Annotated in this window: 53 protein-coding genes (1 of these 53 running past the window's edge); 37 read left to right on the top strand and 16 right to left on the bottom strand. The window is 41.5% G+C overall.

All coding sequences use genetic code 11. The features are described from left to right. A protein-coding gene (locus M2273_RS18710) for an HD family phosphohydrolase (RefSeq protein ID WP_429399283.1) crosses the window boundary here: on the bottom strand, positions 1 to 495 show its 5' end (the start). The gene continues 1,572 nt to the left of window position 1, outside the view; only the first 495 of its 2,067 coding nucleotides appear in the window; it begins with the start codon at positions 493 to 495; its stop codon lies off the left edge, out of view. Between the two features lie 113 nt (positions 496 to 608). Here M2273_RS18710 and M2273_RS18705 point away from each other — a divergent pair, with 113 nt between their 5' ends. The 10 genes from M2273_RS18705 (at position 609) to M2273_RS18660 (ending at position 10,784) form a co-directional block, all read left to right on the top strand. Next, entirely contained in the window at positions 609 to 1,466 is an 858-nt protein-coding gene (locus M2273_RS18705; protein WP_429399282.1) for an SPFH domain-containing protein, read from the top strand. Between the two features lie 4 nt (positions 1,467 to 1,470). Further along, positions 1,471 to 2,001 (top strand): hypothetical protein, encoded by a 531-nt coding sequence (locus M2273_RS18700; protein ID WP_429399281.1) that lies wholly within the window; start codon positions 1,471 to 1,473, stop codon positions 1,999 to 2,001. Positions 2,002 to 2,005: 4 nt separating this feature from the next. Beyond that, positions 2,006 to 2,176 carry a ribbon-helix-helix domain-containing protein gene (locus M2273_RS18695; protein WP_429399280.1) on the top strand — a complete coding sequence of 57 codons (171 nt, stop codon included), beginning with the start codon at positions 2,006 to 2,008 and terminating at the stop codon, positions 2,174 to 2,176. Positions 2,177 to 2,672: 496 nt separating this feature from the next. Next, positions 2,673 to 3,851, top strand: a complete 1,179-nt coding sequence (locus M2273_RS18690; RefSeq protein WP_429399279.1) for an acetyl-CoA C-acyltransferase — start codon at positions 2,673 to 2,675, stop codon at positions 3,849 to 3,851. 167 nt (positions 3,852 to 4,018) lie between these two features. Beyond that, the gene (locus tag M2273_RS18685; protein WP_429399278.1) at positions 4,019 to 4,939 is read left to right on the top strand and encodes a hypothetical protein; all 921 of its coding nucleotides are present in this window, start codon (positions 4,019 to 4,021) and stop codon (positions 4,937 to 4,939) included. A 114-nt stretch (positions 4,940 to 5,053) separates the two neighbouring features. Then, positions 5,054 to 6,541, top strand: a complete 1,488-nt coding sequence (locus M2273_RS18680) for an MFS transporter (protein ID WP_429399277.1) — start codon at positions 5,054 to 5,056, stop codon at positions 6,539 to 6,541. Between the two features lie 111 nt (positions 6,542 to 6,652). Further along, positions 6,653 to 7,384 carry a polyprenol monophosphomannose synthase gene (locus M2273_RS18675; protein ID WP_429399276.1) on the top strand — a complete coding sequence of 244 codons (732 nt, stop codon included), beginning with the start codon at positions 6,653 to 6,655 and terminating at the stop codon, positions 7,382 to 7,384. 180 nt (positions 7,385 to 7,564) lie between these two features. Next, positions 7,565 to 8,587: a Holliday junction branch migration DNA helicase RuvB gene (gene ruvB / locus M2273_RS18670; RefSeq protein ID WP_429399275.1), complete on the top strand. Its 1,023-nt coding sequence runs from the start codon at positions 7,565 to 7,567 to the stop codon at positions 8,585 to 8,587. A 29-nt stretch (positions 8,588 to 8,616) separates the two neighbouring features. Further along, on the top strand, positions 8,617 to 9,792 hold the full coding sequence (locus M2273_RS18665) for a Gfo/Idh/MocA family protein (protein WP_429399274.1): 1,176 nt from the start codon (positions 8,617 to 8,619) through the stop codon (positions 9,790 to 9,792). A gap of 98 nt (positions 9,793 to 9,890) precedes the next feature. Then, entirely contained in the window at positions 9,891 to 10,784 is an 894-nt protein-coding gene (locus M2273_RS18660; RefSeq protein WP_429399273.1) for a polysaccharide deacetylase family protein, read from the top strand. 217 nt (positions 10,785 to 11,001) lie between these two features. On the opposite strand, the gene M2273_RS18655 is transcribed toward M2273_RS18660, so the two are convergent. Together M2273_RS18655 and M2273_RS18650 are read right to left on the bottom strand one after the other, a co-directional pair. Then, complete coding sequence (locus M2273_RS18655) at positions 11,002 to 11,193, bottom strand: hypothetical protein (RefSeq protein ID WP_429399272.1); 192 nt, start codon at positions 11,191 to 11,193, stop codon at positions 11,002 to 11,004. A gap of 14 nt (positions 11,194 to 11,207) precedes the next feature. Then, complete coding sequence (locus M2273_RS18650; RefSeq protein ID WP_429399271.1) at positions 11,208 to 11,573, bottom strand: STAS/SEC14 domain-containing protein; 366 nt, start codon at positions 11,571 to 11,573, stop codon at positions 11,208 to 11,210. A gap of 149 nt (positions 11,574 to 11,722) precedes the next feature. On the opposite strand from M2273_RS18650, the gene queG reads away from it, so the two are divergent. Beyond that, positions 11,723 to 12,658 carry a tRNA epoxyqueuosine(34) reductase QueG gene (gene queG, locus M2273_RS18645; RefSeq protein WP_429399270.1) on the top strand — a complete coding sequence of 312 codons (936 nt, stop codon included), beginning with the start codon at positions 11,723 to 11,725 and terminating at the stop codon, positions 12,656 to 12,658. A gap of 72 nt (positions 12,659 to 12,730) precedes the next feature. On the opposite strand, the gene M2273_RS18640 is transcribed toward queG, so the two are convergent. Beyond that, a complete protein-coding gene (locus M2273_RS18640; RefSeq protein ID WP_429399269.1) occupies positions 12,731 to 13,759 on the bottom strand; it encodes an exonuclease domain-containing protein in 1,029 nt (342 codons plus the stop codon). 135 nt (positions 13,760 to 13,894) lie between these two features. Here M2273_RS18640 and M2273_RS18635 point away from each other — a divergent pair, with 135 nt between their 5' ends. Together M2273_RS18635 and M2273_RS18630 are read left to right on the top strand one after the other, a co-directional pair. After that, positions 13,895 to 15,868: a DUF3857 domain-containing protein gene (locus tag M2273_RS18635; protein ID WP_429399268.1), complete on the top strand. Its 1,974-nt coding sequence runs from the start codon at positions 13,895 to 13,897 to the stop codon at positions 15,866 to 15,868. After that, positions 15,868 to 17,778, top strand: a complete 1,911-nt coding sequence (locus tag M2273_RS18630; protein ID WP_429399267.1) for a DUF3857 domain-containing protein — start codon at positions 15,868 to 15,870, stop codon at positions 17,776 to 17,778. The genes M2273_RS18635 and M2273_RS18630 overlap by 1 nt, the downstream gene beginning before the upstream one ends. On the opposite strand, the gene M2273_RS18625 is transcribed toward M2273_RS18630, so the two are convergent. The 5 genes from M2273_RS18625 to pyrF all read right to left on the bottom strand — a co-directional run bounded on the left by M2273_RS18625 (position 17,765) and on the right by pyrF (position 24,259). Further along, a complete protein-coding gene (locus M2273_RS18625) occupies positions 17,765 to 17,893 on the bottom strand; it encodes a hypothetical protein (RefSeq protein WP_429399266.1) in 129 nt (42 codons plus the stop codon). The two genes, M2273_RS18630 and M2273_RS18625, sit on opposite strands and share 14 nt — an antisense overlap. A 95-nt stretch (positions 17,894 to 17,988) precedes the next feature. After that, positions 17,989 to 18,564 (bottom strand): C40 family peptidase, encoded by a 576-nt coding sequence (locus tag M2273_RS18620; RefSeq protein WP_429399265.1) that lies wholly within the window; start codon positions 18,562 to 18,564, stop codon positions 17,989 to 17,991. 366 nt (positions 18,565 to 18,930) lie between these two features. Continuing rightward, positions 18,931 to 20,919, bottom strand: a complete 1,989-nt coding sequence (locus M2273_RS18615) for a S9 family peptidase (protein WP_429399264.1) — start codon at positions 20,917 to 20,919, stop codon at positions 18,931 to 18,933. 42 nt (positions 20,920 to 20,961) lie between these two features. Next, positions 20,962 to 22,935 (bottom strand): S9 family peptidase, encoded by a 1,974-nt coding sequence (locus M2273_RS18610; RefSeq protein WP_429399263.1) that lies wholly within the window; start codon positions 22,933 to 22,935, stop codon positions 20,962 to 20,964. A 493-nt stretch (positions 22,936 to 23,428) separates the two neighbouring features. Continuing rightward, a complete protein-coding gene (gene pyrF / locus M2273_RS18605; RefSeq protein ID WP_429399569.1) occupies positions 23,429 to 24,259 on the bottom strand; it encodes an orotidine-5'-phosphate decarboxylase in 831 nt (276 codons plus the stop codon). A 350-nt stretch (positions 24,260 to 24,609) separates the two neighbouring features. Here pyrF and rho point away from each other — a divergent pair, with 350 nt between their 5' ends. The 3 genes from rho (at position 24,610) to purS (ending at position 27,407) form a co-directional block, all read left to right on the top strand. Beyond that, positions 24,610 to 26,244: a transcription termination factor Rho gene (rho, locus tag M2273_RS18600; protein WP_429399262.1), complete on the top strand. Its 1,635-nt coding sequence runs from the start codon at positions 24,610 to 24,612 to the stop codon at positions 26,242 to 26,244. Positions 26,245 to 26,446: 202 nt separating this feature from the next. After that, positions 26,447 to 27,169, top strand: a complete 723-nt coding sequence (pssA, locus tag M2273_RS18595) for a CDP-diacylglycerol--serine O-phosphatidyltransferase (RefSeq protein WP_429399261.1) — start codon at positions 26,447 to 26,449, stop codon at positions 27,167 to 27,169. Then, positions 27,150 to 27,407, top strand: coding sequence for a phosphoribosylformylglycinamidine synthase subunit PurS (purS, locus tag M2273_RS18590; protein WP_429399260.1), 258 nt, complete (start codon positions 27,150 to 27,152; stop codon positions 27,405 to 27,407). Before pssA ends, purS begins: the two co-directional genes overlap by 20 nt. Positions 27,408 to 27,566: 159 nt before the next feature. Here the strand turns inward: purS and M2273_RS18585 are convergent, their stop codons facing one another. Further along, entirely contained in the window at positions 27,567 to 27,944 is a 378-nt protein-coding gene (locus M2273_RS18585; protein WP_429399259.1) for an Hpt domain-containing protein, read from the bottom strand. Positions 27,945 to 28,064: 120 nt separating this feature from the next. Then, positions 28,065 to 28,544, bottom strand: coding sequence for a 2-amino-4-hydroxy-6-hydroxymethyldihydropteridine diphosphokinase (folK, locus tag M2273_RS18580; RefSeq protein ID WP_429399258.1), 480 nt, complete (start codon positions 28,542 to 28,544; stop codon positions 28,065 to 28,067). Positions 28,545 to 28,630: 86 nt separating this feature from the next. Between folK and sppA the strand changes: the two genes are divergently transcribed. The 8 genes from sppA (at position 28,631) to M2273_RS18540 (ending at position 37,277) form a co-directional block, all read left to right on the top strand. After that, positions 28,631 to 30,406 (top strand): signal peptide peptidase SppA, encoded by a 1,776-nt coding sequence (gene sppA, locus M2273_RS18575; RefSeq protein ID WP_429399257.1) that lies wholly within the window; start codon positions 28,631 to 28,633, stop codon positions 30,404 to 30,406. Between the two features lie 409 nt (positions 30,407 to 30,815). Then, a complete protein-coding gene (locus M2273_RS18570) occupies positions 30,816 to 32,498 on the top strand; it encodes a helix-hairpin-helix domain-containing protein (RefSeq protein WP_429399256.1) in 1,683 nt (560 codons plus the stop codon). Positions 32,499 to 32,586: 88 nt separating this feature from the next. Then, on the top strand, positions 32,587 to 33,564 hold the full coding sequence (gene rfaE1 / locus M2273_RS18565; RefSeq protein ID WP_429399255.1) for a D-glycero-beta-D-manno-heptose-7-phosphate kinase: 978 nt from the start codon (positions 32,587 to 32,589) through the stop codon (positions 33,562 to 33,564). A 128-nt stretch (positions 33,565 to 33,692) separates the two neighbouring features. Further along, a complete protein-coding gene (gene gmhA, locus M2273_RS18560) occupies positions 33,693 to 34,250 on the top strand; it encodes a D-sedoheptulose 7-phosphate isomerase (RefSeq protein WP_429399254.1) in 558 nt (185 codons plus the stop codon). Positions 34,251 to 34,335: 85 nt separating this feature from the next. After that, positions 34,336 to 34,839, top strand: coding sequence for a D-glycero-beta-D-manno-heptose 1-phosphate adenylyltransferase (gene rfaE2 / locus M2273_RS18555; RefSeq protein ID WP_429399253.1), 504 nt, complete (start codon positions 34,336 to 34,338; stop codon positions 34,837 to 34,839). Between the two features lie 12 nt (positions 34,840 to 34,851). After that, positions 34,852 to 35,817, top strand: a complete 966-nt coding sequence (locus M2273_RS18550; RefSeq protein ID WP_429399252.1) for a glycosyltransferase family 9 protein — start codon at positions 34,852 to 34,854, stop codon at positions 35,815 to 35,817. 126 nt (positions 35,818 to 35,943) lie between these two features. Beyond that, entirely contained in the window at positions 35,944 to 36,420 is a 477-nt protein-coding gene (locus M2273_RS18545; protein WP_429399251.1) for a SixA phosphatase family protein, read from the top strand. A gap of 209 nt (positions 36,421 to 36,629) precedes the next feature. Further along, on the top strand, positions 36,630 to 37,277 hold the full coding sequence (locus M2273_RS18540; protein WP_429399250.1) for a porin family protein: 648 nt from the start codon (positions 36,630 to 36,632) through the stop codon (positions 37,275 to 37,277). 124 nt (positions 37,278 to 37,401) lie between these two features. Here M2273_RS18540 and dprA read toward each other — a convergent pair whose 3' ends face one another. After that, complete coding sequence (gene dprA, locus M2273_RS18535; RefSeq protein ID WP_429399249.1) at positions 37,402 to 38,499, bottom strand: DNA-processing protein DprA; 1,098 nt, start codon at positions 38,497 to 38,499, stop codon at positions 37,402 to 37,404. Positions 38,500 to 38,672: 173 nt separating this feature from the next. On the opposite strand from dprA, the gene M2273_RS18530 reads away from it, so the two are divergent. Continuing rightward, positions 38,673 to 39,050, top strand: a complete 378-nt coding sequence (locus M2273_RS18530; protein WP_429399248.1) for a BlaI/MecI/CopY family transcriptional regulator — start codon at positions 38,673 to 38,675, stop codon at positions 39,048 to 39,050. Next, positions 39,047 to 40,777, top strand: coding sequence for a M56 family metallopeptidase (locus M2273_RS18525; protein ID WP_429399247.1), 1,731 nt, complete (start codon positions 39,047 to 39,049; stop codon positions 40,775 to 40,777). The genes M2273_RS18530 and M2273_RS18525 overlap by 4 nt, the downstream gene beginning before the upstream one ends. Before the next feature lie 224 nt (positions 40,778 to 41,001). Here M2273_RS18525 and rsmG read toward each other — a convergent pair whose 3' ends face one another. Genes rsmG through M2273_RS18510 form a run of 3 tightly spaced genes read right to left on the bottom strand, consistent with a single transcriptional unit; the run spans position 41,002 to position 43,224 of the window. Then, positions 41,002 to 41,628 carry a 16S rRNA (guanine(527)-N(7))-methyltransferase RsmG gene (rsmG, locus tag M2273_RS18520; protein WP_429399246.1) on the bottom strand — a complete coding sequence of 209 codons (627 nt, stop codon included), beginning with the start codon at positions 41,626 to 41,628 and terminating at the stop codon, positions 41,002 to 41,004. Continuing rightward, positions 41,618 to 42,223 carry an RNA polymerase sigma factor gene (locus M2273_RS18515; protein ID WP_429399245.1) on the bottom strand — a complete coding sequence of 202 codons (606 nt, stop codon included), beginning with the start codon at positions 42,221 to 42,223 and terminating at the stop codon, positions 41,618 to 41,620. Before M2273_RS18515 ends, rsmG begins: the two co-directional genes overlap by 11 nt. Then, entirely contained in the window at positions 42,214 to 43,224 is a 1,011-nt protein-coding gene (locus M2273_RS18510) for a glycosyltransferase (RefSeq protein WP_429399244.1), read from the bottom strand. Before M2273_RS18510 ends, M2273_RS18515 begins: the two co-directional genes overlap by 10 nt. Positions 43,225 to 43,591: 367 nt before the next feature. Between M2273_RS18510 and tgt the strand changes: the two genes are divergently transcribed. The 5 genes from tgt to M2273_RS18485 all read left to right on the top strand — a co-directional run bounded on the left by tgt (position 43,592) and on the right by M2273_RS18485 (position 49,003). Continuing rightward, on the top strand, positions 43,592 to 44,722 hold the full coding sequence (gene tgt / locus M2273_RS18505; protein WP_429399243.1) for a tRNA guanosine(34) transglycosylase Tgt: 1,131 nt from the start codon (positions 43,592 to 43,594) through the stop codon (positions 44,720 to 44,722). An 84-nt stretch (positions 44,723 to 44,806) separates the two neighbouring features. Then, positions 44,807 to 45,910, top strand: coding sequence for an LptF/LptG family permease (locus M2273_RS18500; RefSeq protein ID WP_429399242.1), 1,104 nt, complete (start codon positions 44,807 to 44,809; stop codon positions 45,908 to 45,910). Beyond that, positions 45,910 to 46,818: a DMT family transporter gene (locus M2273_RS18495; protein ID WP_429399241.1), complete on the top strand. Its 909-nt coding sequence runs from the start codon at positions 45,910 to 45,912 to the stop codon at positions 46,816 to 46,818. Before M2273_RS18500 ends, M2273_RS18495 begins: the two co-directional genes overlap by 1 nt. A gap of 1,014 nt (positions 46,819 to 47,832) precedes the next feature. Then, the gene (locus tag M2273_RS18490; protein ID WP_429399240.1) at positions 47,833 to 48,111 is read left to right on the top strand and encodes a hypothetical protein; all 279 of its coding nucleotides are present in this window, start codon (positions 47,833 to 47,835) and stop codon (positions 48,109 to 48,111) included. A gap of 4 nt (positions 48,112 to 48,115) precedes the next feature. Next, a complete protein-coding gene (locus M2273_RS18485; RefSeq protein ID WP_429399239.1) occupies positions 48,116 to 49,003 on the top strand; it encodes an NAD(P)-dependent oxidoreductase in 888 nt (295 codons plus the stop codon). A 203-nt stretch (positions 49,004 to 49,206) separates the two neighbouring features. Here M2273_RS18485 and ispE read toward each other — a convergent pair whose 3' ends face one another. After that, positions 49,207 to 50,007 (bottom strand): 4-(cytidine 5'-diphospho)-2-C-methyl-D-erythritol kinase, encoded by an 801-nt coding sequence (gene ispE / locus M2273_RS18480; protein ID WP_429399238.1) that lies wholly within the window; start codon positions 50,005 to 50,007, stop codon positions 49,207 to 49,209. 168 nt (positions 50,008 to 50,175) lie between these two features. Between ispE and M2273_RS18475 the strand changes: the two genes are divergently transcribed. The 6 genes from M2273_RS18475 (at position 50,176) to M2273_RS18450 (ending at position 57,483) form a co-directional block, all read left to right on the top strand. After that, on the top strand, positions 50,176 to 50,997 hold the full coding sequence (locus tag M2273_RS18475) for a thymidylate synthase (protein WP_429399237.1): 822 nt from the start codon (positions 50,176 to 50,178) through the stop codon (positions 50,995 to 50,997). A 58-nt stretch (positions 50,998 to 51,055) separates the two neighbouring features. After that, complete coding sequence (locus M2273_RS18470; protein ID WP_429399236.1) at positions 51,056 to 51,421, top strand: four helix bundle protein; 366 nt, start codon at positions 51,056 to 51,058, stop codon at positions 51,419 to 51,421. Between the two features lie 66 nt (positions 51,422 to 51,487). Continuing rightward, positions 51,488 to 51,970: a dihydrofolate reductase gene (locus M2273_RS18465; RefSeq protein ID WP_429399235.1), complete on the top strand. Its 483-nt coding sequence runs from the start codon at positions 51,488 to 51,490 to the stop codon at positions 51,968 to 51,970. 115 nt (positions 51,971 to 52,085) lie between these two features. Next, complete coding sequence (secDF, locus tag M2273_RS18460) at positions 52,086 to 55,061, top strand: protein translocase subunit SecDF (RefSeq protein ID WP_429399234.1); 2,976 nt, start codon at positions 52,086 to 52,088, stop codon at positions 55,059 to 55,061. A gap of 157 nt (positions 55,062 to 55,218) precedes the next feature. Beyond that, on the top strand, positions 55,219 to 56,532 hold the full coding sequence (locus M2273_RS18455; RefSeq protein WP_429399233.1) for an NAD(P)/FAD-dependent oxidoreductase: 1,314 nt from the start codon (positions 55,219 to 55,221) through the stop codon (positions 56,530 to 56,532). A gap of 99 nt (positions 56,533 to 56,631) precedes the next feature. Continuing rightward, on the top strand, positions 56,632 to 57,483 hold the full coding sequence (locus M2273_RS18450) for a hydroxymethylglutaryl-CoA lyase (protein WP_429399232.1): 852 nt from the start codon (positions 56,632 to 56,634) through the stop codon (positions 57,481 to 57,483). Positions 57,484 to 57,671 lie beyond the last annotated feature (188 nt).

The raw sequence follows: 57,671 nt of genomic DNA, 5'->3' as shown, positions 1-57,671 counted from the left end.
TTTTTCGCTGGCAACATTTTTGTTTAAAATAGTTATAGGATAGTTTTCTGAATTGAGCTGATACTGGGCATTTAGTTTTAAAATACCTGTTTCATATATTTCTTTCAACAGATCAATACCTATTGAAATATACTTTGGTTTAAGCCTGTCGTTGATACCGGCATTATGCCATTTTATTTCAATATCGTTCTTAAAGCCTTCTATCTGTTGATTTTCGACCGAAGGATCTAACTGATAAATAGGCGTTATACTTTCTTTGGCTGCTTTTTGATCGTTCTTATTTTCCTGTGCAGTTTTTAATATGGCAAAGTTATATGGCGATATCAGGTCCTTTTGGTTCCAGATTCGTCCCTTTTCATATTCATAACTGAATTTTGCCTGCTTGGGTAAAAAAAACACGATCAAGCCAATGCTTAGCAGCATCATCAAAAACTTAACATTCCGGGCATATTTGCGCAGTAAAGCCTTTTGGCGCGAAGAAGATAGTTTTGCCATTTATTTAATTAACCATTCAAAAATAATATAAGTTTCTGTTAAATGCAGTTTTTCTTGCTTTTATCAATTTAAAGTTGATATCTTTATGATATCAATTTAAAATCATTTTAATTATGGAATCTGAAAAAACCATCAACCCGCCCTCTGGCTTTACCGTGTTTGCTTTGTTCCTTGTAATATTAGTTATCGCTGCTATTTGCATGGGGCTTGGTCAGGAACCTTTAGGTACAATTATTGGCGCCATAGGTGTTCTGTTTGTACTCCCTGGCTTTATTATTGTAAATCCTAACGAATCAAGAGTGCTTACGCTTTTTGGTAAGTATGTGGGTACTATAAAAAAGGACGGCTTTTTTTGGATGAACCCATTCAACCAAAAAAAGAAAGTATCATTAAGGGCATTTAACCTTAACGGCCAGCAGCTTAAAGTGAACGACAGTATAGGTAACCCTATTGAAATTGCCGCCGTAATTGTATGGCAAATAAAAGATACGGCGAGCGCGGTATTCGCGGTAGAAAATTACATACAATACGTAAACATACAAAGCGAGGCAGCGGTAAGGCATTTGGCAAACTCCTTCCCTTATGATAACCTGGAAGACGAAACTGCCAATATTACCCTTAGAGGCGGCGCCGAGCAGGTAAGCCTTTTATTAGAAAAAGAACTAAACGAACGCCTTGCCCGCGCCGGCATTGAGGTATTGGAAGCAAGGATATCGCACCTGGCTTACGCACCCGAAATTGCACACTCCATGTTACAGGTACAGCAAGCATCGGCTATTATAGCTGCCCGCCGGCTCATTGTTGAAGGCGCTGTAGGTATGGTTGAAATGGCGCTGAATAAATTATCAGAAAAAAACATAGTAGAGTTTGACGAGGAGCGCAAGGCAGCCATGGTGAGCAACCTGCTGGTTGTACTTTGCGGCGACCGCAGTGTAAGCCCAGTAGTTAATACTGGTACTTTATACCATTGATAATATGGATCAGTTTAGAAGCTTTGATCAGTTAAGAACAAATGAACTATCTGTGCTTCGGCATGGATTTTTCCGTCCCTGGTATGAACTAACAGATGGGCAGTTTTGTTATGGCAAGCTCACCTACACGGCTTTGTTAAAAAGAGTATGTGTTATTGAAACAGATCAAGGCACCTGGACCATAAAACGTAAAGGTTTTATGAGCAGGATACTTTTGATAGAACAACCTGAAAAGGAAACCATAGGTACTATAACCCCGGAATTGTGGTCGCGGAAGATAGCGCTCAGTATGAACAATGGCTTTGAAGCTATCTTTTTAAACAAAAAGATACTCTCACGTACCCATACCTGGATAAGCGATCAATATGGAGATATAGTTAATATTGAAAGTAAGCTGTGGAGCTGGGGAACACCTTTTAAAGTAAATATCGATCTTAACTTGCTCAAAAGCGTACCAACCTTACCCTTGTTAGCGTTGGTAGGCATACATTTAATTTTATTAAAACAAGCGAAGGCTGCAGCGGCGGCAGGATAATAATATGGCTGAGAAAAAAGCATTTATACTACGCATTAACCCCGATGTATTGAAGGAGATAGAAATTTGGGCCGCCGAGGAATTCAGAAGCACCAACGGCCAGATCGAATACCTGCTGCAACAGGCTTTGCTTGGCCGTAAAAAAGGGGTGAAAAAGAAAAAGGATTCAGAATAATAATATAAATAGTCATGCTGAGTGATAAAATCCGAGGACTCTGAAGGGGAAATGACGTTACTAAAAGGGCTGTCATGCTGAGCCTGTCGAAGCATAGCGGGCAAAGGCTTATCCACGCCCCATCGGGGCATCGTGTTAATAGTAATATTGAGGTAAATATCAGCTCCATAGGAGCTTCCTTTAACGTTATAGACACTACTTGATCAGGAAGCTCCTATGGAGCTAATGCTCTGATATTATTATCCTATAAACACGATACCCCGATGGGGTTTACTATTGATGAAAACAAACAAGTCATGGGTAACTTGTTTCAGCAGCTCACATGCAATTTTAACGCTATACAAGCCTGCTAATCGCCGTGTGGGATCCCGAAATAAATTCGGGATGACCTGTCAATTTACTTTGCAGGAACAATTAAAGCATAATTATTATGCATGCATAGCTTTTTACTTATTACAAAATCACTAAATTTGCCCACCGATTTAATGAGGGACACATGAAAGAAGTAGTAATAGTAGCTGCCACACGCACACCTATTGGCAGTTTTGGAGGTAGTTTAGCAGCCATCAGCGCTACGCAATTGGGCGCGCAGGTTATCAAAGCGGCGGTTGAAAAAGCCGGGTTAAAGCCAGATCAAATACAGGAAGTTTATATGGGTAACGTAATGTCGGCCAATTTGGGGCAGGCACCGGCTACTCAGGCAGCCATATTCGCGGGATTGCCATATCTGCCTGCAACTACTGTTAATAAGGTATGCGCATCGGGCATGAAAGCTATTATGCTGGCAGCTCAAAGCATTGCCATAGGCCAAAATGATATTGTGGTTGCCGGTGGTATGGAAAGCATGAGTAATGTACCTTATTACCTTGATAAAGCCCGCAACGGCTACCGTTTAGGTAACGGACAGATCACCGACGGACTGGTTAAAGACGGCCTGTGGGATGTTTATAACGACTATCACATGGGCTCGGCTGCCGAACTGTGTGCCGTTGATTGCAATATCAGTCGCGAAGAGCAGGATGCTTTTGCTATTGAATCTTATAACCGGGCGCAAAAAGCCCAAAGCGAGGGCAAGTTCCTGCAGGAGATAACCCCTGTTGAGTTAAAAGATAAAAAAGGCGACATTATTTTATTTGCAGAAGATGAAGAACCCAAAGCGGTAAAGTTTGAAAAAATACCATCGCTTAAACCTGTGTTTAAAAAAGATGGCACGGTAACAGCCGCCAACGCGTCTACCTTAAATGACGGCGCTGCTGCTTTAGTATTAATGAGCCGGGAAAAAGCCGATGAACTGGGCATAACACCATTGGCCAGGATAATAGCACATGCCGACGCTCAGCAGGCGCCGGAATGGTTTACCACAGCACCATCCAAAGCTATCCCACTGGCCTTGCACAGGGCCGGTTTATCAACTGATCAGATTGATTTTTTCGAGATCAACGAAGCATTTTCTGTTGTAGCCATAGCCAATAACCAACTTTTAAAACTTGATGCCGCAAAGGTTAACGTTAATGGCGGTGCGGTATCTTTAGGCCATCCACTGGGTGCTTCAGGGGCACGTATCATTGTTACCTTATTATCTGTATTACAGCAAAATAACGGTAAATATGGCGCAGCCGGAATATGTAACGGCGGCGGCGGGGCCAGCGCAATGGTTATTGAAAATTTACGTTAATAAAAATAAAACTCCACGTCATTGCGAGGAGACCCCACCCAACCCTCCCCGGAAGGGAGGGCTTAAAAGTAAAGTCTCCCCTTCCGGGGGAGATTTAGAGGGGGCTCCGAACTGAATAGTACATTTAAACAATAAATTATTACATTTATAAAACAACGATTGGAATTGTGACAAAGAAACTTTTTGTATCCCTCATATCCCTCCTGCTTTGTTTTAATATCTATGCCCAGCATTCGGATGAAAGCTCACATACAAAACAATTAAATATTTACCAGGATAGCCTCAGCTCTTTAGGTAAAAAATTCGTCAATGACGAAAATGATCTGGAACGTAAAAACGCTAATTATCTGTTTATTAAAACCCTGGTATCAGCTTTAAAAACACCCAATTCGTTTCTTTTCCCTTTTGATTCTGTTAAAAGCATCAGTATCATCAACTCGCCCGATAATCGTTTCCGCATCTTGAGCTGGCATGTTATTAATCAGGACGGCAGCTACCGGTTTTATGGCACTGTACAAATGAATACGGGAGGCCCGTTAAAAATGTTCCCGTTGGAGGATTATTCGCCATTACTAAAAAACCCAGAAGATTCTGTAACGGATAATCATAAATGGTATGGGGCACAGTATTATAAGATCATCCCTGTTTATGCACCAAAAGCTTACTATATTTTAATAGGCTGGAAAGGCAATACCATAAAATCAACCAAAAAAGTAATTGATGTACTCTCCTTTGCTAATGATAAACCATCATTTGGCATGTCCATTTTTGATGGCAATGGCAAAAACCGTAAAAGAGTGATATTTGAATACGCCCGTCAGGTATCTATGTTATTAAGATACATACCTGATCAAAACTTAATTGTATTTGATCACCTGTCTCCTCCTGATAAAAAAATGAAGGACCAACCCGATACTTTTGGCCCCGACCTGAGTTACGACGGTTATAAATTAAAAAACGGGCATTGGATATATTTAGAGAACCTGGACATGCGTAACATTCCCAATAACGGTGATAATGAATATGTTGATCCAAAAAAACAAGCAGCCCAGGACAGGAGCCTTATACCCACACCTAAAAAAAATTAAACCCACATTATGGGCTATAAATCAAAATAACTATATTATAAACTGTAACACTTTCGGTATAAAATTCTGAATTAAAAGAAAGTATACTACTTTAGCAAACTTTAATTATTACTAATGCAAGAAAATCCAGCCATCGTGGCTCCCAAAAAATCCAGATTCCCTAAGAGCGTTCCTTATATCATCGGCAACGAAGCGGCAGAGCGTTTCAGCTTTTACGGTATGCGTTCTATACTGACACTTTTTTTGGTAAACCAGTTTTTTAATCCCAATCATATCGACGCTTTAAACGACGTGGCCAACGCTAAAGCCAATAAGCTACACCATCTATTTGTGATGGTGGCGTATGCTTTGCCATTTGTAGGTGGCATGGTGGCCGACTGGTTTACCGGCAAATACAAACTTATCTTATATGTATCGATGATTTACTGTTTGGGGCATTTAATGTTGGCCATGTTCGATGGTGGCCTTGGTGGTTTTGAATTAGGCTTACTTGTGGTTGCAATTGGCGCCGGCGGCATTAAATCATGCGTATCTGCTAATGTGGGCGATCAATTTGATGCTACCAACCAGGATCTGCTTTCGAAAGTTTACGGCTGGTTCTATTTCAGTATCAATGCCGGCTCTATGATTTCAACGGTTGCTATTCCATGGACTTATGAACACTTTGGCCCCAGGTGGGCTTTTGGTATCCCCGGTATCCTGATGGCGCTGGCTACCATCATATTTTTTTCGGGCCGTAAAAAATACGTAAAGGTTCCCCCGCAAGGGGTTAATCGCAATAACCTGGTATTTATAACCTGGTATGCACTAACTCATTTAGGTCAACGCAAACCGGGGCAATCTATGCTTGATGTTGCCAAAGGCTCGTATGACCCCGAACGCGTTGAAGGTGTGAAAGCAGTATACCGGGTTATGTCGGTATTCTTTTTCGCACTGGCATTTTGGGCTGTTTGGGATCAATGTTTGTCTGAGTGGACCCTATATGCCGAAAGAATGGATCGTGTAATTAACCTTGGTTTTACCTCGTTCACAGTGCTGCCTGGTCAGTTATCAACTGTTAATACAGTGTTCCTTCTTCTATTCATTCCATTTTTCAACTATGTAGTATATCCATGGTTCGACAAAATTGGTCTAAAAACAACCCCGCTGCGAAGACTTGGTATCGGCCTGATTTTAACAGCTTTATCATTCGTGGTAATTGGCATAATACACACCAGCCTGGATCATGGCGGTAAACCCTCCATCTGGTGGCAGGTGCTTGCGTTTATGATACTTTCAGCAGCCGAAGTGCTCGTATCCATCACCGGCCTGGAATACGCTTATACACACTCACCAAAATCAATGAAAAGTACCATGACCGGTATTTGGTTCCTGGTTGTATCGTTCGGTAATCTTATTACCGCACTTGTTAATGGCTTAATAGAAGACGGCGGCTGGTGGGCACATATGCTTAAAGGTGCAAACTATGAATGGTTCTTTGTTATTTTCATCGTTGTATTTATCCTGGTATTTCTGTTTGTTGCACCACGCTTAAAAGAACGAAACTATATAACTGATCCTTACATAGAAAACCAGGTTATTGCAGACACTAATAATTTATAAATTTTAGCGTTATTGTAAAGCGGTTGGGTAATTATTACTTAACTGCTTTATTTATTTTAAAACCGGGTTGAATCGATTATTTTTGCCCATTGTTTACCTGATATTTTTTAAGTGCCAGATAGTATTGTTATTATACCTACCTATAACGAGAAGGAAAATATCGAGCGGATGATCCGCAAAGTATTTTCTCTCCCGCATGATTTTCATTTGCTCATTATTGATGATGGGTCGCCCGATGGTACGCAGATCATTGTAAAAAATTTAATGAACGTGTATCCCGAGCGACTGTTTATTCAGGAGCGCGCCGGGAAACAAGGACTTGGAACAGCCTACATTCACGGTTTTAAATGGGCCATTGAACGCCATTACGATTATATTTTTGAAATGGATGCCGATTTCTCGCATAACCCCGAAGATCTGCTTAAGCTAAGGCAAGCCTGTATTGACGGTGCGGACGCGGCCATTGGTTCGCGCTATATTAATGGTGTAAACGTAGTTAACTGGCCCATGAGCCGGGTACTGATGAGCTATTTTGCATCGGTATACGTACGGTTTATAACGGGTATTGATGTCAGGGACTCAACCGCCGGTTTTATGTGTTACAAGCGCAAAGTGCTTGAAACTATAAGGCTCAATAAAATAAAGTTTGTGGGCTATGCTTTCCAGATAGAAATGAAGTATACCAGTATTAAACATGGATTTAAGCTGATAGAAGTCCCCATTATATTTACAGATCGCACCGCAGGCACCTCCAAAATGTCGACAGGTATATTTAAAGAAGCATTTTTTGGGGTGATACAAATGAAGATCAATAGTATTTTCAGGAAATATCCGGAGGGATGATCTTGATTTCGGATTTGGGATTTTCGATTTCGAATTTATTTTGATGGAGACATTCGGCTTTTTATTTTGATTCTTTATCTATTCAATTATATGATAGATGTGTAACAATACAGATAAAAAATCCCTAATTCCGAAATCGAAAATCCCAAATCCGAAATAAAAAAACTAATTTCGTTGGTAATGAATGAGCATCTTGATCCCGGAGCAGAACGTCTTAGTAATACCGAACGTGATATTGAAAAGGTTCTGCGTCCGCAGCAATTTGAAGATTTTACCGGTCAGCATAAAATATTAGCTAATTTAAAAATATTTGTACAGGCTGCCCGCCAGCGTGGCGAAGCGCTTGACCACGTATTGTTGCATGGCCCTCCGGGCTTGGGTAAAACCACACTCTCATACATCATAGCCAACGAAATGAACGTGGGCATCAAGATCACCTCAGGTCCGGTATTGGATAAACCGGGCGATCTTGCAGGTCTGCTTACCAACCTGGAAACCGGCGATATTTTATTTATTGACGAAATACATCGCCTTAGTCCGCTGGTTGAGGAATACCTGTACTCGGCAATGGAAGATTTTAAGATAGATATTATGCTGGAGAGCGGCCCAAATGCCCGTTCGGTACAAATATCGCTTAACCCTTTTACGCTGGTTGGAGCTACTACCCGCTCGGGGTTGCTCACCGCGCCTTTAAGGGCCAGGTTTGGCATCAATTCGCGGCTGGAGTATTATGATGCCAAGCTGCTTACTACAATTGTACTGCGCTCGGCCTCTATCCTCAAAACACCTATTACCGATGAAGGGGCTTTTGAAATTGCCCGTCGTAGCCGTGGCACGCCACGTATTGCCAATGCCCTGCTGCGCCGCACACGTGATTTTGCACAGATTAAAGGCGATGGCAATATCGATACGGCAATAGCAAAATATGCATTAAACGCCCTGAATGTGGATGAGCATGGCCTGGATGAAATGGATAATAAAATATTGCTTACCATTATTGATAAATTTAAAGGCGGCCCGGTTGGTTTAAAAACCATTGCTACTGCTGTAGGCGAAGACGAAGGTACTATTGAGGAAGTGTACGAACCCTTTTTAATACAGGAAGGCTTTTTGATGCGCACTGCCCGAGGCCGCGAGGCTACCGAGAGCGCTTACAAGCATTTAGGGAAGATAAAACTCGGCGGTAACCCATCGTTATTTTAACAAAACCAACATATATTACCATACCAAGCATGAAAACAAATCTAAAACAAAGCTTTAAGCGTTATTGCAAAATCCTTTTAGCTTTCGCATTATTTACCGGATTGGGTGCAGTAAATGCTGCCGCTCAAACAACCCCGGCCGATACATCGGCAAAAGCAAAAGCAGACTCGCTTGCTGCCCGCAGAATAGCAACCGGAACCAAGGTGGGTATTGCCGGTTTAAATCATGACCATATTCACCTTATTTTAAACGAATACCGCCACGGTAACGTAAACATAATAGGCATTGCCGAGCCTGACAAAAAACTATGGGAAAAGTTTGGCAAACTATACAACCTGCCCGATTCACTTTTTTTTGAGGATCTGAAAACCATGTGCCTAAAACGTAAACCGACCATTGTATTGGGTTATAACGCCGTTGGTAAACATATTGATGTTGTTGAAACCTGTGCCCCCTTAGGTATATCAGTAATGGTCGAAAAACCGTTGGCAGCAACACTTGATCAGGCTAAAAGAATGGAGTTCCTGGCGCTTAAATATTATATTAACCTGCTTACCAATTATGAAACTACCTGGTACTCATCTGTTCAGAGCGCTTATAATACGGTACGTACCGATAGTATTGGCGTGATCCGTAAAATGGTTTTCCATGACGGCCACCAGGGCCCGCGCGAAATTGGCTGCAGCGAAGATTTTTTAAGCTGGCTAACTGATCCGGAATTGAACGGCGCAGGTGCTTTGAATGATTTTGGCTGCTACGGCGCCGACATGATGACCTGGCTGATGCAGGGACAAAGACCAATTGCGGTAACTGCCATTGCCAGGCATTATAAGCCATCGGTATATCCAAAGGTTGAGGATGATGCCACCATTATTGTAGAGTATCCCAATGCCACCGGAATGATTGAGGCTTCATGGAACTGGCCCTTCAGTATAAAGGATATGGAGATTTTTGGAGCAAAGGGATATATACACACCTTTGATAGCGATAGCCTCCAGATAAGAGTGAACAATACCACAAGGGAATTTAAAGCACCTCCACTGGTATCGCCAGCCAATGCTCCGGTACCCTATTTTACTGCTGCTCTTAAAAATCCCATCAAATCGCGTAATGACCGCTCGTCATTAAAATACAACATGATCGTGATGCAAATACTGGATGCTGCCAAAAGATCAATCAAGGAGGGTAAAAGAATAGTTTTGTAATGTTGTGTTGATAATTTATTTATATAAATTATGTTCCCTACATATATATTGTATTAATTTCGCCGTTGTTGAAATAATTAAAAAATTGTCATTTTACTATGCTTAAAAAAGCTTTTGTGTGGTTAACCGTTTGCGCATTGGGCGCAACATCATGCCAGTCTAAACCTACCGATAAAACAGTCGTTGCCGCTACAGCAAGCGCCGAAGTACCTGCCACGGCAGCAAGTGGCAAGCCTGCAGATAACGCGGCCATTATGGCCCGCAAACAAGTACCGGTTGTTTGCTATCACCAAATACGCGACTGGAAACCAACCGACTCAAAAGGTGCCAAGGATTATATTGTGCAGATTGCTGCTTTTAAAGAACATATTAAAATGCTTGCCGACAGTGGTTACCATACCATTCTGCCCGATCAGTTATATGCTTACCTTACTACAGGTACACCCTTGCCTAAAAAACCCATCATGCTCACGTTTGATGATACCGATCTTGACCAGTTCACTATCGCTAACCCTACGTTGAAAAAATATGGTTTTAAAGCAGTTTATTTCGTGATGACGGTATCGTTGGGCCGTCCGCATTATATGACGGCCGATATGGTTAAAAAGCTATCAGACGAGGGCAATGTAATTGGAAGCCATACCTGGGACCACCACCGGGTTGACAAATACTCGCATAACTCCGAACTTAAGATAATAGGAAAAAATGGCAAAATAACCACCAGACCAGTTGATGATTGGGTTACCCAGATAGACAAGCCTACTAAAAAACTGGAAGAAATTACCGGTAAAAAAATAGATTATTTTGCCTATCCTTTTGGTATCTGGAAAAAACCTGTTTTACCTGAGTTTCAAAAAAAGGGTTTCAAAATAGCCTTCCAACTGGCTGATAAACGTGACCCGGATTATCCGCTGATGACTGTAAGAAGAATATTAGACAGCGGCTATTGGAGCACAAAAACATTTGGTAACAGTGTAAAAAACAGCTTTTAGTCTATCGCCCTCCTGAGGGGGAGATTTGAATCTTATCTTTTTTGTCATCCTGAGCGATAGCGAAGGATCTACTCACCGCTAAGCAAGTTCACGAATAGATTCTTCGCGATCGCTCAGAATAACAAATAATATTTATAAGCAGACGGCCTTTCTTATTAAAAGAAAGGCCGTCTGCTTATAAATTAATTAAAAACTGCCCCTTTTTGGGGCTTTAGGGCTACAGGTCTTCGCCGGCAGGTCCCTGCCCCGTGTTTGATGTTGCCTGTTGTTTTTGTTCATCTTCGCCTGGCTTTAATTTGGCCTGTTTGGCCAGCAAGGTATCTTCTCCTGTATTTTCCCCTATCTCATCATTATGAAGATCAGAATCATCATTGTTGATCACTGTCTTATTTTTTCCCATGGTTTCCATGACGTATGTATTAATTATTTCTCCGCTATCCATTTTACAGCCTCGCCCAGCTCATCTAAGGGGTAACCTTTATACTTACCAGGAAGAATATACTTGAAGAGGTGACTAAATTCTTTTAATCCTTTCTCATCGGTTACTATAGCCAGTTTATGCCATTTCAAAAAGTATTTTAAACCAAGCTCTATATTTCCACACCATGCCCCCGCCGTAAAATTTTGTATTTTAGTTTCCAAAACCAATATGAAATTGATCCGGCCATTCTGTTTTACCTGATTATCAAGCAGGGGCAGCAACGCTTTCTTATAATCTATATTAGTTACCTTACCAACCGCGTGCATACCCAACACATGCGGAGGCAGGTAATTCATGTGCTCAAGCATGATATATATTTTTAAGAACAGGCGCAAAAACTACACCATTAATCACAGCAAGGCCCTTTTATTTAAAAATTGTTATTTATACACTTGATCTCCAACATAAACCAACCCCATTTTATGAATTTTATTTTATAGTATCTTTGCACTAAATCATGCAAAACAGGACAACATATAGCCAGTTGATTAAAAACGAAGCCCAAAAGCTTGGTTTTTTGTTTTGCGGAATTTCAAAAGCTGAATTTTTAGAGGAAGAAGCCCCCCGCCTGGAAGCTTGGCTCCATAAAAACATGCATGGCGAAATGCAGTACATGGAAAACCATTTTGATAAACGCCTTGACCCGCGACTACTGGTTGATGGGGCAAAATCGGTTATTTCATTGGGTATTAACTATTATAGCGATCATAAACAGCATGATCCAACTGCACCCAAAATATCAAAATATGCTTACGGAATGGATTACCATACCGTTATAAAAGATAAATTACGACAGCTTTTACAGGTCATCAATGAAAAAATAGGCGAAGTTGGCGGCCGGGTATTTGTTGATTCGGCACCAGTTTTGGATAAGGCCTGGGCCAGAAAAGCAGGCATGGGCTGGATAGGTAAAAACTCCAACTTACTGAATAAAAAAGCCGGTTCATTCTTTTTTTTGGCCGAGCTGATCATTGACCTGGAACTGGAGTATGATATAGCCCCCACAGCCGATCATTGCGGCACCTGCACTAATTGTATTGACGCCTGCCCTACCGATGCCATTGTTGGCCCCTATGTGGTTGATGGCAGCCGTTGCATATCATACCTTACTATTGAACTTAAAAACGAGATACCGCAGGAATTTAAAGGAAAAATGGACAACTGGATGTTTGGCTGTGATATTTGCCAGGATGTATGCCCATGGAACCGTTTTTCGGTATTAAACACGGAACCGGCCTTTAGCCCCCACCCTGAACTGCTTGGCCTCAAAGCTAATGACTGGCAGGAAATTACCCAGGATGTTTTTCAAAAGGTGTTTAAAAACTCAGCCGTAAAACGTACCAAATTCACCGGTCTCAGGCGTAATATTGAGTTTTTAAGTGATAAAAGTTAGCTGTATAAAAAAAGGAATTGTATAGCTACAACTCCTTTCCTGATTTTTGTTCTTATCTCTTGCCTCTAAAAACTACCCCTTTTTAAACTTTAAAGCTAACTGCTGCAGCATATCGTCATTAACGGGTTGTGCCGGTTCGTCCTTCTTTTTAAAAGGCTTGGGCGGATATTGTGTTTTAGTATGGTCTTGTTTGGTAAATTCCTTTTTAGGGTAATCAGTTTTTGGCGCTTCGGGTTTTGGTGCCTGCTCTGCCGGTTTTGGCTGTGCCGCGGCTTTAGCCTGGCGCTCGGCAGTCTTTTTAGCATTCCAACGGTGATATATCTCTTCGAGCTTGCGTTTAGTATACAACGGAAAATCGCCCTGCATCATCCAGGAGTAGTAGCTTGGCTCCACGTTAAATACATCCTCAACGCGTTTGCCTTTATGTTTACCAAAATTTATAAGCTCTTCGCCCTGTTCATTATAAACCATACGACCGGCAAAATCAACAGGTTTGCTCAGATTGGTAAACTTATGCAATGCTTCAACATCGTTAACTACGGGTATGGTGATGTTGCCTTTTTTATCTTCCCACTCCATGTTCTCGTAACGGGCAACCTGGGCCAGCAAAACTTCCATGGTGGCACGGGTATCAGCCTCTGCCGAGTGGGCATTCTCTATTTTTTTATCGCAATAAAACTGGTAAGCGGCTTTTAAGGTACGCTGTTCCATCTGGTGAAATATATTTTGTACATCTACAAAATGACGCTCATCCAGGCTAAATGACACCCCGGCGCGCAAAAACTCCTCCATCAGCATGGGTATATCAAATTTATTGGAGTTATAACCTGCCAGGTCACTTTCGCCAATAAACTCGGCTATGGCTTGCCCTATGGCGTTAAATAGCAGCTCATCTTTTATATGCTCATCATAAATACCATGTACCAATGATGATTCAATAGGGATAGGCATACCGGGATTAACGCGCCAGGTTTTTACTTCCTCACTGCCATCAGGATGTAACTTAATAACAGATATTTCAACTATCCGGTCGGCACCTATATTAGTACCGGTGGTTTCAAGGTCGAAAAAAGCCAGTGGGCGTTTTAAATTTAATTTCATTTTAAAAGTATCAATAGTAGATAGTACAAAGGTCGCAAATGTCTTAAAAAGAATCAGCAGAATAAATTTTTTAATTTATTTAATATGATCATTTTATTATTAATTTAATACCATCCTAATTTATCACAATATTTCATGAAAAAACTATTGTTTATTATTTTAATATCTATTGGTACTCAAAACCTTGTAATTGCGCAGGACTTTAAAGAAGGCTATGTGCAGGAAGATCTGGATATGAAGAAGTACGACAAAGATACCGCTGCCCATGCTGTATTTTTAAATGAGTTTGGCAATTCCAGGATCGATGTAACAGGCGATGACCATATCAGACTGATATATGATTACCACGCCAAAATAAAAATATTTGACAATAAAGGCTTTGCCAACGGTACTATTGAAATACCGGTTCATAATGGCGATGAAGTAGCAGAAGAGGTTACCGACATCACCGGCACCACCTATTATAAGGACGATAATGGCTTTGTGCAAAAGATGGACCTTGACCCTAAAAAAGTATTTAAGGTTAAAGATTATAAATATGGCAGCACTATAAAGTTTGCCCTGCCGGGTTTACGCAATGGCTGTGTTATTGAGTTCAGGTACAAACTTACCTCGCCTTATTGGGATAGCTTTCGCCGCTGGGAATTTCAGGGTGAAGTACCTAAGGTTTACTCGCAGTACGAGGTGCATATTCCCGGTTTTTGGACATTCAATGCATCGTTACGGGGCGGTTTAAAGCTTTCTAAAACCAGTTCAGAACTGGAGCGCGAATGCTTTACATCGCATGGCTCAAAAAGCGATTGCTCACATATTGTTTATGCCATGAAGGATATACCGGCGTTTGTGGAAGAGGATTATATGACCTCGCCCAAGAACTTTTTATCGGCCATATATTTTGAGCTTGTGGAATGGACAAACCCATATACCTCTGTTAAAACCGTAGTAAGCAAGGAGTGGAAAGATATTGACCGGCAATTAAAAATAGCTGATGAATTTGGCTCCCAGTTAAAGCGGAAAGACCTGATGAAGGAACGCACAGCATCGGTAATAGCCGGTAAAACTGATGAACTGGACAAAGCCAAAGCTATTTACGCCTATCTGCAAAAATGGTATAAATGGAATGATTATATAGGCATATATAGTTCAGATGGCATTAAAAAAGCGATGGATGCCCATACCGGGAGCATTGGCGATATTAACCTTACCCTGGTTACCGCGTTAAATGCAGCCGGCATAAGCACCGAAGCAGTGGTGTTATCAACCCGCGATCATGGAATGGTGAACACCCTTTACCCCGTGTTGAGTGATTTTAATTATGTAATAGCCAAAGCCAATATTGCCGGCAAAACCTATCTGCTTGATGCTACGGATCCGCTGTTATCATTTGGTTTGCTGCCGCTCAAATGCCTTAATGATAAGGGCCGGGTAATAAGTCTTGATAAACCATCATACTGGATTGAGTTAAATTCACTGCAAAAAACCAGTAATATCAGTTCGCTTGACCTCACGCTGCTCGATAACGGAAAAATAAAAGGCACTATCAGTAATTTTTATACCGGCTATGATGCTTACCTAAAACGCAAAGCCATTAAAAAATTCAACTCGGTTGATGAGTATGTGGAAGATCTGGACGGAAAATTGCCCAAATTGAAGATCCTGAAATCAGATATTAGCAACCTGGATAGTCTTAATCAGCCCCTGGGCGAAGTATTTGAAGTAGAAATTGATGCTTTTGACAACATGAACCATAATCACCTGGTATTTAATCCGTTTTTATGGGAAAAAAGGACCAGCAATCCATTTAAACTGGCCGAGCGTGATTATCCTGTTGACTGGGGCATGGCATCAGACACCCGGTTGGTTCTTAACATGCACCTGCCCGCGCAATATACCATTGAAACCCCGCCACAGGTAGTGGCATTTTCCATGCCCAACAACGGCGGTATGTTTGCTACCAGTTTTGATAGCCAGGGCGATGCATTTACCTTCTCAAACATAACCAGGTTCACCAAAGCTATTTATAACCCCGAGGAATACCCTTACCTTAAAGAATTGTATAACAAGATCATTCTGACAGAAAAAACCGATATGGTTTTCAAGAAAAAATAATGAGAGCATTTTTAGTACTATTTTCTATACTGATCATCAGCGTAAATGCAAGCGCGCAGGATAACTATGAGGTATCCCTCATATCCAAAGATTTGTTGCCTTACGCAAGCGCCGTAGTGCGCAATAAAGAAGTAAGCGTGGAGGTAAAAGACCTGAATAACACCACTTACCACATAAAAACAGCCGTTACCATTTTAAACAAAAATGGCAACGACATTGCGCACATTGTAGTTTGGCACAATAAAAGCAATATCATAAAAAGTATTAAAGGAACAGTTTATAACCAGTTTGGAAAATTAACCGGCAAATTTTCTGAGCGCGATTTTGAGGATGTAAACTCAGGCAATGATTTTTCGTTGTTTGAGGATTCAAAGGTAAAACATTATAACCCGGCAGTAACTGATTATCCTTATACCATTGCCTACGAATATGAAGTAAAATCAAAGCAATCCCTCAATTTTGATGACTGGGAACCTAATTCAACCACAGGATTGGCGGTTGAAAAAAGCTCCTATACTTTTAGCTGTAAACCCGATTTTAATATCAGGTACAAAGAGTTCAATGTTCCGGGTAAGGTAATTATAGGTACCGATAAACAGGGCCTTAAAACCTATACCTGGCAGGTAAGTAATTTAAAGGCCGTTAGGGATGAGCCTTACAGCCCCAATCATGATAAATATTTGACCAGGGTTAAAATTGCGCCAGAAAAATTTAGCTATGAAGGTATAACCGGCTCATTCACCAATTGGAAAGAGCTGGGCAAGTGGGAGTATGACAAGCTGCTGGCCAGCCGTTTAAAGGTATCTGACGTTACCGCATCCCACATGAAGGAGCTCACCGTGGGCATTACCGATCCTAAACTGAAGGCCAAAAAGATATATGAATATATGCAGGGTAAAACCCATTATATAAGTGTACAAATTGGTATTGGCGGATACCAGCCATTTTTAGCTGCTGATGTTGACCAGCAAAACTATGGCGACTGCAAAGCTTTGGTAAACTATACACAGGCCCTTTTAAAAACCGTCAATATTGATTCATATTATTGTGTTGTGCAGGCAGGCAGCCGTAAGGTGAACATGCTCAGCGATTTTGCAAGCATGGATCAGGGTAACCACATTATTTTGTGTCTCCCCTTTAAAAACGACACCACTTTTTTGGAATGTACCAGCCAGAAAATGCCTTTCGGTTTTTTAAGTGACTTTACCGACGACCGTACCGTACTGGCTTGTACCCCCGAAGGCGGTAAGCTAATACATACACCTAAATATACAGCTCAAAACAATCTGCAGCAGCGTAAAGCCACTTTTGTTATAAACGCCGACGGCGAATTATCCGGCGATATGCTGACCTCCTTCAAAGGAACACAATATGACACCCGCGAAGGCATTATTGAAGAAGCGCCTAAGGAACAAATAAAGAGCCTGAAAAAAGAATACGTTATAAATAACCTGGATATTGAAAAAGCAGAATTTAAACAGGATAAAAGCCTGCAACCCATAACCACCGAGCATGTAAAACTTTATGCCCGTGATTATGGCTCAGTAAACGAGGGCAAACTTTATTTCCTGACGAATGCTACCAACAGGATGACCAATGTACCGCGTGAGATAAGGAACCGGCATAACGATGTGTATATTAACAGGGGCTATACTGATGAAGACGAGATCAGTTATACCCTGCCCGCAGGTTATCATGTAGACTTAAAACCAACTGATGTGTCGATTGATAAACCTTTCGGGAAATTTCATGCTACCATCGCTATAAAAGGCAATGAACTGGTTTATAAACGCCGGCTACAAGTATTTGACGGCACCTATAATAAAGATATTTACCAGGACCTTGTTGATTTTTACCAGGCTGTTGTTGAAAGTGATGACAACAATGTTACCCTGGTTAAAGGTAACTAAATATCACGATGCCGAGAATAATGCCTATCACCATAACAAGGTAAAGCAAAATTTCGTTACCGGCAAAACGCTTATATTTAGTCCAGAATGAGTATTTTTCTTTTTGATCAGACATGATGCTGCAAATTTAATTAAAATTATTTGCACTGAATATTAATGAAAAAGAGGAGCTAAAAATCAGTCATTGACTTAGTGCCCCGATGAATAAGATCACTTCCCGGCACTAACATCGGTAGTAGTATCCGTAACAATTGATCCAGCCCGGGAGAAGTATTTATACATGGAAGGATCCCGCAAGCGTACAATGATCACCCCCCGCCTTGAACTGGCATGAACCACATATCCGTTTTGAAGATACACACCTACGTGACTAAATTGCTTACCATCAAAATCAAAGAAAACCAGATCACCCTCTTTCAAGTCCTCTTCATATTTACGCCTAATTACCGTGATCTGTTTACTCGTCATACGGGGAATGGTGATGCCATAAACCTGTTGCTCCAATAAAAAGACAAGTCCTGAACAATCCACTCCATCTTTATCTAAACCACCGAATTTATAGGGCGTACCCATCCACTGGTCAATAAAAGCATACAGGCGACCGTTTTCAATATCACTCCTGTCCACACCCATAATTTGCGAATATTTATCGGCCATTTCTATCTGGGGTTTAACTATCTCGCCCGGCTGCCCCTTCATCGCCGCTTTACGCGAATGACACGAGGTTAGCACCAAAGGCACAAAAAATAATGCGAACAGGTAAAACAGGCTGCGATGCTTAGTCATGCAGTAAAATTATATTTAAACAGTAAGTATTTGATAGAGATGTTTTTAACATATTAACATAGGTAGATGTGCGGATATGCGGATTTCAGATGTGCAGATGAAAGTAAACCCATCTCTGTTTGTCATCCTGGGGTATCTAAAGGTTAAGTGACGGGGGAAGCCGGAGGACTGTGTGATTCCCCTCTTGAGAGGGGTGGAGGGGTGTGTTCTTTTCATCGCACGTATAAACACGCCCCTACCACCCTCCATTCCTACGCCCCCCTCTCAAGGGGGGAACTAAAAACAAGTACGTCACCATTCGCCACCCTGCCTATCGCATAATAGATACTTCACTGCGCTCAGCATGACAAACTAAAAACTCCCCCTTCAGGGGAATGGGGCGCCCAAATATTTCCCGAACCAGTCAATATAACGCTGTGCCCTGTCAACCTCGTAGCTTGGAACCGTCAGCATATGGTACTGGCCAGGGTATAAAACCAATTGAGCGGGTATCCCCTGCGATTTAAGGGCCTCATACATTTGCTCGCCACCCCCGGTTGGCACATTAAAATCCTTTAATCCCGACATGAAAAGCGTTGGTGTTTTGATCTTATCGGCATGAAAGAACGGGTAGGAAAGTTTGATGTATTTCTCCGCGTTTTTCCAGGGAAAGCCTAACTCATTATCATATTGTACCACCCATTGGTCGCTGCCATAAATAGCCAGTTGCAATGCGCTGCCGGCCCCGCTTGCCGCCGCTTTAAAGCGTGTATCAGTAGCTATGGTATAATTGGTTAATATACCGCCGTAGCTCCAGCCGCCAATACCCAAACGGGCAGGATCTGCAATGCCCAATTTTACCAGTTCATCAACTGCGCCAAGCAAATCTTTTACCTCTTTATTACCCCAATCGGCATAAATGGCTTTGGTATATTCAATTCCGCGACCGGTACTGCCGCGATAGTTAACCGCCGCTACCGCGTAACCCGCGCTTGCCAAAACCAGCCTTGTAGCATCAAACTCAAACTCGTCCTGATCAGTTGGGCCGCCATGTATGTATAAAATAAAAGGCAGCTTTTTAGTAACAACACTATCGGGCGTATAAACGATGCCCGATACCAGCGTACCATCGACACTAAACGATTGAAAACCTTTTACATAAGCCAGCTTAACTGTGCTTAACCATTTATCCTGATGAAAAGTAAGCCTGCGGATCTTGCCATTTTCAATAGCCACCAGCTCATGAGGCAGATGTGGATTGGTCATTTTAGCCATCCAGTTGCCCGGCGAATGAGCTATCAGGTTTTCAAAACTGCACTGTATACCTTTATTAATCACCGTAGCTTTGCGCAACAGCAAATTGTACTGTGCTATATAACGGATCCGGTCGTTACTTACCAGGTAAGCTATGTTTTTACTATCCTTGCTCCAGGCATGGTTGCTCACCGGCCTGTCAAGCTGCGCGGTAAGTGCTTTGTTATTTTTGCCGTCGGCATCCATCAGGCACAATACATCGTGCTGATAAATAAAATAATCAGCATCGCTTGTTGACCGCAGATAGGCAATATATTTACCATCGGGACTCCATAGCGGGTTAATATCATGACCGGTAAAGGTGGTTAGCTGTTTAATTTCGCCGCCGCTTTTGGCTTCTACCGTAAAAATATCTGTATTTTCATTTCTGTCGGGATCAGTGGTATGGTTGCTTACATAAGCAATGGTTTTACCGTCAGGGCTCCATACAGGCGATTCATCGTCCATATTGCCCTTAGTTAAGGTATCCAGCTTTTTAGTGTCCACATCATATACATACAAATGCGCGTGTAAATGCTGCAGGTAACCTTCAATATCCTGCTTAAAATGGTACCGGTCAACTTTTATAGGCGGGGGTGTTTTGGGTTGTGGTTTACCTTTATTTACGGGATCTTTTATAATAAGGGCCAGTTTTTTACTATCCGGCGACCATACATAATCCTCCAACTCGCCTTTAATGTCGGTCAGTTTTTTTCCTTCCCCACCCCTGCGGTCCATCAGCCAAACCTGACCGCCGGTCTTTGAATCCTTTTCAGATAAATAAGACAGGTATTTACCATCCGGCGTCCATTTTGGTGTCGAAGCGGGGTCGGTTCCCTGCGTGAGCTCTATGGATTGTTTACCATCATAACTTTGCATCCAAAGGTGCGATACCCGCTTATCCTTAGCCGAATCGACCTCCGATAAACTATAGGCTATCCATTTCCCATCCGGCGAAAGCTGTGGATCAGCAAGCGTAGGGATATGAAGAAAATCAGATGGTTTAAACGGTCTTTTAACCGTTTGTGCAGTTGCTGTTCCGCAAAGGCCAACCATAATAAACAACAGTATTTTTTTATTCATAAATATCAGATTCAAAAAACTCCCCATTCAGGAGCATGGGGGCTATTTCAAGTATTTATTATACCACTCCACATAGCGCTGCAACCTATCAACCTGGTAACTTGGCTTGGAAATTCCGTGAAACTGGTTAGGATATAAGATCAGTTCGGCTGGGACACCCTGCGATTTGAGCGCCTGGTACATCTGCTCGCTCCCAATCGTAGGAACGTTAAAATCCCTCAACCCCGACATGAACAACACCGGTGTTTTTATTTTATCGGCGTGGAAAAACGGGTACGATATCTGGATCCATTTATCAGCATTTTTCCAGGGGACGCCAATTTCATTTTCATATTGCAGTACATATTGGTCGCTGCCATATACTGATAGTTGCAGGGCGCTGCCAGCGCCACTTGCTGCGGCTTTAAAGCGGGTATCTGATGCTATGGTATAATCAGTTAAAATACCGCCATAGCTCCAGCCACCAATACCCAAACGGTTAGGATCAGCAATCCCCATTTTTTCCAGGTGGTCAACCGCGCCTAACAGGTCTTTTACTTCTTTATTACCCCAATCGGCATATATGGCTTTACAATAATCCAATCCGCGGCCATTACTGCCTCTGTAATTTACACCTGCAACAGCATAACCGGCAGCGGCCAGCGTTTGTCTTGTGGCATCAAAGGTATATTCGTCCTGCCCCACAGGGCCCCCATGTATGAATAATATCAATGGCCATTTTTTTCCGGGGATGCTATCAGGAGTGAACAGTATGCCCGAAACCTCAGCGCCATCAACACTCCGGGACTGAAAGCCTGATACCTGCGCTAATTTCACCGTATTTAACCATGCCTGATGATGAAAAGTAAGGCGGCGAAGTTTATCTCCTTCCAAAGCAAACAATTCTGCGGGAGTATAAGGGTCACTTTTTAAAACTACCCAGTTACCGGAGGCATTTGTGTTCACATCAGTTATACCAAACATACCTTTGCTGATGGTTGATATTTTCCCGTTATTGATATTAATGCCAGCCAAATACCTTTGGCGATCATCGGTTACTATAAATGATATATTTTTGTTATCCTTTGCCCAAACCTGGTCAGACACCGGGCGGTCAAGCTGCGGGGTTAAAATCCTGTTGTTTGAGCCAACCGCGTCCATGATGCATAATACACTCTGATCATACATCATATAAGCAGCATCACTTGTACTGCGCAGGTATGAAATATACCGGCCGTCAAGACTCCATTGCGGGTTAGCATCGCGGCCTTTCCAGGTGGTTAGTTGCAGCATGGTAGCATTTGGCCGGGCATCAATAGTAAAAATATCTTTATTCTGATTTTTATCCGGATCAACCGTACGGTTACTTACAAAAGCGATGGTCTTGCTATCCGGCGACCATACCGGGGAGTTCTCATCTTTATCGCCCCTGGTTAGGGTATCCAGCTTTTTGGTATTTACGTCAACCAGGTATAAATGATCATGTAACTGTTGCAGGTAGCCTTCTATATCTTGCTTAAAATGATAACGGTCAATTACAATAGGTTTAGGGGTTTTAGGTTCCTCCTTACCTTTATTTGCTGGATCGCCTATCACCAAAACCAGCTTCTTACTATCCGGCGACCATGCATATTCGTTCAGATCACCCTTAATATCCGTTAGCTTATTTCCTTCGCCCCCTCTGCGGTCTATCAGCCAAAGTTGTGAACCGGTCTTTGAATCGCGCGAGGAAAGAAAGGCCAGGTATTTACCATCTGGGCTCCATCTGGGCGATGAGGCTGCTTCTGATCCATGCGTTAATTCAATTGATTCTTTCCCATCCCAGCTTTGCATCCACAGGTGTGATACCCGTCCGTCTTTAGCGGTGTCTATTGTTGATACACTGTAGGCCACCCACTTACCATCGGGCGAAAGCTGCGGGTCACTTACTGAAGGGATACGATAAAAATCGATTGGCTTCAATGGCTTTTTATCCTGCTGGGCAGCTACATAACAGGAAATAGATAAGGCAATAAGGGATAGTATGGTTCTTTTCATTGTAGTATAAAAAGTATATAGGGTGGTAATTTAACAATTATGCTACATACTTTCGTAATGCAGAAATTTGTAGTTAAAAAATTACGTTGAAAAAAGCAAAAAGCGGAAAGCTTAATGCTGAAAGCGATAGAAATAGTTTAGATAATTTATCCACTTGCCAGCATAGTGACGAAGCGATACAATTGCCTTCTCACATTTAGATTGAGTACTCATTACAGACCCAAAGGTGTTGGGAAGATCATAATCTCCGCACGTATTCCCTCCCCACGGGAGGGGTGCGGTTGGTTTGTGCGCAAAAGCAGGGAGGGGTTTCTACGCGCGATTAAACCTGTAATGCTCAATAAACCCCTACCTCCCCTTCCCCAAGGAAGGACTCGCACTATCCCCTCCTTTTTAATCTTTCCAACACCTTCAGTCTGGGACGAGCACAAGATTGATTAGCAATTGAAATCGTGGTAATCCCTTAATCCGGTGAATCCCGGTTCAGACAATATTATATCACCCCCGCCTTTTCCAATTCAACCTGCATTTGCTGTTGGATACTTTGCGCTTCGGCGCGGGCAGCATCGGCAAAGTCCTTGCCATTACTGGCGTAGATGATGGAACGTGATGCATTAACTATAAGGCCGCAATCTTTGGTGATACCATAACGGCATACTTCTTCCAGATCACCACCCTGTGCGCCTACTCCGGGTACCAGTAAAAAATTATCGGGTGCGTATTTGCGGATGTTGGTAAATTCGGTGCTTTTGGTAGCGCCAACTACATACATGATCCTATCGGCGCCGGCCCAGGTATTGGCCTTTTGTATCACGGTTTCGTACAAATAGCCATCGCCGGTTTGCAGGTATTGAAAATCCTTACTGCCCACAGACGAAGTAAGCGCCAGCAGGATGATCCATTTGCCCTCATAAGCCAGGTAAGGTGTAACACTGTCCTGCCCCATATAAGGCGTAATGGTTATGGCATCAAAACTCATACCTGATGCATTTTCGTCAAAAAAGGCTTTAGCATATTTATCGGAGGTGTTACCTATATCTCCCCTTTTGGCATCAATAATGTTTAAAGTATCGGCAGGTAAATATTTCCAGGTATCAATAAGGCTCTGCAAACCTTTTACTCCCCTTGCTTCATAAAATGCAGCATTGGGCTTATAGGATACACAAAGATCTTTAGTGGCATCAATGATCCTTTTATTAAATTCAAGTATAGGATCAGGGTATTCTTTTAAAAATTCAGGGATCTTATCAATATCGGTGTCCAGACCAACACATAAAAAAGATTTTTTTTGTTTGATCTGTTCAATTAGCTGCGCACGTGAAATCATTAATTTTTGATATTTTAAATGTCAAAAAAACTAAAAATTTAGCTTAAATGCGGCCTTTTGGCAGATATTTATTTAATTAATTTGAAATTAAAAATTATTTGTTTACAATTGCAACGTTTTCCTTTGAATTTTTCTTGCACTAAAGAAACAATTTAAAACCCCACGTTATTTATTACTTTAATATTTACCTGGATTTGGATGTTTACTTATACAAAGTTTCAAGATCAATTTCTTTAAAATAATACTCCGTGCGTAACCACTTAACAGCTTAAAATTTGCATAGAGGCTTTATTACCGTCAGAAAACAAATTACATATTAAAAATCCCTTTGAACTATAATTCATATCATGTCTGATAAAATAGAATTGAACGACAAACTCGTTTCTGAGTTGCGCGAAATTGCAAAAAATTTAGGTATTGCTGAAGCTGACGAACTCAGAAAAGCACAGCTAATAGCCCGCATAGTTGAACAACAACAGCTTATTGAAGCTGCCCGTGCCCAGCAAAACATTGTTGAGTCTAATTATACCCCTGTTACTCCTGTTGAAACAGTTGAAGCAGTTGACAAAACACGTAAAAGAACCCGTGTATTAAAACCAAAAAACCAACCCCGCGTTGAAGTGCCTTTAGATGATACAAACTTGTTTGATCTGCAGGACGAAGAAACCCCGGCCGATGAGGCTGAAAATGAAACACCTGAGGTTGCAGCTGAAGCAAGTGAGGCTGCCCCGGTAGCACAAGCTGGCGAAACAGCTCCAAGAACTGAGGAACCATCGACAGAGACCCGCGCTCAAAAATTTGACAGGCGCACCAATGGTCAAAATCAAAATCAGCAAAAAAACCAGGAACCGGCTATTAATCTTGATTTTGACAACGTAATTGTAAACGAAGGCGTATTAGAAATTATGCCTGATGGTTACGGTTTTTTACGTTCGTCAGACTATAATTACCTTACCTCGCCCGATGATATTTATGTATCACAATCGCAGATAAAATTATTTGGCCTTAAAACCGGCGATACCGTTCGCGGTAGTATCCGCCCGCCAAAAGAAGGCGAAAAATATTTCCCACTGGTACGTGTGGAGGCCATTAATGGCCGTATACCTGCCGAAGTACGTGACCGTGTTCCTTTTGACCACTTAACGCCGCTTTTCCCGTCAGAAAAATTAAGCCTGTTTACAGATGCCGGTAATTATTCAACCCGTATCATGGATCTTTTTTCGCCAATTGGTAAAGGTCAGCGTGGTTTAATTGTAGCCCAGCCAAAAACAGGTAAAACCATGTTGTTAAAGGATGTGGCCAACGCCATAGCCCGCAACCACCCCGAAGTATACCTTATTATATTACTGATTGACGAGCGCCCTGAAGAGGTAACCGATATGGCCCGCAGCGTACGTGCCGAAGTAGTATCATCAACCTTTGATGAGCCTGCTGAGCGTCACGTAAAAATTGCCAACATTGTTTTAGAGAAAGCTAAACGTATGGTGGAGTGTGGTCATGATGTAGTGATCCTTTTGGATTCTATAACCCGCCTGGCACGTGCCTATAATACAGTTGCGCCGGCATCAGGCAAAATATTATCAGGTGGTGTTGATGCCAACGCATTGCACAAACCAAAACGCTTTTTTGGTGCTGCCCGTAACATTGAAGATGGTGGTTCATTAACCATTATAGCTACAGCGTTAACTGAAACCGGCTCAAAAATGGATGAGGTTATTTTTGAAGAGTTTAAAGGTACCGGTAACATGGAGTTACAGCTTGACCGTAAACTTTCAAACAAACGTATATTCCCGGCTATTGATATTACCGCGTCAAGTACCCGCCGTGATGACCTGTTGCTTGACCGTGACACATTGCAACGTATCTGGATATTGCGCAATCACTTAGCCGACATGAATTCGCAGGAATCAATGGAGTTTTTACAGGCCCAAATAAAAGGCACAAAAACTAACGAAGAATTTCTGATTTCGATGAATTCGTAATATTTTAGCATTTATGAAGTTATAGATAAGATGAGTATCGAGTAATTAGTATCAAGTATCAAGACAGTTTCCCAACCGGCGATAACTATCTTCAAAAAATCTTGATACTTGATACTAACTACTTGATACTTGATTCACTATATAAATTTTTATCTGTAACTTCATAAATAGTTAATAAAATCCTGATAACTTCATAGCCGAAATGAAGAAGCGCGTTAAGAAACATCTCCCCAATGCCATTACTTGTGCCAACCTGTTCAGCGGCTGTATAGGGATCGTATTTGCATTTCAGGACAACCTGCTGGTTGCATCATATGCTATTTTTCTGGCCGCTATTTTTGATTTTTTTGATGGCTTTGCTTCAAGGGTGCTTAACTCCTATTCATTTATAGGTAAGGATCTGGATTCACTTGCCGATATGGTAAGCTTTGGTTTTTTACCATCGGCCATATTATATGAGCTATACTTAAAAGCGCCGCAAATTGACCACATAAGCCCTTATTTGTGTTATATAGCATTTTCAATAACGGTATTTTCGGCTTTACGCCTGGCCAAATTCAACAATGACACCCGCCAGTCTGATAGTTTTATCGGCCTGCCAACACCTGCCAATGCAATATTCATAGCTTCGCTTCCACTAATTATTCAGCAATACGAAGTTTTAGCCCGTTACATTCTAAATCCTTATGTATTAACGGGTTTAATTATAGTGATGTGCATATTACTGGTATCTGAAATACCGCTTATGTCGCTTAAATTCAAGAACCGCGATTTTAATAAAAACATTTTCCGCTATTTACTGCTGTTGTTTTCGGCAATACTGATTCTATTTTTTAAATTTGTGGCAGTTCCGGTGGTTATATTTATATACATCACCTTATCTTTAATTCAATTTAAAATCACAAATGACAAAGTACCAGGCTGAAATTGACGTAATGCCCAAAAAAGAAATACTTGACCCTCAGGGAAAAGCAGTAACCGGAAGCATGAAAAACCTTGGTTTAGCCGAAATACAAAATGTGCGCATAGGCAAACATATCACGCTTGAAATTGAGGCTGATAACGCCGAAACAGCACACACCAAAGTGGAGCAAGCTTGCAAAAACCTATTAGCTAACCTGATCATGGAAAGCTATACTTTTAAAATACAGGAAGTAGTTTAAAGATAATTTAGGTTAAAGCTGAAAGGTAAAAGGCTAAAGGTTTTTGAATATCGAATACTGAACGTTGAGTTCTGAATAAAGAAATAACTTGTTAAAGATAGATCAGGTACAAAGCAAAAAACCTTTTACCCTTCACCTTTATCCTTTTACCTTCCCTTCTTACAGTCCCGCTTCTTTCTCGTCCTTTATTTGTTTAAGGGTGATCAGGTTGGCATTAACAATTGCTTTTACCTGATTAAATTTTTCAAATATTTCAGCAGAGTTTGGAGTATCTGCTTTACAGCCCAGTTCAACCTCTTGTATAGTTGCCTGGCTTATCGGCATACCAAAAAAACCAAGGTTAGGCTTTAATTTGTGCGAAGTTTTCGAGGCAGTGTCCCAGTCACCATTAGCCAGGGCATCACCAATAATAGCAATTAACTCTGGAGTTTGCTCCAGGAACAAACCTATTGATTCTATAATAAACTCATTACTGCCATCGGCAATTTCATATAAAAAGGAAAGATCAAGGTCTTGATCGGGCGAAATATCTGACATATTTATTGAGCGTTGATTACGTGAGTGGTTGATTAAGTTGAGTAAATGGTATCATCAGCTAAACAAAATTGTAAATTTTAATAGCTACTCACCCAATCAACCACTCACTAAAACATAAATTTATACTTTTTTTACAATCAAGTTGTCTTTAAGTTCATTTTTAAGCTGTAAAATATTTTTACTCAACACCGGATGAACAAAGTCGGCAGCTATTTCGGCAAGGGGTTCCAGTGTAAATCGTCGTTTATGTAATTCGGGATGCGGCACCTGTAAATTGAGCTCATCAATAATGGCATCGCCATAAAACAAAATATCAATATCAATAATGCGCGAACCCCACTTTTCTTCGCGCTTGCGGCCCAAAAGATTTTCAATAGCCAATATTTTTTGAAGTACCACTTGCGCAGGTAGCAAAGTTTGCAGCATAAGTACCTGGTTAAGATAGTCTGGTGCGTCGGTTTTACCCCATGATTGCGTTTCATATACCGATGATGCCTTTACCAGTGGGGCAATATCAGCCTCAATATGTTTAATTGCCTGTTTAAGAAACAATTTCCTATCGCCCAGGTTACTGCCTATGAGTAAAAAAATGTTATTCATGTTGTAACAAATATTATAGAAACGGCTCTTAACATTATCGGTATTGAATTACTAAGTTTGCATAGATATAAAGATTTATAACATTAATGAAACAATTCTTCAAATTCGTTCTGGCCTCTATAGTGGGGATACTGTTAGCCACTTTCATTTTAGTTGTTATTGTAGCAGGGATAATATACGCCGCAAGCAGTGATAAAACCGTTGAAGTTGAACCCAATACCGTGCTGCATATGGCATTTACAACGCCAATAACCGAACGTACCCCCAATAATCCTTTGGCCGGATTAGGTTTTTTAGGATTGGATAAGGATAAATCAACCGGCCTTAATGATATACTGGCCAACATCAGAAAAGCAAAAGCCGATCCCGATATAAAAGGTATTTTCCTGGATGAAAGTTATATGACATCGGGCCAGGCTACTACCGAAGAGATCCGCAATGCTTTGATAGATTTTAAAAAATCAGGAAAGTTTGTTGTTGCTTACGCCGAGATATACACCCAGGGCTTTTATTACCTGGCATCAGTTGCCGATAAGGTGTATATTAACCCCAAGGGCATTTTTGAATTTCATGGATTTAGCTCGCAGATCACCTTTTTAAAGGGCGCACTTGATAAATTAGGCATTGAGGCGCAAATAATCAAAGTAGGCACCTACAAAAGCGCTGTTGAACCATTGATACTCACTAAAATGAGCGACGCCAACCGGATGCAGGTTACCTCCTACCTGGGCTCATTATATGATCATTATTTAACCGGCATCAGCAAAAGCCGTGGCATTAATAAAGATTCATTGTTTAATTATGCCAACCAAATGCGCATCCAGATCCCTGAAGATGCATTAAAATTAAAACTGGTTGACGGCTTAAAATATAAGGACGAGATACTGGCCGACCTGAAAAAGCGTACGGGAACAAAGCAAAAAAGCGACCTTAACAGTATTGAACTGGGCGAATATACCAAGAGCAGTACTGAAAAAGACAGCCTTGACGATTCGTCGTCGTCCAAAAACCGTATAGCGATTGTTTACGCTTCGGGCGAAATTTCTGGCGGCGATGGCGATGATAACACCATAGGATCTGAAAGAATATCAAAAGCCCTGCGTAAAGTGCGGTTGGATAATAAAGTAAAAGCGGTTGTGCTGCGCGTAAATTCACCAGGCGGCAGTTCACTGGCTTCGGATGTGATATGGCGCGAGGTAATGCTTACCAAAAAAGTAAAGCCTATTATTGTTTCTATGGGCGATGTTGCGGCATCAGGCGGTTATTATATAGCATGCGCTGCCGATTCCATTATTGCTCAACCTAACACCATTACAGGCTCTATAGGCATTTTTGCCATACTGCCTAACATGCAAAAGCTTTTTAATGATAAACTGGGTGTTACGTTCGATGGCGTAAAAACCGGAAAATATGCCGATCTGGGTGATATTAACAGACCCTTAACCCCCGATGAAAAGCTCATATTGCAAAATAACGTAAATCACGGGTACGACGATTTTACCAAAGCAGTAGCCGAAGGCAGGCACAAAACACAGGCATATATTAACGGCATAGGCCAGGGCCGTGTATGGACTGGTTCGCAGGCATTAAAAATTGGCCTGGTCGACCGCCTCGGTAATATTAATGATGCCATAGCATCGGCAGCAAAAAAGGCCAATATTAAGAGCTATAGCCTGGTAGCTTATCCAGAGCAAAAAAGTTTCCTTAACCAACTAAGCGGCGATGTAACTGTAGAAGCACGCACCCGTATGCTGAAATCTGAACTGGGTGATAGTTACAGGGTGTACGAACAAATTAAAGGTATAACACAAATGATGCGCACCCCGCAAACCCGCCTGCCTTATGATATTGTGATTAAATAAGTTTTCCTATTATATTTTGATTGAAAAAGCTGCCTGTATGGGCGGCTTTTTTTATTTTTAGTGGTGCGGTGATACCACCGATCATTCTGGCAATTCATAAATTCTATAAATTCTGATTCTGACAATTGCGTTAAGGATTGCAGCGGATACCGGCCCTGCGCCTAAGGCCTGCAGGCGTATGAGCGGAAAGCCTGACCCGCAGGGAAACGCCCAGGACTTAAAAATTCTAAATCCTAAAATCTAAATCCTAAAATCTAAACACTAAGCTCTAAATCAAAATTTAAAACGGTAACCTTTTATTTAAATCCACTAAACAGTCATCATCCGAAAATTATCATTAAAAAAACAAACCCTTCACAAAAGCCATCATTCCAATGGCTTTTTGTATTTTTACGGCCTCAATATCATTATGGAAAATAAACCCATAGCCCGCACACTTCGTTTACTATCGCAACTCATGGAATTGCATGAGGTTAATCCCTTTAAAATAAAGTCGATAGCTAATGCTGCTTTTAAGGTTGATAAGCTGCCCTTCCCTGTTGCAGGCAAAACACTGGAGCAATTGGAAAAGGTTGATGGCATTGGTAAAAGCATTGCCTCCAAAATTACAGAGCTTTTTGAAAACGGTACCATTGCCGAAATGGACGATCTGCTGGCCACTACCCCGCCCGGCGTGGTAGAGATGATGGGCATTAAAGGTATAGGCGCTAAAAAAGTAGCTATTATTTGGCGAGAGTTAGGTATTGAAACCACAGGAGAACTTTTTTATGCCTGTAATGAGAACCGCCTGATCGAGGCTAAAGGTTTCGGCCTTAAAACCCAGGAAGAGATTCGTAAAGCCATTGAGTTTAGGATGGCCAGCAATGGCAAATTCCTTTTTGCCCAGGTTGAAAAAGAGGCCAAAGAGCTCATGGATGAGGTTAAAGCCATTTTTCCGGATGCTTTGAAACATTTTGCAGGCGAGTTTCGCAGGTTAAATGAGATCATTACCGAAATTGTGATCGTGTTGGGCAGTGTTAATCATGAAATTGCACACCAGGCTTTATTAAAATCCAACATTATCAGCAATGTTTCGCTAAACGAGAACCATATATCGGGCGAATTACCAAACGGCCTGTTGGTTGATATTATTTGCGTTGATAAGGCTGATTATTTTAGTGAACTGTTCCTGAACACAGGTACTGACGATCATGTTCAGGCGGTGTTGGAGCGTATTAATACGCCCCTTGATCAGCCTGAGAGTGAAGAAATTATTTATAAAAAAGCCGGCCTGTCCTGGATGCAGCCCGAACTGCGTGAAGGCACCACCTTTATTGAAAAGGCCGAAAAAAATGAACTGCCAACCCTGATCATTACCCACGACCTTAAAGGCAGTTTGCATAACCACAGCACCTGGAGCGATGGTGTAAATACCGTGGAAGAAATGGCCCTGTACTGCCGCGATAATTTAAAACTGGAATATCTGGGCATGTGCGACCATAGCAAGAGCGCATTTTATGCCAAAGGATTAAGCATTGAACGGGTATTACAGCAGCAGGAAGAAATAGACCATTTGAACAAGAAGCTGGATGGTTTTCATATATTTAAAGGTATCGAGTCGGATATTTTATATGATGGTTCGCTTGATTACCCGAAAGAGATCTTACAAAAGTTTGATTTTGTAGTAGCATCCGTGCATTCCATACTTAAAATGGATGAGGAAAAAGCTACGTCAAGGTTAATTACAGCTATTGAAAATCCATATACCACTATACTTGGCCACCCTACCGGCCGGTTGTTGTTAAGCCGAGGTGGTTATCCCATCAATTATAAAAAGGTAATTGATGCCTGTGCTGCCAACAATGTAGTGATTGAAATTAATGCCAACCCGTTAAGGCTTGATCTGGACTGGCGCTGGCACCAGTATGCGCTGGAAAAAGGTGTTTGGCTATCTATTAACCCCGATGCCCACCGTGTAGAGGGCTTTTTAGACATGCATTACGGCGTTTTAGCAGCCCGTAAAGGCGGCCTATATAAGGAAATGTGCCTTAATGCGTTATCGTTACAGGAAATTTCGAAAGTTTTTGAAAAAAAGAGGTCGGCAGTAAAGTAGATAAAGGACGGAAAGACAAAGGATCATTGACTTAATGATCCAATGACGAAAGACTTATTGACTAATGCGCCCCGATATAAAGATATACATGATAGATAAAGTACGTTCCATACAATCGTCAAATAAAAAACCGGCTATATTGGTTATAGGCGATCTGATGATTGACCATTATATACTGGGCAATGCCAGCCGGTTATCGCCCGAAGCACCGGTACCCATCGTGAATGTAAAAAGCGAATCTGTTACGCTTGGTGGCGCGGGTAATGTGGTGCAAAACCTCGTAGCGTTGGGTGCACAGGTTACCGTGGCTGGTGTAATAGGCGACGATATAGCCGGTAGCCAGATCATTGAAATACTGAGCAATGAAGGTGTTGAAACACATACCATTATTAAAGATAACACCCGCCCTACTACGGTTAAAACCCGTGTTTTGGCTGGTAGCCATCAACTGGTAAGGATAGACAGGGAAACCACCGCTACCGTATCAGATTATATTGCTGATGAACTGGTCAGTCACCTGAATGGCTATATGGAAAAGGTGGATATGGTGATATTATCTGACTATAATAAAGGATTATTTTCGCCTGCATTAACACAACGATTAATAATTGCGGCAAACAAGCAGGGCAAAAAAGTAATAATTGATCCTAAAGGATTAAATTATGAAAAATATAAAGGCGCTTACATTATAAAACCCAACCGTAAAGAACTGGCCGAAGCAGCTAAAACCGAGAAAATAGACTCGATTGAAAGCCTGAAACAGGCAGCAAAAGCTATTTTTGAGCAAACCGGAACTGAATACCTGGTAGTAACCTTATCAGAAGAGGGTATGGTAATATTAAGTGAGCTAACACACAAGATGTTACCCGTTAAAGCCACCGAGGTTTTTGATGTGACCGGCGCCGGCGATACCGTACTTGCTACCATCGCCTATTTTATAGCGGCAGGTTTAACTATTGAAGAAGCCTGTGAACTTGCAAACCATGCCGCCGCTATTGTAATACGCCAGGTAGGCAGTGCCACTACTACTATTGATGAGATAATTAATGATATAGAGAAGGGGTAAAGCGGAAGGCGAAAGGTTTTATGGAGCAAAGATTAAAGGACAAAAGATAAAGGATAAAAGACGTATAATTTAAAAGTTAGCATGTACATCCCGAACCTCACAACACGAAACACGAACCTCAAAAGAACATGGTTTTAGACTCACTTAAAGATCATCAACGCACTATACAGCTGGTAATTGATACCCTGGTTGGGGATATTGAAAAGGCCTGCAGGTTAATGACCACCACATTAAAAAACGGTAACAAAGTTTTGTTTGCCGGTAACGGCGGCAGCGCTGCCGATGCCCAGCACCTGGCGGCCGAACTAACAGGCAGGTTTGTAAAGGAACGAAAAGCGTTTCCGGGTATAGCGTTAACCGTTGATACTTCGGCACTTACGGCTATTGCTAATGATTATCATTTTGACAGGGTATTTTCGCGCCAGGTAGAGGCATTCGCGCGGCCGGGTGATCTGTTTATCGGTATCTCAACCAGTGGAAATAGCCAGAGTATTTTGAATGCTTTTGAAACTGCAACCCAGTTAGGCTGTAAAACGTTGGGATTATCGGGCCGGGATGGTGGCAAAATGAATGGAATTTGCGACCTGAACATCATCGTACCTTCAAATACTACAGCACGTATACAGGAAATGCATATACTGATAGGACACATTATGTGCCAGGCAGTTGATGATTTGTTTGATTAATAATAAACTGTAGAGACGCATCACATGCGTCTTTATATAATCACAAAAAAAGACGCATGTGATGCGTCTCTACAAATAAAAGAATATGAGAATCGACCTCGAAAAAATACTTACTGATAAAATAACTGATCTGCCATCGCTTAAAAAACAGCTGCAAAGCTGGCAAAGTGAAGGTAAAAAGGTGGTTTTTACCAATGGCGTATTTGATCTGCTGCATATTGGCCATATCACTTATCTGGCCAAAGCGGCCGAGCTTGGCGATAAGCTCATCATCGGCTTAAATGCCGATAGTTCGGTTAAACGCATAAAAGGCGAAAGCCGGCCGGTAAATGACCAGAGCAGCAGGGCTGCTATATTGGCCGCCTTATTTTTTGTAGATGCTATAGTGGTTTTTGAAGAAGATACCCCGCAGCACTTGATCAGTACCTTATTACCCGATATATTGGTAAAGGGTGCAGATTATTCGGTAGAAAATATTGTAGGCGCAAAAGAAGTGATAGCAAATGGCGGCGAGGTGAAAACGATTAATTTTGTGGAAGGGTATTCGTCAACTTCCATAATTGAAAAGATCAGGAACCAAATTACCTGATAAGGCAAAAAAATGAAGATACTGGTGATCCGCTTTAGCTCCATGGGCGATATTATTTATACCACGCCTGTTGTACGCTGCCTAAAAAAGCAAATACCCGGAGCCGAAGTTCATTTTTTAACCAAACCCCCCTTTAAATATATATACGATAACAATCCTTATGTTGATAAGCTACTGTTGTTAAAATCAACATTATCAGCAACTATTCAGGAAATAAAGGCAGAGCAATACGATTATATTATCGATCTGCATAACAACCTGCGTACCGCTATCATCAAGCTACGCACAGGCGTCCGGTCATCAACCTATCAAAAACAGCCGCTAAAAAAATGGCTTAGCTTAAAGTTTAAACTAAAGCTGATACCCCCCATTCACCTGGTTGACCGTTACCTCAAAACTGTTAAATTTTTAGGTGTGGTTAATGACGGCCAGCCTATTGACTACTATATAAAAGCAGAGCACCAGTTAAACAACTTGCTGCCTCCCACGCATCAAAAGGCATATATCGCCTTTGTAATTGGGGCTACTCATTTTACCAAAAGAATGCCCAATGACAAGATTATCAACATTTGCCGGCAGCTTAATAGCCCGGTGGTACTGCTGGGTGGCAATGATGTTAAGGCCAATGGCGATATTATTGCCGGAGCAATTGGCACACCTGTTTATAATGCATGTGGTATTACATCGCTTGATGAATCGGTGTACCTGGTATCGCAGGCTAAAAGTATCATTGGTTTTGATACCGGCCTAACCCATATTGCCGAAGCATTTAATAAACCCATTGTATCAATTTGGGGTGGTACCGTACCCGATTTGCTTGGCGTACAACCCTACATGGTTAATGATGTTTTGGTTGCCGGTATTGATCTGCCCTGTCGTCCATGCTCCAAATTCGGATTAGAAAAGTGTCCGCTTGGCCATTTTAAGTGCATGAATGATATGCCCGAAGATGGCATTGTTCATTTTGTGAATAAATAGAATAGCCCTGTTTTTATTTATGTTATTAAAAAAAACTTATTGAAATTAGCTGTTGTTATATTTCTATAAGTATCTGCCTGCAACTATAATAAAATAAGATTATTAACAAAATTAAACAGGGGTCACATGAAAAATCTGCTCTTAATTCGTCATGCTAAAGCTACACATGAAAGCGGTTATGTTGATTTTGAAAGACCTTTAAAGCAATCAGGAATGCAGGATGCTTTATTTATGGCGAATGTTTTAAAAAGACAGGCCAGCATTCCGGAGGTTATCGTAACGAGTCCGGCCCTGCGCACACTTACTACAGCCCAGATATTTGCAGAACACCTGCATTTACCCCCCGCCGATACGGATAAAAGGATATATGAAGCCAACGAACTGACACTGGTAAATGTGATCAATAACCTGCCAAATGAATATAATTTTATTGGCCTGGTTGGGCATAATCCGGGGATAAGCCAGCTATTACATTACCTTACCGGGCAAATTCGTGATGTACCTACCTGTGCCATAGCATTGATCAGCTTTGATAACGACGATTGGCGCTCTATCAGCACCGAAGATGGACATTTAACTTTTTACGATTCGCCTAAAGGGTAAGTGAGCGGTTTTTGACCGTTGATTTAAATGATTGATGTGATTCCGTTGATTTTTGGCTAACCCGAAGATACCATCGTTTAATTCCTGACCAAGTAATAAATAGCTTTCAATCAGATAGTTACAGTTTAATCATTCATTAAATATCGACAACTTCTTGCTGTTAATTTATTTAATTACTTTTGTCGCCTAAATAACCTTATCCACTTTACATGAAAAAACTATTACTTTCCCTGCTTTTGGCAGGCTCTTCAATGGCAGCTTTTGCTCAATTACCAACTTTCGGAATTAAAGGCGGCGCCAACTTTTCAACACTACATGTGTCGCTTGACGGTACCAACATCAGTGTTAATTCAGGTACACTGACCACTTTTAACGCTGGTGTTTTTGTCGACTTTAAATTTGGCAACGTTTCTTTACAACCAGCCCTGAACCTTAGCGGTAAAGGCGGAAAATTTGGCGGTGTTTTTTCTGATACCGAAGATTCCAACATTGAACAAGGCGACGGAAAATTCAATTTAATTTATTTACAACTACCTGTAAACCTGGTATATCATGTACCGGTTGTAGTTGGCGACATTTATTTTGGAGCGGGCCCTTATGTTGCAAAAGGTATTTCTGGCAAGGTTAAAGGCTCCGACGCCGAAGGAAATTCGATAAGCGAGGACATTAAATTTGGTGATGACGGTGATATTAAATCAATGGAATATGGCGCAAATGCCATAGCCGGTATTAAATTAAAAACCGGGTTGCTTTTTAATGTCAACTATGATTTAGGCTTATCAAACATAGCACCAAATGCCGATGGTGGCAAACTAAAAACCCGCGTTTTTGGAATTTCAATAGGTTACGCTTTTTAAGCTTGTCCAAAAAACAATAAAAAAAGGAGCTTTGCTCCTTTTTTTATTTGCGCTGATAATTAAATTATTACTGTTGTATTATCAGGTTACTTGTTTTAATCATCTGAGCATACATTCAAAACCCTTAACTTATCCTATAAGTTTTCCCGGGTAAGGAGCGGATATAGCCCTGCATTTCCATATTCAATAGGTTCATGGCCAGCATACTCATAGGCATATTTGCTTTTATGGTCAGGTCATCAATAGCTAAAGGAGTTTTGTGTTGTTGTAAAATGTCAAATATCAACCGCTCATCTGCCGATAGATCAAGGGGTAAAACAAATTGTTCAACAGGTTTGGCATGGTCTGTTTTCTCCCATCCTAAGCTAAAAGCCAGATCGGCAACACAGGTAAGCAACCCCGCTTTATTATTGCGGATCAGGAAGTTACATCCTTCAGAATAATCATCACCCAACCTGCCGGGAAATGCGAATACATCCCGGTTGTAGGAGTTAGCTATTTCGGCAGTTATTAATGCACCACCTTTTATGCCGGCCTCTATCACTACAGTAGCATCGGCAATACCCGCCACAATACGGTTACGCTGCGGAAAGTTTTCTCTATCAGGTATAGTCCCTGACGGATATTCGCTTAACAGCCCACCATTTTCAAGCATTTTTTCGGCAGTGGCCCGGTTCTGGCTGGGATAAAGCCTGTCGAGCCCGTGGCCAAGCACCCCTACAGTCGGCATATTAAGCCGCAGGCATTCTTTATGGGCGGCTACATCAATACCCAAAGCTAAACCACTTACAATTAGCACATTGTATTGCTGTAATTCTTCAATAAGTTGTTTGCATAGTTGCCTGCCATAGTCGGTAGCGTTGCGCGTACCTACTATGCTTATAATATGTAGCGGGTTTAGTTCCATCTTACCCCTTGCATATAGCAATACCGGCGAATCGCCACAGTTTTTTAACCTTTTGGGATACCGGCTGTCGGTGTAAAAGATCACCTCTATCCCATGCTTTTCAATAAACAGAAGTTCCTTTTCGGCCTTTTTTAAGGCATCATCAAAATCCCACAGGGCAACACGTTTATCACCAATACCGGGTATCTTAACCATTTTGGCTACAGAAGTTTTAAAAATTGCCTCCTCGCTCCCCAAATAAGCAATCAATGATTTGGCTGATACCGGCCCCAGATTTTTAACAAAAGATAAAGCTATTCTATGATGTAGTGACATGGTTATTGTTAGGTATGCGGGTATTAGATCTTAGATATGCTTATCTGCAAATCCATTTTCCGTCTCTAATGTATAAAAAATCCTAAAAATATTAGTATAAATAAAAAACTACAAAAATAGTTTGCAAACTATAAAAATAGTTTTACCTTTATGTAACTATAAAATAGTTTGCTATGAATATCAAAGAACTCACCAAAGCAGAAGAACAGATCATGCAGATACTGTGGCAATTAAAAGAAGCTATTGTAAAAGATATTATTGATCAAATGCCCGATCCTAAACCGGCCTACAACACCGTATCAACCGTGGTGCGGGTGCTGGAAGGTAAAGGCTTTATTGATCATAAAGCTTACGGAAACTCGCACGTGTACTATCCGCTCATTAGCGACGATCAATACAAAAAGTTCACATTTGATAAGATGATGAAAAACTATTTCAGCAATTCATACCAAAGCCTGGTATCGTTTATTGTTGACGAAAAGAAGCTCGGCGTAAAAGAACTGGACGAATTAACCTCACTGATTGATCAACTTAAAGATAAAAAATCATGAACTGGCTGCATTATCTGCTCGAAGCGAATTTATACCTCGTAATATTTTATACCGGGTATTGCCTGTTTTTAAATAAGGAAACCTATTATACACTGAACAGGGCTTACTTATTGCTTAGTTGTATCCTATCGTTCCTTTTACCGGTAATGCAAATCGGCACATTAAAACCGGCTGAATCGGGAGTTGTAAAAGTGGTGCTCCTTGCATCCACCGGCTTAAAACCCGTAGCAACTGAAGTTCAGGCGAGTCATATTACTGTGGATGATGTACTATTATATACCTACCTGCTTGGTGTTATAGTGTTAGCATTAGTACTGATATTTAAAATTTTCAGGCTGATCAAAATGACCCGCACAACCATTGCCCTGGTTGATAATAAGTATAAATTGATAGGCATTGATGGTTCAAATACCGCCTTTTCGTTTTTTAATTACCTGTTTATCGGCACAAAAACAGCGGGCAGCGATATCATTATACGGCATGAACTGGTACATATCAGGCAAAAACACTCGGCTGATATTATTTTCATGGAACTCATAAAGATCATTAACTGGTTTAACCCTTTCATTTACCTGATGCAGGTAAGCCTTAAAACCGTGCATGAATATATTGCCGATGAGCAAACCGCTCATGAAACCGATGCATTGGCTTACTCTTCATTCTTAGTAAACAATGCTTACGGCCTTAATGGCTCATCTATTTCGCATTCATTTTTCAATTATAACCTGTTAAAAAAGAGGATCATTATGTTAAACCAAAAACGTTCGGGGAATTTAGCCAGGCTAAAATACCTCATGGCTGTACCCATCTGTGCCGCGGCTCTTTGTGCCTCCACGCTGGGCTTCAGTAAAACCTATGCGCTGATAGACCTGGCACCGCGACAACACACTGTGCCAACCGCTGACCATAAAGCAGCTAACATTGCAACTGATACAACACGGGTTATTAACCACAATCAGGTAACTTCAAAAGGCTACAAGTATGAAGAAGATGGTTATCTGATAAATGGCAAAACCGATTTCAGAGTGATTATTACCGAAAAAAACGGCGAACAAAAGGAGTATTTCAAACACTCAACAAAACCGGCCGATCTGGCCATGTTAAAGGATAAATATGGTTATTCATTCCCAAAAATGATGATTTATCCTAAGCTTCCACCGCCACCACCAATGCCACGGCCGCAAGCAGGTTTGAATAAAACACCTCCTCCACCTCCACCTGCAAAGGTTAAAAAAGGAGTAAAAGTAACTGATGTTGTGATTTTACCATCACCTGCCGATGAGCCTGCTCCCCCAGCTCCTGTTCAGGCGCCAGGCGAAGCTGTGCCCCCACCGCCGCCGCCCAAAGATCCTTTTGATAGTTTATATAAGTATATTGGAAAGCATGTAAGATACCCCACAGTTGCACGTGAAAATCATTTTGCAGGCAAGATAATTTTAACTTTTAATATTAATAACGGCAAAATAGGAGATTTAAAAATTACCAGAGGCCTTTATGACGTTATGGATGCAGAAGTTGTAAGAGTTATTAAAAGTTACAATGGTACGCTTAACGCCAGACCAGGTAAATACGCTATCCCGGTTTCTTATAGTCTTGTTGATGAAAAAGGTAATAACGTAGGTAAACAACCGGACAATAAAAACAAATCAGAAGCAAACACGATTGTTGTTGAATCGGGTCGGGTATATACGCTAAATGAAGTGGTTATAATTGGTTATGGCGGATAACTAAACCCAAATCTGATCACCTAAAATAATAAGCCCCAATTATTTTGAGCTTAAACTGCTGAACGGCTAAAACCGCTTCGGCATTTTTCCATGTAATGCCCTCTCCTCTTTTTAACAAAAAATGTCATCCTGAACTTGTTTCAGGATCTCTCAGGACATCCATCAGCATGATAATCAACCTACATGTGGGATGCCGAAACAAGTTCGGCATGACTTCATTCACATTACCCCTTCACGTATATCACCTGCTTAGTCTCAAAAAACTCCTCGGTAAAATAATCTTTAAGATAATATTGCTGTACTTTTAGGCCCGATTCTTTAATTTCCTGTTCCAGGTCGCCGCCTTTGAGGTATAAAATACCGTTAGGCAGGGTATTTTTTGACTGTTTATTGAACTTGCCGCGTACCCAGGGATAAAAATCTTTAAGCTGTGTAACCGCGCGCGATACCACAAAATCAAACTTTTCGTCAATTTGCTCGGCACGCTCGTGCGAGGCTTTAACGTTGGTTAAGCCCAGGGCTTTGGCAACTTCCTGCACTACTTTTATCTTTTTCCCGATGGAATCAACCAAATGAAACCGCGTTTCGGGGAATAAAATAGCCAGCGGAATACCCGGAAATCCACCACCGGTACCTACATCGAGCACACTTTCGCCGGGTAAAAACTGCATTACTTTGGCAATTCCTATAGAGTGTAGTACATGGCGCTCGTATAAAAGATCGATATCTTTACGGGAAATTACGTTGATCTGGCTGTTCCAAATATTATATAACTCAGGCAACTGTTCAATTTGCGCGCGTTGCTGAGCTGTCAGATCAGGAAAATATTTGAATATAATATCAGATGTCATCCCTGTTAAACCGGTTAATGATGTTACCAAGCAGGTACCTGGCCCTAAATAGTTGTGCTTTAACCGTACCCAGCGGCAAATCAAGTTGCTGGGCTATTTCTTCGTATGATAGTTCGTCAAAATAACGCAGTGTAATCAGGTTGCGGTAACGGTGAGGCAAGCTTTCAATAAGTAATTTGAGCTCCTGTGTTTGCTGTTTTTTAATAGATGTTTCTTCGGGATTTAAAACATCAGCCTTTATTTGCAGCGGCTTTTCGTCCCCGTCGTCATCAGTCATGCCATGAATTGATTGGGTGTTAAGCTTTTTTTTGCGGATAAAATCGATACAATTATTGGTTGCAACCCTGAACAGCCAGGTACTAAAAGCGTAATCGGGCTGGTATTTATCTAATTTTTCAAACGCTTTTGCAAAAGTTTCAACAGTAAGGTCCATGGCGTCCTCCTTGTTGTTAACCATTTTTAAAACCATAAAATAAATCGAATCCTTATACCTGTGCATCAAATCGGCATATGCCTTTTGATTGCCCTCCCGGGCTTTTACTACGAGGTGAAAATCATTCTTTGCATTATCAGTAAAATTGGCGTTTATTTCCATTGGGTGGTTTTTAAAAATGTCCCGATAAGCCCAAAAACATTCAAATACATATAATATATAATATCAAAAAAAGGCAAATACCAGATCAGGTCCTTGCCGCTCAGCTTTTTAAATATCTTGCTGTAAATAATTAGTTGTAATATTAATCTAAAAACAAACAAACCTAATGCCAGTACCGGTTCATATTTAAAAATAAGGCATAATATGAGTAAAATATAAAATAAAAAGCCACTCATCGCATCAAAGCTAAGCATGCGCCTGTGCTTATTTTTATACAGTTTGCCTACTCCCATATGTCGTTTCTTTTGCCTGTACCAGGATTTAAGGCTTGTTTTTGCGCTGGTATAAGTAAAAGCTTCGGGGTGTATCTCAATAATAGTATTATCGGCAGTGGCATGTTGATTTACAAACAGGTCATCATCGCCAGATATAACATGCATGTGTGAGGCAAAACCTTTTTGACTAAAAAACAGGGCTTTAGTATAGGCCAGGTTACGGCCAATACCCATGTAAGGATCGCCGTTAAGGGCACTTGATAAATAATTTATAGCAGTTTTTAATGTTTCAAAACGGGTAAAGGGATTCAGAAAATTACCTGTTTTATAATAAGGTGAATAACCTAAAACTATCTGAGCTCCGGTACTAAAATTAACCGCCATGCGGGCTATCCAATTTACCGAAGCTGGTTTACAATCGGCATCGGTAAACAATAAATATTCGTTTTTTGCAGCCTTTATCCCCAGGGTAAGCGCAAATTTTTTCCCTGTTTTAAAACGGGCGTGCTCAGTTATGGTTACCACTTTTAAACGCGGGTATTCGCGCTGCATGTCTTCCAAAACTATGTCTGATGAGTCGTAGGAGCAGTCGTTGATCACAACAACCTCAAAGTCTGTGTAGTTTTGCTGTAGTATAAAAGGCAGGTTTTCCTGCAAATTTTTGGCCTCGTTACGCGCACTTATAATTACAGTAACCGGTATCAAAACCTCAGGTAACTGATCCATTGGTTTATAACGCGCGAGGCGATTATGGTTGCTTATCAGGTAATACAGCTGAACTATAAAACAGAGCTGAAATAGGATAAAAAGTGCGTCGCGTATATAAGTTTCCAAACGGTTATAATAAATCAGGCAAATTTGTTAAAAATCGCCGGGATAAACGGAGTTTATTGGAGTTTATTTCATGATTATTACACACATTAAAAGGTTTTTATCCACAAGTCTCACCTAAGTCCTCTCCAAAGGAGAGCACTTTGAATTGCTTATTATATAACATTATTGGGCCTGATATCTTTTTTTTAAAACTCCCTCTCCTTTGGAGAGGGCTGGGGTGAGGCTTTCCCGCTTTATTTGTTAATTTTGCAACCTCAAAATGAAATTTAATTTAACAGCACAAGACCCGCTTTCAAAAGCCCGGGCAGGTGAAATTACCACCGACCACGGCATTATACAAACCCCTATGTTTATGCCTGTTGGTACAGCGGGTACCGTAAAAGCGGTACACCAGCGTGAGCTTAAAAATGATATAGAGGCGCAAATTATTTTAGGGAATACCTACCATTTATATTTAAGGCCAGGCCTGGGTACGCTTGAAAGTGCAGGCGGATTACACAAGTTTAATGGCTGGGACGGCCCTATTTTAACTGATAGCGGCGGTTACCAGGTGTATTCGCTTACCGAAGTACGTAAAATTAAGGAGGAAGGTGTTACTTTCCGCTCGCATATTGATGGCTCAAAACACCTGTTCACGCCCGAAAATGTGATGGATATTCAACGTATAATAGGGGCCGATATCATCATGGCCTTTGATGAATGTACCCCTTATCCCTGCGATTATCATTACGCAAGGCGGTCAATTGATATGACGCACCGCTGGCTAAAACGCTGTTGCGAGCGCTTTGATAGTACCCAACCAAAGTATGGTTACGATCAAACACTGTTCCCTATAGTGCAGGGATCGGTGTACAAAGACCTGCGTGAAAAATCGGCAGAAGTGATCGCATCTTTTGAGCGTGAGGGCAATGCCATAGGCGGACTATCAGTAGGTGAACCGGCCGAGGAAATGTATGCCATGACAGAAATTGTTTGTAATATATTACCGCAGCAAAAACCACGTTATTTAATGGGTGTAGGCACACCGGTTAATATATTGGAAAATATTGCTTTAGGAATTGATATGTTTGATTGTGTTATGCCAACCCGTAACGGACGCAACGGTATGCTTTTTACAAAAAATGGTATTATCAATATCAAAAATGAGAAGTGGAAGAACGATTTTTCGGCCATTGAAGCGGATAGTGACCTATTTGCTGATAAAGAGTACAGCAAAGCTTATTTACGCCATTTAATACACTCGGGCGAGATGCTTGGCGCGCAGATAGCCACCCTGCATAACCTGCATTTTTATATTTGGCTGGTTAAGGAGGCCCGTAAAAAGATCATTGCAGGCGAGTTTTATAACTGGAAAAATATGATGGTTAAACAACTTGGCCAGCGATTATAACTGAACATAAATTCAAATAATGAGAGATAATAAACATACCTTTTTTGGTATTTGTTACCGTACTAAAAAACAAATGATCAAAGGATGAGGGCTTTTATACACCAGCATCTGAAGGTTATTGACAGGTTTATTATTAAAAAATACCTGGGCACTTTTGTGTTTACCATGGGTGTTTTTATAGTAGTATCGGTTGTGTTTGATGTGTCAGAAAAGCTGGATAATTTCCTGAACAAGCATGCCACACTTCATGATATCATATTCCAGTATTATGCCGGGTTCATTCCTTTTTACCTGAATATGCTGTCGCCGTTGATCAACTTTCTGGCGGTAATACTATTCACGGCCAAGATGGCCAATCAAACAGAAATAGTACCAATTTTAAGTGGAAAAGCCAGCTTTAATCGCTTTTTACGGCCTTATTTTATAGCTTCTACCCTCATATTTGTTGTATCGTTTTTTGCTAATGTATACCTCATACCCTATACCAATCACTTAAAAAACGACTTCGAAAACGCCAATGGCATAACTGATAATGATCCAACTAAAAGCGAGGTACACATGCAGATTGATAAGCATACCTTTGTATATCTGCAAAACTATGACCAAACCGTTCATACTGGTTACCAGTTCATTATGGAGAAATTTAACGGTGACACCCTGCGCGAAAAGCTTATTGCCAGCACAATTACCTATGACTCTGTTAAAAGGGTTTGGTCGTTAAAAAATTATAATGTTAAGTATATAAACGGCCTTAAAGAGCAGTATTTACCTAATGTGCCACAAAAAGACACTGTACTTGATATGCACCCAACCGATTTTATAGTGTACGATAATGTGTACGCGGCCATGTCATTAAACGAGTTGAATAAGAATATTGATAAGGAAAAATTGCGCCGGCCCGAGGTGTTAAATAACCTTTATTTCGAAAAATTTCACCGTTTTGTGTATCCTTTATCAGCCTACGTTTTAACTGTTTTGGGTGTTGCATTGTCTTCACGTAAGGTGCGCGGTGGCGTTGGTTTACCCCTGGGGATAGGTATTTTGCTTTGTTTTGCTTACATTATTTTAGAGAAGTTTTCCATCGTTTTTTCTATAAAAGGGGGCGTGCCTCCTATTTTTACTGTACTAATTCCTAACTTATTTTTTGGCATTTTTGCTTATTATTTACTTTTAAAAGCTCCAAAATAGTGGCAAAAAACGGCTCAGCAGGCCCCAATAAGAACCTGATCATACTCCATTTTACAGTTTTTATATGGGGATTTACCGGAATTTTGGGTGCGCTCATCACTATTTCGGCCGTTCAACTGGTGTGGTATCGCGTGTTAATTGCATTTATCTCGCTGTTTTTGTACTTTAAATTCAACAAAACAGCCATTAAGGTCGACCGAAACACCTTCCTGAAACTGATATTTACGGGCGCTTTGGTAGGTGGTCATTGGGTGCTTTTCTTCGCCTCCATCAAACTATCTACCGTTCCGGTAACGCTGGTTTGCCTGTCCAGCATCACTTTATTTACGGCTGTACTGGAGCCTCTGATCAACAAAACAAAGATCTCAAAACTCGAGATCCTGGCCGGATTATTAATCATAACCGGTATTGTATTGATATTTAAATTTGAAACACGATACACTAAGGGCATTATAACAGGTCTTGTAAGTGCGGTTTGCGCAAGCCTTTTCGCTATCATAAATTCAAAAATGGTAAAGAAAAACGAAGCTCCTACCATTGCATTTTACGAGCTTGTCGGGGCCTTTTTTTGGATCTCCCTGTATCTTTTATTCACCCATGGCTATAACAAATCACTACTGTTAAAAAGCAGTGACATTGGTTACCTGGTGCTGCTCGGCACCATTTGCACATCGCTTGCATACGTTGCCGGGGTATCAGTTATGCGCGAACTTTCGGCCTTTAAGGTGGCGCTTGTTACCAACCTCGAACCCGTTTATGGCATACTCATGTCGTTTATTTTCTTTGGCGATATGAACAAAATGACGACCGGTTTCTGGGTCGGCGCGGTCATTATCCTGTCTACGATCTTCCTGTATCCGGTAGCTCAAAAGCAAGTTGTCAAACGAAAAACCAGATCACAAGCCTGATTCTTTCATTGCTATATCCTTCATTTTCGTCAAAACTTTTGCTCAATTAGCACGGGCCAAATCTTGCCGAACCAATTAACTCAATCCTAAATAGCTGCATTATTCCCCGTCAATACCATCCGGTAGGGGATAAAACACCCACACCATTACAACCCATTTTCAGGCCCTTTAAGGCATTATAATTTTCACACGGGTTCTGCACCATTTAAATACCTCAGCACTTAACAGGGGCAAAATCGCAATTTTAGTTAGTGTACTAAATCATAAAATTTAAGATTCGATCGCTTTCTATATTCTTTATCATTATATCTATTTATATGCGATGATTAATTTTAAAAATTAGATTTATATGGTATTTATATTTAACTAATAATCAAATAATTATACGATTTATAAAAAGTAAAAGTTAAGCATAATGAATTTAACTTAAACATCAAAAAACTAAAAAAATTAGCACACTAAAATACCATGACATTTTAAAGCATTTATAACACTATTAATCAAGAATATACAAAATGTTATATAACGGTAAGCTACAACCTAAGAAACAAAATTAAAACAGACAGCATAGTGTGATGAACTTAAAAACAGGGATTGAAAATAAAATGCTTCAACAGCCACGACTGTATACAAAAAACTAAAACCACAGAAAATTTCCGGATTCTCAGCGAAGCATTTCCCGCGGATCCAACCTCCGCAAAAGCGAGTGACATGATGACAAAGGGGGCAAAAACAGACCAGTGATTTCATCAAAACCAACCAGACAAAAATCACCAGGAGTATGCTGTTGAATCGTGGGCTTATTGGTGACTTGTAATTTTAACGTTCTCTAAAATTTGAAAAGGTTCAAACGCCTGTGGTCTTTTAACAAGGACAAGACCAATGATTTTATACCATCGATTTTCCCAATCATACCCCCACTTCTGTTTTGCGTTTTTTGTACGGCCAGCTAAAAATCATTTTTAATAAAGATTTAAAAACTGCATATTGTATTAACTGTTAATTCAAATCATCATGAGCATTAAAACAATCGTCATTGTGGTCATCACTGTTTTGCTTACCGCGACATTGGTACAAAACACAGACAAGGTTCCGTTCGCTTTTTTATTCGCGAATTTTTATATTTCAAAACTGACCATAATGATCGTGGTGGCAGTGGTGGCATTTATTTTAGGCGTTATGGTTGGTCGCCCTAAAAAAGCAAAATTTGATATTGAAGGATATCATGACAACATCCACAAAAAAGACGACCCCAATACACTAAGCGACGAAGACAGAGAATATATCAGTTAACATCATGGAAAAGAAAATTGGATTTATAGGTCTTGGCAACATGGGCATCATCATGGCTCAAAACCTCATCAGCGCAGGTTATCATTTACAGGTTTACAATCGCACCCTTTCAAAAGCCGATGAGCTTGATGCTGCACACATCACCAAATGCAAAACTCCGGCCGATGCTGCCGAAGGGGTTCACATCATTATCACTATGCTGGCTGATGATGAGGTGCTTAAAGAAACTACACTTGGCGACCAGGGCATCCTTGAAAAATTGCCTGAGCACGCTCTTCATATTTCCATGAGCACTATCTCGCCCGAAACCTCACAACAGCTCACAGCGCTCCATGAAGAGGCGGGCAGCCATTACCTTGCGGCCCCGGTATTCGGCCAGCCCGAAGCTGCGGCAGCCCGTAAGCTTTGGATCTGCGTATCGGGCGATCAGCATGCCAAAGACACCGCTAAACCAGTGCTTGACTGCCTGGGTCAGGGTGTGATTGATTTTGGTGAAACACCTGGTGGGGCCAATGTGATAAAAATAGCGGGCAACTTCATGATCATGGCTTCGATAGAAATGATGGCAGAAGCTTATACGCTTGCTGAGAAGAATGGGTTGGACCGCGCGCAAGTGGCCAACTTTTTTGGCTCAACCCTGTTCAACGCTCCTATTTTTCAGAACTACGGCAAGGCTATTGCCAACAAACAATACCAACCCGTAAAGTTCAAATCAAAACTGGGCTATAAGGACGCGCGTCTTGCATTTAAACTATCGCAGTCAAGTGAGATACCCATGCCATTGGTAAATGCCTTACACGGCCGCTTATTGACCTCTGTGGCAAAAGGCCGTGGCGACACCGATTGGGTTGAAGGCATAGGTCGCGGCGTGAGTGAAGACGCGGGAGTTTAATTTGATATCGGATTTCGGATGTTCGATTTCGGATTTATGAATTTACCTGTAATGCGTCATTCGGGGCACGAAGCAATCCATTATCACTTTGTCATACTGAGAAACGAAGGATCTATTCGGCGATTGTATGAATTGTTTCGCTATCACTCAGCAATGAATGCACTTAGACGATAAATCCGAAATCGAGCATCCGAAATCCGACATTACAAATAAAAAACTTCATTCTCCGTCTCCAAATGTTGCAGATCGGGTGTTTGTTCAAATATGCCAAATACCGATGCCCCGCTCCCGCTCATGCTGGCATAAATTGCTCCGGCCTCGTACAGCGAGGCTTTAACACCCCTTATCTCCACATGATTTTTAAACACCGAAGTTTCAAAATCATTTTTAATGTGTTTTCTCCACTCGGTGATAGGCTCGGTGATCAGTTCCAATAATGAGTCTTTTACCGGGGCTGGTTTAATTCCGCTAAAGGCTTCGGATGTGGAGATGTGTACACCAGGCATCACCAAAGCAATTTTATAATTCGACAGGTCAAGTTTTACGGGTTCAAACTCGTCGCCCTTTTCAAATGCGAATACCGGCTTGCCTTCGATGAAGAAAGCACAGTCGGCACCCAGCTTGCGGGCATAGCCTGTCATTTCATCAACAGACAGACCAAGCTTAAATTGCTGGTTCATCAGTTTAATAAAAAAAGCAGCATCTGACGAGCCACCGCCCAGGCCGGCCCCTATCGGGATATTTTTATGCAGGTGGATGCTTACCGGCGGCAGGTTATGATCTTTTTTCAGCAGATGATATCCCTTAACACAAAGATTATCCTCTGTGCGGCCGGGGATGTCCAAACCCGATGAATCGAAACTCAACTTATCGCTCACCACCACCTCAAGGGCGTCTTTAATATTTATCGGATAAAAAATGGTTTCCAGATTATGATAACCGTCGGGGCGGCGTTCGGTAATGTTAAGGCCAATGTTTATTTTTGCGTTTGGAAAAAGGATCATAAGAAAAAACTAACACTGCTTGTATTTTTACACATCTGTTAGGATACCAAAATTAGATTATTTTTCTTTGTCACGAAATGTTCACTGGTTCATTAGTTTCATTGGTTTATTAGTTTTCAACTTAATCAGCCAATCCAACTCAGTCAACCAAATCAACTTAACAACAAAATGAAACAGTATCTCGACCTGATGAGCCATGTGATGGAAACCGGCGCGCAAAAGCATGACAGAACCGGAACCGGTACGGTAAGTGTGTTTGGCTACCAGATGCGTTTCAACCTAAAAGATGGTTTCCCGATGGTGACCACTAAAAAACTGCACCTTAAGTCCATCATCCATGAACTGATATGGTTTTTGAGCGGCGACACCAACATCAGCTACCTGAAAGAAAACGGCGTACGCATTTGGGATGAGTGGGCTGATGCCGAGGGCAACCTTGGGCCGGTGTATGGTTATCAATGGCGCTCATGGCCAAAACCCGATGGCGGGCATATTGACCAGATAACCCAGGTGGTGAACCAGATTAAAAACAATCCCGACTCACGCCGCATGATCGTATCGGCATGGAACGTTGCCGATGTGAACCAGATGGCTTTGCCCCCCTGCCACAGTTTGTTCCAGTTTTACGTGGAGCCTGCTAACCCTCTGAAGGGGGAATTGAAGGGAAAACTTTCTTGTCAGCTTTATCAAAGAAGTGCCGATATATTTTTAGGGGTACCCTTCAACATTGCCTCATACGCGCTGCTTACCATGATGATGGCCCAGGTATGCGACCTTGACTATGGCGACTTTATCCACACCTTTGGCGATGCCCATTTGTACAATAATCACATGGACCAGGCCCGCCTGCAGCTAAGCCGTGAGCCAAGGCCATTACCAACCATGAAGATCAACCCGGAAGTAAAAGACATTTTTAAATTTAAGTTTGAAGATTTTACACTGGAGAACTATGACCCGTGGCCGCATATTAAAGCTGCAGTGGCGGTTTAACATCAATCATTATAGTCATTGGGGCATTAAGTCATTTTTTGATTTTCAATAACAATACATGAGTAACCGGATAGAGGACCTGGAGATTTACAATTTGTCAGATGCGTTTTCTTATAAAGTTTGGGTCTTGGTTTTGGAGTGGGATTATTTTGCGAAAGATACCATAGGTAAACAATTAGTGCGATCCTCGGATTCAATCGGTGCCAACATAGCCGAAGGCTTCGGCAGATATCATTATAAAGAAAACAAAAATTTCTGCTACTTTAGCAGAGGGTCAATAATTGAAACTAAATCCTGGCTAATGAAAGCACAAGCAAGGAAATTAATTAACGATGAGGAATATCACTTACTGATCCAGCAATTAGAAACAATTCATTTAAAACTAAATATCTATATAAAACACATCGGAAACGTCAAAAAGTAAAAGTCAAATTGGCCCCGCCTACAAATGACTCAATGACGACAATGACTTAATGACGATAACGACCCAATGACTGTATCCATCATAGTAGCCATAGCCAAAAACAACGCTATTGGTAAAGACAATAAATTACTTTGGTACCTGCCAAATGATCTGAAGCACTTTAAGGATGTAACTACGGGGCATACCGTGATCATGGGCCGCAAAACCTATGATTCGGTTGGTAAGCCCTTGCCAAAACGCCGTAACATTATTATTACCCGGCAGGCCATCAGTATTGAAGGCTGCGAAGTGGTAAACTCCCTTGAGGCGGCCCTGGCGCTTTGTAAAGACGAGGATGAAGTATTTATTGTGGGCGGTGCCGAAATTTACCGGCAGGCCATTCCGCTTACAGACCGGATCTATTTAACCGTTATTGATCAGGAATTTGACGGCGATTCCTTTTTCCCGGAGTTAGATCCTACAGAGTGGAAAGAAAAAGAGCGTGAAAACTTTGAACCCGACGAAAAAAATAAGTTGAGGTACTCCTTTATCACACTGGAACGCGGCTAACATTTTTTGTCATCAAATTGTTTTAATTTAAAATTTCATGCTTGCGAAATTTTATTAGATTTGCCGTCTTATTTAAAAATAGCTTATAAACTAATTAATTACATATTAAAATTCGATGCAAGGTAAAGGGGTTATTAAATTTTTCGCCATTCTATTAGCTGTTGTATGCTTATACCAGCTATCTTTCACGTGGGTGGCGCGCAAAGTTCAAAGTGATGCCAAAGTATATTCAAAGGGTGACCCTGCGAGAGAAACAGCGTATCTGGATTCTATGTCTACACAACCGGTATATCCGTTGTTCAAACACAATTATCAATACGTTCTGCAAAGAGAACTTGCATTAGGCCTCGACCTTAAAGGCGGTATGAACGTTACCATGCAAATTTCACTTAACGAATTGGTAAGGAAAATTGCAAACAACAATCCTGATGTTACATTTAATCAGGCTTTGACAAATGCCGACAAATTACAGGCTGATGTTAAGACCACTCAAAAAGATTATATTTCGCTTTTTGCCAGCGAGTATGAAAAACTAAATCCAAACGGTAAACTTGCCGCTATCTTTTCAACAAGGGATAACCAGGACCACCTGAAGTTTAATGCTTCAAACAGCGAGGTTGTAGCTTATTTGAAAGATCTGGCTAATACCGCGGTAAAACAATCATACACGGTTTTAAATACCCGTATCAACCAGTTTGGTGTTACCCAGCCTAACATTCAGTTGGAGCAAAGCTCAAACCGTATTTTGGTTGAACTACCTGGTGTAAAAGAACCAGAGCGTGTGCGCAAGCTTTTACAGGGTACTGCAAAACTGGAATTTTATGAAACTTTTGATAATACCGAAGCATACCAGTACCTGATCAATATTGACAACCTGTTGGCTGCAAAAACCAAAACAGCTAAAGCCGACTCCTCAAAAACCACGGCAACTCCTGCTGCCGCTAAAACCGATACTGCAGCAAAAGCGGGCTCGTTATTAAGCAAAGTTCAAAAGAGCGCCGCTAAAGACACTTCGTCGTTAGCAGGTAAATCACAACTGGCAGCATTGCACCCGCTGTTTTCGGTAATGTCGTTAAACACACGTGCCGATCAAAGCGGGCAGCAGCAATTAGGCCAGGGCCCTGTTGTTGGTTACGCGCCACAAAAAGATACTGCCAAAGTTAATTCATACCTGCACAGTGCCGATGTAAAATCGGTAATACCGCGTAATATGAAATTCCTTTGGGAGGTTAAACCAATAACCGGCACCAAGGTATTTGCATTATATGCCATTAAACTGAGCGGAGCCGAAAACAGTGCGATATTAACAGGTGATGTTGTAACCGATGCTATTCCTGATGTTGACCAAAAAGGCAGCCCCGAAGTAAGAATGGTGATGAATTCGCAGGGAGCCGAAAAATGGCGTGCCATTACTGCCGCAGCATCAGCAGGTGCCAATAAAAAATCCATCGCCATTGTACTTGATGACAATGTGTACTCTGCCCCTACTGTGCAGAACGAAATTTCAGGTGGTGTTTCATCTATCTCCGGAAACTTCCAGATTGAAGACACAAAGGATTTGGCCAACGTATTAAAAGCTGGTCGCTTACCTGCTCCTGCCTACATCATATCAGAAGCCGTAGTGGGTCCGTCATTAGGTCAGGAAGCTATCAATGCCGGTGTTACATCAAGCCTGTTAGGTTTGGTTGTGGTGTTGATATTCATGATAGCTTATTACAACCGTGCGGGTACTGTGGCTGTTGTTGCAGTGGTCATCAACATCTTTTTCCTGATGGGTGTATTAACCAGCTTAGGCGCGGTATTAACATTGCCTGGTATTGCCGGTATAGTACTTACACTGGGTATTGCGGTTGATGCTAACGTACTGGTTTATGAAAGGGTGCGTGAAGAGCTTGGCCTGGGCAAATCATTAAAGATAGCCGTTGCCGATGGTTTTAAACATGCATTACCATCCATCCTCGATTCACAGATCAGTACCTTCTTAACTGGTTTAATCCTGTTCATCTTTGGTTCGGGCCCGATACAAGGTTTTGCAACCACCTTAATGATCGGTATCATCACTTCATTGTTCTGTTCATTACTGATCTCAAGGGTTATATTTGAGTGGATGCTTGATAAAGGCTGGGATATTAAATTCTCAAACCCATGGAGCTCACATACCTTTAAAAATGCACATTTTAAGTTTGTAAAAAATCGTTTTAAATTTTACATCTTCTCTGGTGTATTTATTATAGCCGGTCTAATCTCCATTGCTACACGTGGATTTACCTATGGTGTGGATTTTGAAGGTGGCCGTAATTATATTATCAGTTTCCCTAATAAAGGCGTAACCACCGAAGCCATTCATGATGCTATTGACGCCACATTGGGCCGCAGTACCGAGGTTAAAACCTTTGGACCCGATAAGATCAGTATCACCACCAACCTGATGATAAGAGATAACAATGCTGCTACTGATGCTAAGGTAAGGAGCACGCTGATTGAGGCTTTAAACACTAAAGAAGTTACCCGTATAGCCGATAAGAATATATTAGGCTTCTCAAAAGTAAGTGCAACCGTTGCCGATGAATTAAAAACATCAGCCATATACACCGTATTGTTCGCCATATTTGTTATTTCGGCTTACATACTCATACGTTTCCGTAAATGGCAGTTCAGCTTAGGTGCCATGGTGGCTACCGCGCACGATGCGTTGCTGGTACTTTCGTTCTTCTCTTTATTCCAGGGAATACTTCCTTTCTCACTGGATATTGACCAGGCGTTCATTGCGGCCATATTAACGGTTATTGGTTACTCCATTAATGATACCGTGGTAGTGTTCGATAGGATCCGCGAGTTCCTGGACCTGCACCATGCAAAAACTGATAACCCTGAAGAAGTAATTAATCAGGCCATCAACAGCACGTTGAGCCGTACTATTATCACCGCGTTAACGGTAATATTCGTACTGATCATATTGTTTATATTTGGTGGGGATGTAATCAAAGGATTCTCATTCGCCCTGTTGATCGGTGTGATCTTCGGAACATACTCGTCGATCTGCGTGGCAACACCGGTGATTGTTGACTTTGGAAAAAAAGATCTGAGATAAATTAAATCAATTTATTTACAAGGCCCCAAAGAACATTTGGGGCCTTTTTTGTTATACAAGAAGCCTCACCCAACCCTCCCCAAAGGAGAAGGCTTTTAAAAAGTCTCCCCCCTTTGGGGGAGATTTAGAGGGGGCTAAACGATAAAACAATCTGCGCATGAATTTAACAGATAGCTCAAAATTCCCTTTAGTAGTTATTATAGGCGGAGGATTTGGCGGACTCCAGGTAGCAAAAAAGCTGGAGAACAAGCCTGTTGAGGTTTTATTGCTCGATAAGCATAATTACCACACTTTTCAACCTTTACTGTACCAGGTTGCCATGGGCAGTCTTGAATCGGAATCCATAGCCTTTTCTCTGCGCAAAAACTTCTCAAGCCAAAAAAATTTCAGGTTCAGGATAGCTGAAGTAAGCAAGGTAAATGCCGAAAAGAATACTATAGATACCACCATAGGCGAAATTGCTTATGATTACCTGGTTATAGCTACTGGGTCAACCACCAACTTTTTTGGCAATAAGGATATTGAACATTTTTCGATGCCGATGAAGTCCATTCCTGAGGCGCTTAACCTGCGGTATTCCGTTCTTCAAAATATAGAAGAAGCACTGCTGAAACCCAGCAAAGAAGAACGCGACCCCTATCTTACTTTTGTACTGGTAGGTGCCGGCCCAACCGGTGTTGAGCTATCGGGCTCACTGGCCGAGCTACGTAACCATATACTGAACAAGGATTATCCAGAGCTTAAAAGAGAGGATATGAAAGTGTACCTCGTTGATTTTTTGCCCAGGGTGCTGGGACCTATGTCTGAGGAGGCATCAAAAGCGGCGAAAGACTTTTTGACGGGCATGGGTGTTGAAGTGCTATTAGGCATGAAGGTGGAAAGCTACGACGGTGAAGAGATAAAATTTGAAGGCGGTAAAACCATCCGCACCAAAAATGTGATCTGGAGTGCCGGCGTAATGGGTGTAGTGCCCGAGGGTATTGATAAAGACATCATTGAACGCGGTAACAGGATCAGGACAGATAGTATTTGCCGTGTGGTTGGCACTACCAATATATTTGCCATTGGCGATGTGGCAGCCATGATAACCAACGATACCCCAAAAGGGCACCCCGGAGTGGCGCAGGTGGCCATACAAATGGGCCAGCACGTTGCCAAATCAATAATGCAGTTAATCAATGGCGAACCTACCGCTCCCTTTAAGTATTTTGACAAAGGTTCATTAGCCACCATAGGCCGTAACAAGGCCGTTGCCGACCTGGGTAAAATAAAGTTTCAGGGATTTTTTGCCTGGCTGGTGTGGATGTTTGTTCACCTGGTATCGCTTTTAGGAGGGCGCAATAAAGTGATCGTATTTATTAACTGGGTATCAAGCTATGTTACTTACAATGGTGGCACAAGGCTTATTATCAGGAAATTTGAACGTGAGGGACTTACCGAGGATGAACACCTGCCTAAAAGTGTGGATTAGGTTCGGGTTGCGGGTTGCCGGTAAAAATTTTAATCTTGTATATAAAAATTAGTGGTATGTACGATCACCGCAACACGGATCACGCAACACGAACCTCAAATGAATATAAAAATAACCGAATGCCCCCGCGATGCCATGCAGGGCCTGCACGATTTTGTACCGACAGAAATTAAGGCGACCTACATCAACCTGCTTTTACAGGTTGGTTTTGATACCATCGACTTTGGGAGTTTTGTATCGGCTAAGGCCATACCGCAGTTACAGGATACCGCTGAAGTACTAAAAAAGCTGGATATGAGCAATACCAGTTCAAAACTGCTGGCCATTATTGCCAATTACCGCGGTGCCGAAGATGCTGTAAAGCATGAGGAGATCACTTACCTGGGTTATCCGTTTTCTATATCCGAAACTTTTCAGTTAAGGAATACCAATACCACCATGCTCAAGGCGTTTGATAACGTAAAAAGAATAAAGGAGCTATGCCTTACTCATAATAAAAAATTGCTGGTTTACCTGTCTATGGGCTTTGGCAACCCCTATGGCGATGAATGGAACACCGGCATTATTGAACAATGGACAGCACAATTAGTTAATGAAGGGATAAGTAACATTGCGCTGGCTGATACGATTGGTATTGCCGAAGCCTGGCAGATCAGCAGCATTTACCCCGACCTGTGCCGTAAGTTCCCTGAAACTGAGTTTGGTATTCACCTGCACTCCACACCCGATACCTGGCAGCCTAAGATAGAGGCGGCCTATAAAAGCGGCTGCAAACGTTTTGATGTGGCATTGAAAGGTTATGGGGGCTGCCCAATGGCCGCAGATGACCTCACAGGCAATATCGCCACAGAAAACCTAATGGCGTACCTCCAATCGCAAAACGAGCCCCTGGGGCTTAATTTAGCCAAATTTCAGGAGGCTATGGATTATTCCGGGAAGGTGTTTGGGTAGAGATAACGCGTCATTGCGAGGCACGAAGCAATCTCTTTAGGACAAGTGCCACACTGCATGTTTGCTCTGTATAGCATAGAGATTGCTTCGTACCTCGCAATTGTAAAGGTCAGATAATTCGAGGACAAGAATAGCTAAATTAAGAGCTATGCGCATCAACACGAACGACCTCACCCTGAAACGGAATT

Origin of the sequence: Mucilaginibacter lappiensis (genome assembly GCF_050433765.1) — a bacterium.
Lineage (GTDB): Bacteria > Bacteroidota > Bacteroidia > Sphingobacteriales > Sphingobacteriaceae > Mucilaginibacter > Mucilaginibacter lappiensis_A.
Note: the sequence above shows the minus strand (reverse complement) of the source record. Positions and strands in the feature narration are given on the sequence as shown.

Excerpts from the sequence above, each read along its gene's own strand:
- M2273_RS18705 (WP_429399282.1), top strand. The coding sequence starts at position 609 with ATGGAATCTGAAAAAACCATCAACCCGCCCTCTGGCTTTACCGTGTTT.
- rho (WP_429399262.1), top strand. The coding sequence starts at position 24,610 with ATGTCTGATAAAATAGAATTGAACGACAAACTCGTTTCTGAGTTGCGC.
- M2273_RS18455 (WP_429399233.1), top strand. The coding sequence starts at position 55,219 with ATGAATTTAACAGATAGCTCAAAATTCCCTTTAGTAGTTATTATAGGC.
- M2273_RS18515 (WP_429399245.1), bottom strand. The coding sequence starts at position 42,223 with ATGGAAATAAACGCCAATTTTACTGATAATGCAAAGAATGATTTTCAC.
- M2273_RS18490 (WP_429399240.1), top strand. The coding sequence starts at position 47,833 with ATGAGCATTAAAACAATCGTCATTGTGGTCATCACTGTTTTGCTTACC.
- M2273_RS18700 (WP_429399281.1), top strand. The coding sequence starts at position 1,471 with ATGGATCAGTTTAGAAGCTTTGATCAGTTAAGAACAAATGAACTATCT.
- M2273_RS18500 (WP_429399242.1), top strand. The coding sequence starts at position 44,807 with ATGAGGGCTTTTATACACCAGCATCTGAAGGTTATTGACAGGTTTATT.
- M2273_RS18630 (WP_429399267.1), top strand. The coding sequence starts at position 15,868 with ATGAGAGCATTTTTAGTACTATTTTCTATACTGATCATCAGCGTAAAT.
- M2273_RS18625 (WP_429399266.1), bottom strand. The coding sequence starts at position 17,893 with ATGTCTGATCAAAAAGAAAAATACTCATTCTGGACTAAATATAAGCGT.
- secDF (WP_429399234.1), top strand. The coding sequence starts at position 52,086 with ATGCAAGGTAAAGGGGTTATTAAATTTTTCGCCATTCTATTAGCTGTT.
- M2273_RS18470 (WP_429399236.1), top strand. The coding sequence starts at position 51,056 with ATGAGTAACCGGATAGAGGACCTGGAGATTTACAATTTGTCAGATGCG.
- M2273_RS18635 (WP_429399268.1), top strand. The coding sequence starts at position 13,895 with ATGAAAAAACTATTGTTTATTATTTTAATATCTATTGGTACTCAAAAC.
- M2273_RS18450 (WP_429399232.1), top strand. The coding sequence starts at position 56,632 with ATGAATATAAAAATAACCGAATGCCCCCGCGATGCCATGCAGGGCCTG.
- M2273_RS18655 (WP_429399272.1), bottom strand. The coding sequence starts at position 11,193 with ATGGAAACCATGGGAAAAAATAAGACAGTGATCAACAATGATGATTCT.
- M2273_RS18665 (WP_429399274.1), top strand. The coding sequence starts at position 8,617 with ATGAAAACAAATCTAAAACAAAGCTTTAAGCGTTATTGCAAAATCCTT.
- dprA (WP_429399249.1), bottom strand. The coding sequence starts at position 38,499 with ATGTCACTACATCATAGAATAGCTTTATCTTTTGTTAAAAATCTGGGG.
- M2273_RS18610 (WP_429399263.1), bottom strand. The coding sequence starts at position 22,935 with ATGAAAAGAACCATACTATCCCTTATTGCCTTATCTATTTCCTGTTAT.
- M2273_RS18475 (WP_429399237.1), top strand. The coding sequence starts at position 50,176 with ATGAAACAGTATCTCGACCTGATGAGCCATGTGATGGAAACCGGCGCG.
- M2273_RS18690 (WP_429399279.1), top strand. The coding sequence starts at position 2,673 with ATGAAAGAAGTAGTAATAGTAGCTGCCACACGCACACCTATTGGCAGT.
- rfaE1 (WP_429399255.1), top strand. The coding sequence starts at position 32,587 with ATGATAGATAAAGTACGTTCCATACAATCGTCAAATAAAAAACCGGCT.
- M2273_RS18615 (WP_429399264.1), bottom strand. The coding sequence starts at position 20,919 with ATGAATAAAAAAATACTGTTGTTTATTATGGTTGGCCTTTGCGGAACA.
- folK (WP_429399258.1), bottom strand. The coding sequence starts at position 28,544 with ATGAATAACATTTTTTTACTCATAGGCAGTAACCTGGGCGATAGGAAA.
- gmhA (WP_429399254.1), top strand. The coding sequence starts at position 33,693 with ATGGTTTTAGACTCACTTAAAGATCATCAACGCACTATACAGCTGGTA.
- M2273_RS18640 (WP_429399269.1), bottom strand. The coding sequence starts at position 13,759 with ATGAAATTAAATTTAAAACGCCCACTGGCTTTTTTCGACCTTGAAACC.
- rfaE2 (WP_429399253.1), top strand. The coding sequence starts at position 34,336 with ATGAGAATCGACCTCGAAAAAATACTTACTGATAAAATAACTGATCTG.
- M2273_RS18620 (WP_429399265.1), bottom strand. The coding sequence starts at position 18,564 with ATGACTAAGCATCGCAGCCTGTTTTACCTGTTCGCATTATTTTTTGTG.
- tgt (WP_429399243.1), top strand. The coding sequence starts at position 43,592 with ATGAAATTTAATTTAACAGCACAAGACCCGCTTTCAAAAGCCCGGGCA.
- M2273_RS18540 (WP_429399250.1), top strand. The coding sequence starts at position 36,630 with ATGAAAAAACTATTACTTTCCCTGCTTTTGGCAGGCTCTTCAATGGCA.
- M2273_RS18585 (WP_429399259.1), bottom strand. The coding sequence starts at position 27,944 with ATGTCAGATATTTCGCCCGATCAAGACCTTGATCTTTCCTTTTTATAT.
- M2273_RS18695 (WP_429399280.1), top strand. The coding sequence starts at position 2,006 with ATGGCTGAGAAAAAAGCATTTATACTACGCATTAACCCCGATGTATTG.
- M2273_RS18525 (WP_429399247.1), top strand. The coding sequence starts at position 39,047 with ATGAACTGGCTGCATTATCTGCTCGAAGCGAATTTATACCTCGTAATA.
- M2273_RS18680 (WP_429399277.1), top strand. The coding sequence starts at position 5,054 with ATGCAAGAAAATCCAGCCATCGTGGCTCCCAAAAAATCCAGATTCCCT.
- M2273_RS18530 (WP_429399248.1), top strand. The coding sequence starts at position 38,673 with ATGAATATCAAAGAACTCACCAAAGCAGAAGAACAGATCATGCAGATA.
- pssA (WP_429399261.1), top strand. The coding sequence starts at position 26,447 with ATGAAGAAGCGCGTTAAGAAACATCTCCCCAATGCCATTACTTGTGCC.
- M2273_RS18485 (WP_429399239.1), top strand. The coding sequence starts at position 48,116 with ATGGAAAAGAAAATTGGATTTATAGGTCTTGGCAACATGGGCATCATC.
- M2273_RS18660 (WP_429399273.1), top strand. The coding sequence starts at position 9,891 with ATGCTTAAAAAAGCTTTTGTGTGGTTAACCGTTTGCGCATTGGGCGCA.
- M2273_RS18545 (WP_429399251.1), top strand. The coding sequence starts at position 35,944 with ATGAAAAATCTGCTCTTAATTCGTCATGCTAAAGCTACACATGAAAGC.
- ispE (WP_429399238.1), bottom strand. The coding sequence starts at position 50,007 with ATGATCCTTTTTCCAAACGCAAAAATAAACATTGGCCTTAACATTACC.
- queG (WP_429399270.1), top strand. The coding sequence starts at position 11,723 with ATGCAAAACAGGACAACATATAGCCAGTTGATTAAAAACGAAGCCCAA.
- purS (WP_429399260.1), top strand. The coding sequence starts at position 27,150 with ATGACAAAGTACCAGGCTGAAATTGACGTAATGCCCAAAAAAGAAATA.
- ruvB (WP_429399275.1), top strand. The coding sequence starts at position 7,565 with ATGAATGAGCATCTTGATCCCGGAGCAGAACGTCTTAGTAATACCGAA.
- M2273_RS18550 (WP_429399252.1), top strand. The coding sequence starts at position 34,852 with ATGAAGATACTGGTGATCCGCTTTAGCTCCATGGGCGATATTATTTAT.
- sppA (WP_429399257.1), top strand. The coding sequence starts at position 28,631 with ATGAAACAATTCTTCAAATTCGTTCTGGCCTCTATAGTGGGGATACTG.
- M2273_RS18465 (WP_429399235.1), top strand. The coding sequence starts at position 51,488 with ATGACTGTATCCATCATAGTAGCCATAGCCAAAAACAACGCTATTGGT.
- M2273_RS18510 (WP_429399244.1), bottom strand. The coding sequence starts at position 43,224 with ATGGATCAGTTACCTGAGGTTTTGATACCGGTTACTGTAATTATAAGT.
- rsmG (WP_429399246.1), bottom strand. The coding sequence starts at position 41,628 with ATGACATCTGATATTATATTCAAATATTTTCCTGATCTGACAGCTCAG.
- M2273_RS18570 (WP_429399256.1), top strand. The coding sequence starts at position 30,816 with ATGGAAAATAAACCCATAGCCCGCACACTTCGTTTACTATCGCAACTC.
- M2273_RS18650 (WP_429399271.1), bottom strand. The coding sequence starts at position 11,573 with ATGCTTGAGCACATGAATTACCTGCCTCCGCATGTGTTGGGTATGCAC.